This is a genomic window from Nocardioides panacis, assembly GCF_019039255.1.
GTDB lineage: Bacteria > Actinomycetota > Actinomycetes > Propionibacteriales > Nocardioidaceae > Nocardioides_B > Nocardioides_B panacis.
Window position 1 is genome coordinate 2,545,690 of sequence record NZ_CP077062.1, and the last position, 55,881, is coordinate 2,601,570.

At 73.0% G+C, this 55,881-nt stretch carries 56 protein-coding genes and 4 pseudogenes (2 of these 60 cut by a window edge); 35 read left to right on the forward strand and 25 right to left on the reverse strand.

From position 1 onward, the window contains the following. From pspAB to KRR39_RS12345, 4 genes are all read right to left on the reverse strand, one after another. On the reverse strand, positions 1–433 hold the 5' portion of the coding sequence (gene pspAB, locus KRR39_RS12330) for a PspA-associated protein PspAB (protein WP_216937290.1). Its footprint begins 137 nt before the window's first position; 433 of the gene's 570 nt are visible here — the first part of the coding sequence; its start codon is at positions 431–433; its stop codon lies off the left edge, out of view. 8 nt (positions 434–441) lie between these two features. Further along, positions 442–1,152, reverse strand: coding sequence for a M48 family metalloprotease (locus KRR39_RS12335; protein ID WP_254185100.1), 711 nt, complete (start codon positions 1,150–1,152; stop codon positions 442–444). A 264-nt stretch (positions 1,153–1,416) separates the two neighbouring features. Then, positions 1,417–1,695, reverse strand: a complete 279-nt coding sequence (gene pspAA / locus KRR39_RS12340; RefSeq protein ID WP_216937291.1) for a PspA-associated protein PspAA — start codon at positions 1,693–1,695, stop codon at positions 1,417–1,419. Further along, positions 1,692–2,483 carry a PspA/IM30 family protein gene (locus tag KRR39_RS12345; RefSeq protein ID WP_216937293.1) on the reverse strand — a complete coding sequence of 264 codons (792 nt, stop codon included), beginning with the start codon at positions 2,481–2,483 and terminating at the stop codon, positions 1,692–1,694. The genes pspAA and KRR39_RS12345 overlap by 4 nt, the downstream gene beginning before the upstream one ends. A 190-nt stretch (positions 2,484–2,673) precedes the next feature. Between KRR39_RS12345 and KRR39_RS12350 the strand changes: the two genes are divergently transcribed. After that, positions 2,674–3,243: a DUF3043 domain-containing protein gene (locus tag KRR39_RS12350; protein ID WP_216937295.1), complete on the forward strand. Its 570-nt coding sequence runs from the start codon at positions 2,674–2,676 to the stop codon at positions 3,241–3,243. Positions 3,244–3,640: 397 nt separating this feature from the next. Then, positions 3,641–4,651: an aldo/keto reductase family protein gene (locus KRR39_RS12355; protein WP_216937297.1), complete on the forward strand. Its 1,011-nt coding sequence runs from the start codon at positions 3,641–3,643 to the stop codon at positions 4,649–4,651. A gap of 16 nt (positions 4,652–4,667) precedes the next feature. Here KRR39_RS12355 and KRR39_RS24805 read toward each other — a convergent pair whose 3' ends face one another. After that, positions 4,668–4,814, reverse strand: coding sequence for a hypothetical protein (locus KRR39_RS24805; protein WP_254185101.1), 147 nt, complete (start codon positions 4,812–4,814; stop codon positions 4,668–4,670). 415 nt (positions 4,815–5,229) lie between these two features. Here KRR39_RS24805 and KRR39_RS12365 point away from each other — a divergent pair, with 415 nt between their 5' ends. Genes KRR39_RS12365 through KRR39_RS12400 form a run of 7 tightly spaced genes read left to right on the forward strand, consistent with a single transcriptional unit; the run spans position 5,230 to position 13,522 of the window. Further along, positions 5,230–5,964, forward strand: coding sequence for an SCO2322 family protein (locus KRR39_RS12365; RefSeq protein WP_216937299.1), 735 nt, complete (start codon positions 5,230–5,232; stop codon positions 5,962–5,964). Between the two features lie 10 nt (positions 5,965–5,974). Beyond that, positions 5,975–7,126 (forward strand): energy-coupling factor transporter transmembrane component T family protein, encoded by a 1,152-nt coding sequence (locus tag KRR39_RS12370; protein ID WP_216937301.1) that lies wholly within the window; start codon positions 5,975–5,977, stop codon positions 7,124–7,126. After that, entirely contained in the window at positions 7,123–8,766 is a 1,644-nt protein-coding gene (locus tag KRR39_RS12375; RefSeq protein ID WP_216937303.1) for an ABC transporter ATP-binding protein, read from the forward strand. The genes KRR39_RS12370 and KRR39_RS12375 overlap by 4 nt, the downstream gene beginning before the upstream one ends. Beyond that, entirely contained in the window at positions 8,763–9,575 is an 813-nt protein-coding gene (locus KRR39_RS12380) for an ECF transporter S component (protein ID WP_254185102.1), read from the forward strand. The genes KRR39_RS12375 and KRR39_RS12380 overlap by 4 nt, the downstream gene beginning before the upstream one ends. Continuing rightward, on the forward strand, positions 9,572–10,909 hold the full coding sequence (locus KRR39_RS24810) for a bifunctional adenosylcobinamide kinase/adenosylcobinamide-phosphate guanylyltransferase (RefSeq protein WP_254185103.1): 1,338 nt from the start codon (positions 9,572–9,574) through the stop codon (positions 10,907–10,909). Before KRR39_RS12380 ends, KRR39_RS24810 begins: the two co-directional genes overlap by 4 nt. After that, positions 10,906–11,646, forward strand: a complete 741-nt coding sequence (locus KRR39_RS12395) for an adenosylcobinamide-GDP ribazoletransferase (protein ID WP_216937305.1) — start codon at positions 10,906–10,908, stop codon at positions 11,644–11,646. Before KRR39_RS24810 ends, KRR39_RS12395 begins: the two co-directional genes overlap by 4 nt. A gap of 49 nt (positions 11,647–11,695) precedes the next feature. Further along, on the forward strand, positions 11,696–13,522 hold the full coding sequence (locus KRR39_RS12400) for a glycerophosphodiester phosphodiesterase family protein (RefSeq protein ID WP_216937306.1): 1,827 nt from the start codon (positions 11,696–11,698) through the stop codon (positions 13,520–13,522). Here KRR39_RS12400 and gcvT read toward each other — a convergent pair. Next, positions 13,519–14,652 (reverse strand): glycine cleavage system aminomethyltransferase GcvT, encoded by a 1,134-nt coding sequence (gene gcvT / locus KRR39_RS12405; protein WP_216937307.1) that lies wholly within the window; start codon positions 14,650–14,652, stop codon positions 13,519–13,521. The genes KRR39_RS12400 and gcvT overlap by 4 nt on opposite strands. A gap of 89 nt (positions 14,653–14,741) precedes the next feature. Here gcvT and KRR39_RS12410 point away from each other — a divergent pair, with 89 nt between their 5' ends. Next, positions 14,742–16,238, forward strand: coding sequence for a leucyl aminopeptidase (locus KRR39_RS12410; RefSeq protein ID WP_216937308.1), 1,497 nt, complete (start codon positions 14,742–14,744; stop codon positions 16,236–16,238). Between the two features lie 15 nt (positions 16,239–16,253). On the opposite strand, the gene KRR39_RS12415 is transcribed toward KRR39_RS12410, so the two are convergent. Further along, a complete protein-coding gene (locus KRR39_RS12415; RefSeq protein WP_254185104.1) occupies positions 16,254–16,613 on the reverse strand; it encodes a hypothetical protein in 360 nt (119 codons plus the stop codon). Between the two features lie 229 nt (positions 16,614–16,842). Between KRR39_RS12415 and KRR39_RS26530 the strand changes: the two are divergent. The 4 genes and pseudogenes from KRR39_RS26530 to KRR39_RS26115 all read left to right on the forward strand — a co-directional run. Then, positions 16,843–17,712, forward strand: a pseudogene (locus KRR39_RS26530) (FAD-dependent oxidoreductase); the annotation flags it as partial. Between the two features lie 157 nt (positions 17,713–17,869). Next, the gene (locus KRR39_RS26535) at positions 17,870–18,199 is read left to right on the forward strand and encodes an oxidoreductase dimerization domain-containing protein (RefSeq protein WP_254185731.1); all 330 of its coding nucleotides are present in this window, start codon (positions 17,870–17,872) and stop codon (positions 18,197–18,199) included. Between the two features lie 55 nt (positions 18,200–18,254). Then, on the forward strand, positions 18,255–20,144 hold the full coding sequence (gene sucB / locus KRR39_RS12425) for a 2-oxoglutarate dehydrogenase, E2 component, dihydrolipoamide succinyltransferase (protein ID WP_216937309.1): 1,890 nt from the start codon (positions 18,255–18,257) through the stop codon (positions 20,142–20,144). Between the two features lie 124 nt (positions 20,145–20,268). Beyond that, positions 20,269–20,589 (forward strand): annotated as a pseudogene (locus KRR39_RS26115) (NAD-dependent epimerase/dehydratase family protein); the annotation flags it as partial. Here the strand turns inward: KRR39_RS26115 and KRR39_RS24825 are convergent. Beyond that, complete coding sequence (locus KRR39_RS24825) at positions 20,499–20,759, reverse strand: hypothetical protein (RefSeq protein ID WP_254185105.1); 261 nt, start codon at positions 20,757–20,759, stop codon at positions 20,499–20,501. The pseudogene KRR39_RS26115 and the gene KRR39_RS24825 sit on opposite strands and share 91 nt — an antisense overlap. 32 nt (positions 20,760–20,791) lie before the next feature. Here KRR39_RS24825 and KRR39_RS12435 point away from each other — a divergent pair, with 32 nt between their 5' ends. Continuing rightward, on the forward strand, positions 20,792–21,160 hold the full coding sequence (locus tag KRR39_RS12435; RefSeq protein ID WP_216937310.1) for a DUF1731 domain-containing protein: 369 nt from the start codon (positions 20,792–20,794) through the stop codon (positions 21,158–21,160). Here KRR39_RS12435 and KRR39_RS12440 read toward each other — a convergent pair. Both KRR39_RS12440 and KRR39_RS12445 read right to left on the reverse strand, forming a co-directional pair. Beyond that, positions 21,153–21,779 (reverse strand): hypothetical protein, encoded by a 627-nt coding sequence (locus KRR39_RS12440; RefSeq protein ID WP_216937311.1) that lies wholly within the window; start codon positions 21,777–21,779, stop codon positions 21,153–21,155. The two genes, KRR39_RS12435 and KRR39_RS12440, sit on opposite strands and share 8 nt — an antisense overlap. 66 nt (positions 21,780–21,845) lie before the next feature. Beyond that, positions 21,846–24,182: an MMPL family transporter gene (locus KRR39_RS12445; protein WP_216937312.1), complete on the reverse strand. Its 2,337-nt coding sequence runs from the start codon at positions 24,180–24,182 to the stop codon at positions 21,846–21,848. 118 nt (positions 24,183–24,300) lie between these two features. On the opposite strand from KRR39_RS12445, the gene lipB reads away from it, so the two are divergent. From lipB to KRR39_RS12485, 8 genes are all read left to right on the forward strand, one after another. Beyond that, on the forward strand, positions 24,301–25,017 hold the full coding sequence (lipB, locus tag KRR39_RS12450) for a lipoyl(octanoyl) transferase LipB (RefSeq protein WP_216937313.1): 717 nt from the start codon (positions 24,301–24,303) through the stop codon (positions 25,015–25,017). 67 nt (positions 25,018–25,084) lie between these two features. Beyond that, the gene (locus tag KRR39_RS12455; protein WP_216937315.1) at positions 25,085–26,074 is read left to right on the forward strand and encodes an ABC transporter ATP-binding protein; all 990 of its coding nucleotides are present in this window, start codon (positions 25,085–25,087) and stop codon (positions 26,072–26,074) included. Further along, positions 26,071–27,048, forward strand: coding sequence for a hypothetical protein (locus KRR39_RS12460; RefSeq protein ID WP_216937317.1), 978 nt, complete (start codon positions 26,071–26,073; stop codon positions 27,046–27,048). The genes KRR39_RS12455 and KRR39_RS12460 overlap by 4 nt, the downstream gene beginning before the upstream one ends. Positions 27,049–27,179: 131 nt before the next feature. Continuing rightward, positions 27,180–28,166, forward strand: coding sequence for a lipoyl synthase (lipA, locus tag KRR39_RS12465; protein ID WP_254185106.1), 987 nt, complete (start codon positions 27,180–27,182; stop codon positions 28,164–28,166). Between the two features lie 77 nt (positions 28,167–28,243). Further along, positions 28,244–28,945, forward strand: coding sequence for a DUF4191 domain-containing protein (locus KRR39_RS12470; protein WP_216937319.1), 702 nt, complete (start codon positions 28,244–28,246; stop codon positions 28,943–28,945). 254 nt (positions 28,946–29,199) lie between these two features. After that, the gene (locus tag KRR39_RS12475; protein ID WP_216937321.1) at positions 29,200–30,477 is read left to right on the forward strand and encodes an NAD(P)/FAD-dependent oxidoreductase; all 1,278 of its coding nucleotides are present in this window, start codon (positions 29,200–29,202) and stop codon (positions 30,475–30,477) included. Continuing rightward, on the forward strand, positions 30,474–31,229 hold the full coding sequence (locus KRR39_RS12480; RefSeq protein ID WP_254185107.1) for a DUF1365 domain-containing protein: 756 nt from the start codon (positions 30,474–30,476) through the stop codon (positions 31,227–31,229). Before KRR39_RS12475 ends, KRR39_RS12480 begins: the two co-directional genes overlap by 4 nt. Continuing rightward, positions 31,226–32,476 carry an SAM-dependent methyltransferase gene (locus tag KRR39_RS12485; protein WP_254185108.1) on the forward strand — a complete coding sequence of 417 codons (1,251 nt, stop codon included), beginning with the start codon at positions 31,226–31,228 and terminating at the stop codon, positions 32,474–32,476. Before KRR39_RS12480 ends, KRR39_RS12485 begins: the two co-directional genes overlap by 4 nt. 25 nt (positions 32,477–32,501) lie before the next feature. On the opposite strand, the gene KRR39_RS12490 is transcribed toward KRR39_RS12485, so the two are convergent. Further along, on the reverse strand, positions 32,502–32,933 hold the full coding sequence (locus KRR39_RS12490) for an RDD family protein (protein WP_216937323.1): 432 nt from the start codon (positions 32,931–32,933) through the stop codon (positions 32,502–32,504). 204 nt (positions 32,934–33,137) lie between these two features. Here KRR39_RS12490 and glnA point away from each other — a divergent pair, with 204 nt between their 5' ends. Further along, positions 33,138–34,562: a type I glutamate--ammonia ligase gene (gene glnA / locus KRR39_RS12495; RefSeq protein WP_216937325.1), complete on the forward strand. Its 1,425-nt coding sequence runs from the start codon at positions 33,138–33,140 to the stop codon at positions 34,560–34,562. A 94-nt stretch (positions 34,563–34,656) separates the two neighbouring features. Here the strand turns inward: glnA and KRR39_RS12500 are convergent, their stop codons facing one another. Next, the gene (locus tag KRR39_RS12500; protein ID WP_216937327.1) at positions 34,657–35,391 is read right to left on the reverse strand and encodes a hypothetical protein; all 735 of its coding nucleotides are present in this window, start codon (positions 35,389–35,391) and stop codon (positions 34,657–34,659) included. Positions 35,392–35,662: 271 nt separating this feature from the next. Between KRR39_RS12500 and KRR39_RS12505 the strand changes: the two genes are divergently transcribed. The 3 genes from KRR39_RS12505 to KRR39_RS12515 all read left to right on the forward strand — a co-directional run bounded on the left by KRR39_RS12505 (position 35,663) and on the right by KRR39_RS12515 (position 36,987). Next, positions 35,663–36,091 carry a VOC family protein gene (locus KRR39_RS12505; RefSeq protein ID WP_216937328.1) on the forward strand — a complete coding sequence of 143 codons (429 nt, stop codon included), beginning with the start codon at positions 35,663–35,665 and terminating at the stop codon, positions 36,089–36,091. After that, complete coding sequence (locus KRR39_RS12510) at positions 36,088–36,234, forward strand: hypothetical protein (protein WP_216937330.1); 147 nt, start codon at positions 36,088–36,090, stop codon at positions 36,232–36,234. Before KRR39_RS12505 ends, KRR39_RS12510 begins: the two co-directional genes overlap by 4 nt. A 159-nt stretch (positions 36,235–36,393) precedes the next feature. After that, on the forward strand, positions 36,394–36,987 hold the full coding sequence (locus KRR39_RS12515; protein WP_216937332.1) for a hypothetical protein: 594 nt from the start codon (positions 36,394–36,396) through the stop codon (positions 36,985–36,987). Here the strand turns inward: KRR39_RS12515 and KRR39_RS12520 are convergent. The 3 genes from KRR39_RS12520 to KRR39_RS12530 all read right to left on the reverse strand — a co-directional run bounded on the left by KRR39_RS12520 (position 36,947) and on the right by KRR39_RS12530 (position 38,299). Then, positions 36,947–37,315 carry a hypothetical protein gene (locus KRR39_RS12520; protein ID WP_216937334.1) on the reverse strand — a complete coding sequence of 123 codons (369 nt, stop codon included), beginning with the start codon at positions 37,313–37,315 and terminating at the stop codon, positions 36,947–36,949. The genes KRR39_RS12515 and KRR39_RS12520 overlap by 41 nt on opposite strands. Positions 37,316–37,377: 62 nt before the next feature. Continuing rightward, positions 37,378–37,938 (reverse strand): DUF6529 family protein, encoded by a 561-nt coding sequence (locus tag KRR39_RS12525; RefSeq protein WP_216937335.1) that lies wholly within the window; start codon positions 37,936–37,938, stop codon positions 37,378–37,380. Between the two features lie 94 nt (positions 37,939–38,032). Further along, positions 38,033–38,299: a PspC domain-containing protein gene (locus tag KRR39_RS12530; RefSeq protein WP_216937336.1), complete on the reverse strand. Its 267-nt coding sequence runs from the start codon at positions 38,297–38,299 to the stop codon at positions 38,033–38,035. A gap of 217 nt (positions 38,300–38,516) precedes the next feature. Between KRR39_RS12530 and KRR39_RS24830 the strand changes: the two are divergent. The 3 genes and pseudogenes from KRR39_RS24830 to KRR39_RS12540 all read left to right on the forward strand — a co-directional run. Further along, positions 38,517–39,179 (forward strand): annotated as a pseudogene (locus KRR39_RS24830) (MFS transporter); the annotation flags it as partial. 97 nt (positions 39,180–39,276) lie between these two features. Then, entirely contained in the window at positions 39,277–39,879 is a 603-nt protein-coding gene (locus KRR39_RS24835; protein ID WP_254185818.1) for an MFS transporter, read from the forward strand. Positions 39,880–39,955: 76 nt separating this feature from the next. Continuing rightward, complete coding sequence (locus KRR39_RS12540) at positions 39,956–40,363, forward strand: hypothetical protein (protein ID WP_216937337.1); 408 nt, start codon at positions 39,956–39,958, stop codon at positions 40,361–40,363. Between the two features lie 3 nt (positions 40,364–40,366). Here the strand turns inward: KRR39_RS12540 and KRR39_RS12545 are convergent, their stop codons facing one another. After that, positions 40,367–40,912: a copper chaperone PCu(A)C domain-containing protein gene (locus tag KRR39_RS12545; protein ID WP_216937338.1), complete on the reverse strand. Its 546-nt coding sequence runs from the start codon at positions 40,910–40,912 to the stop codon at positions 40,367–40,369. Between the two features lie 308 nt (positions 40,913–41,220). Between KRR39_RS12545 and KRR39_RS12550 the strand changes: the two genes are divergently transcribed. Continuing rightward, entirely contained in the window at positions 41,221–42,825 is a 1,605-nt protein-coding gene (locus tag KRR39_RS12550; RefSeq protein ID WP_216937339.1) for a PKD domain-containing protein, read from the forward strand. A 185-nt stretch (positions 42,826–43,010) separates the two neighbouring features. Here KRR39_RS12550 and KRR39_RS12555 read toward each other — a convergent pair whose 3' ends face one another. Then, complete coding sequence (locus KRR39_RS12555) at positions 43,011–44,510, reverse strand: hypothetical protein (protein WP_216937340.1); 1,500 nt, start codon at positions 44,508–44,510, stop codon at positions 43,011–43,013. A gap of 151 nt (positions 44,511–44,661) precedes the next feature. Between KRR39_RS12555 and KRR39_RS12560 the strand changes: the two genes are divergently transcribed. After that, positions 44,662–44,949, forward strand: a complete 288-nt coding sequence (locus tag KRR39_RS12560) for a YiaA/YiaB family inner membrane protein (RefSeq protein WP_216937341.1) — start codon at positions 44,662–44,664, stop codon at positions 44,947–44,949. On the opposite strand, the gene KRR39_RS12565 is transcribed toward KRR39_RS12560, so the two are convergent. The 5 genes and pseudogenes from KRR39_RS12565 to KRR39_RS12585 form a co-directional block, all read right to left on the reverse strand. After that, positions 44,946–47,930 carry a bifunctional [glutamine synthetase] adenylyltransferase/[glutamine synthetase]-adenylyl-L-tyrosine phosphorylase gene (locus KRR39_RS12565; RefSeq protein WP_216937342.1) on the reverse strand — a complete coding sequence of 995 codons (2,985 nt, stop codon included), beginning with the start codon at positions 47,928–47,930 and terminating at the stop codon, positions 44,946–44,948. The genes KRR39_RS12560 and KRR39_RS12565 overlap by 4 nt on opposite strands. After that, on the reverse strand, positions 47,927–48,676 hold the full coding sequence (locus tag KRR39_RS12570; protein ID WP_216937343.1) for a type 1 glutamine amidotransferase: 750 nt from the start codon (positions 48,674–48,676) through the stop codon (positions 47,927–47,929). Before KRR39_RS12570 ends, KRR39_RS12565 begins: the two co-directional genes overlap by 4 nt. 24 nt (positions 48,677–48,700) lie before the next feature. Next, the gene (locus KRR39_RS12575; RefSeq protein WP_216937344.1) at positions 48,701–50,038 is read right to left on the reverse strand and encodes a glutamine synthetase family protein; all 1,338 of its coding nucleotides are present in this window, start codon (positions 50,036–50,038) and stop codon (positions 48,701–48,703) included. A gap of 43 nt (positions 50,039–50,081) precedes the next feature. After that, the gene (locus KRR39_RS12580) at positions 50,082–50,708 is read right to left on the reverse strand and encodes a class I SAM-dependent methyltransferase (protein WP_216937345.1); all 627 of its coding nucleotides are present in this window, start codon (positions 50,706–50,708) and stop codon (positions 50,082–50,084) included. After that, a pseudogene (locus KRR39_RS12585) lies at positions 50,708–52,754 on the reverse strand (NAD(+) synthase). The gene KRR39_RS12580 and the pseudogene KRR39_RS12585 overlap by 1 nt, the downstream one beginning before the upstream one ends. Before the next feature lie 140 nt (positions 52,755–52,894). Here KRR39_RS12585 and panB point away from each other — a divergent pair. Beyond that, positions 52,895–53,758, forward strand: coding sequence for a 3-methyl-2-oxobutanoate hydroxymethyltransferase (gene panB, locus KRR39_RS12590; protein ID WP_216937346.1), 864 nt, complete (start codon positions 52,895–52,897; stop codon positions 53,756–53,758). Between the two features lie 9 nt (positions 53,759–53,767). Here panB and KRR39_RS12595 read toward each other — a convergent pair whose 3' ends face one another. Both KRR39_RS12595 and KRR39_RS12600 read right to left on the reverse strand, forming a co-directional pair. Next, the gene (locus KRR39_RS12595) at positions 53,768–54,016 is read right to left on the reverse strand and encodes a hypothetical protein (RefSeq protein WP_216937347.1); all 249 of its coding nucleotides are present in this window, start codon (positions 54,014–54,016) and stop codon (positions 53,768–53,770) included. A gap of 13 nt (positions 54,017–54,029) precedes the next feature. Beyond that, the gene (locus KRR39_RS12600; protein WP_216937349.1) at positions 54,030–54,227 is read right to left on the reverse strand and encodes a hypothetical protein; all 198 of its coding nucleotides are present in this window, start codon (positions 54,225–54,227) and stop codon (positions 54,030–54,032) included. A gap of 83 nt (positions 54,228–54,310) precedes the next feature. Here KRR39_RS12600 and map point away from each other — a divergent pair, with 83 nt between their 5' ends. After that, a complete protein-coding gene (gene map, locus KRR39_RS12605; RefSeq protein ID WP_216937351.1) occupies positions 54,311–55,162 on the forward strand; it encodes a type I methionyl aminopeptidase in 852 nt (283 codons plus the stop codon). 11 nt (positions 55,163–55,173) lie between these two features. Here the strand turns inward: map and KRR39_RS12610 are convergent, their stop codons facing one another. After that, complete coding sequence (locus KRR39_RS12610) at positions 55,174–55,587, reverse strand: tetratricopeptide repeat protein (protein ID WP_216937352.1); 414 nt, start codon at positions 55,585–55,587, stop codon at positions 55,174–55,176. A 200-nt stretch (positions 55,588–55,787) separates the two neighbouring features. Here KRR39_RS12610 and KRR39_RS12615 point away from each other — a divergent pair, with 200 nt between their 5' ends. Continuing rightward, positions 55,788–55,881: the 5' end (the start) of a thermonuclease family protein gene (locus KRR39_RS12615; RefSeq protein WP_216937354.1), read on the forward strand. The gene runs 617 nt beyond the window's last position; 94 of the gene's 711 nt are visible here — the first part of the coding sequence; the start codon lies at positions 55,788–55,790; its stop codon lies off the right edge, out of view.

Here is a 55,881-nt window from a genome sequence, read left to right on the forward strand (position 1 = left end):
AGAACGTGCCCTGCTTGTAGAGGTAGACCAGGCCCAGCCGGCGCCCGGCGGGGTCGGTGAACCCGACCAGCGAGCAGAGCAGGCTCGGGCCGAACCCCTGCGCCTCGAGCGAGGTGTTCACGGTGTGCAGGTCGGTGACGAGCGCCGACAGGTCGTCCGGGCTCTGCCGGGCCAGCAGCCAGGTGAAGCCGAAGGAGTCGGTGCTGCGCTCGACGTCCGGGTCGTCGTCGTTGTCGAGCAGCTCGACGACGTCGTTCTGCGCCTGCGCGAACGCCGCGCCCTCGGCGGCCCGGTAGCAGACCGAGCCGACGCCGGTCGGCGTGAAGCCGGCCGCCGTCTGCAGCGTCACCGCGGCCGCGGGCAACGAGAACAGCGCGTCCAGGTTGGCCTGCACCGGCTTGCTCCGGCCGCTCAGCGTGCTCCAGATGCCCATCGTGCGCCTCAGAGGCCGGCGCCGGGGGCCGGGAAGCCACCGTCCATCGGCTTGCCGAGCTCGGCGGACACCTTCGCGAGCTGCTCGAGCCGCTGCTCGAGCGACGGGTGCGTGGAGGTGAGGGTCTTGAAGCCCATGCCGCTGATCGCCGGGGTGATGAAGAAGGCGTTCATCGACTGGACCTCACGCAGGTCCTTGCTCGGGATCGAGGCGACCTCACCGCTGATCTTGGTCAGCGCGCTGGCCAGGGCCGAGGGCTTCTGGGTGAGGTAGGCGCCCGACCGGTCGGCGCACAGCTCGCGGTAGCGCGAGAGCAGCCGGGTCAGGAAGAAGCTCACGGCGTAGACCACCAGGCTGATCACCAGCGCGATCAGCCAGAACGGCGGGCCGTTGTTGTTGTTGTTGTTGCCGCCCCGGCGGTCGCCCCCGCCGCCGAAGAGCATGCCGTACTGCGCCCCGCGGGTCAGCATGCCGGCGGCGATGCCGGCCGACGCGGCCAGCGTCATCACCAGCACGTCGCGGTGCGCGACGTGGGACAGCTCGTGGGCGAGCACGCCCTCCATCTCCTCGGCGGTCAGCTTGTCGAGGATGCCGGTGGTCACGCAGACCGACGAGTGCTGCGGCGAGCGCCCGGTGGCGAAGGCGTTGGGCATGTCGGTGTAGGCGATCGCCACCCGCGGCTTGGGCATGTCGGCCAGCGCGCAGAGCCGGTCGATCACCCCGTGCAGCTCGGGGGGCCTCCTCGGGCGTGACGATCCGGGCCCGCATCGCCTTCAGCGCGATCGAGTCGGAGTTGTACCACTGGAACCAGGCGACCCCGAGGCCGGCGAGACCGATGATCACGGCGAGACCGGCGCCGCCGTACGAGCCGCCGGCGTACATCAGCCCGACCACGAGCGCCACGAACAGCGCACCGAGCAGGAACATCACCAGGGTCATCCGCGCGGTGAGGCCGCGGTCGTTGATGAAGCGGGTGCTGGCCATCAGCCCGGGATCAGCCCGTCGTCGTTGAGCAGCTCCCGCACCTCCTCCAGCGTGGCGTCGGACGGCGGCAGGATCAGGTCGGAGTCCTCGAGCGACTCGTCGGGCAGCGGCTCACCGCCCGTGCGGACCGCGTCCAGCAGCGCCGAGAGGGTGTTCGAGAACGAGCTCTGGTCCTCCGCCTCGACGGCCGCCTCGACGGCCGCGTCCAAGGTGTTCAGCGTCGGCAGCTGCTCGTCCGTGACGGTCCACTGACCCTCTCCGAGGATCCGGACGATCATGACTGGCCCTCTTCCTTGCGGGGCTCGCTCACCGGGGTGGCCTCGACCTGCGCCGGCGGCGTGGAGTCGGACTGCTCCAGGGCCTGCGGGGCGCTGCCGGCCTTCAGCGCGGCCAGCTCGCTCTCCACGTCGGACTGCGAGGACATCGCCTCGAGCTCGCGGGAGATGTCGTCGCCGCGGTTGATCGAGCTGGCGTCGTCGAGCGCGCCGGAGGCGATCAGCTCGTCGATGGCACCGGCCCGGGCCTGCATCTGCGCGGTCTTGTCCTCCGCGCGCTGCACGGCCATTCCGACGTCGCCCATCTCCTCGGAGATGCCGGAGAACGCCTCGTTGATGCGGGTCTGCGCCTCGGCGGCGGTGTACTGCGCCTTGATGGTCTCCTTCTGCGTGCGGAAGGACTCGACCTTGGCCTGCAGCCGTTGGGAGGCGAGCGTGAGCTTCTCCTCCTCGCCCTGCAGCTGCGCCTGCTGGGCCTGCAGGTCGCTCATCTGCGAGGTGAGCGCCGACTTGCGGGTGAGCGCCTCGCGGGCGAGGTCCTCGCGGCCCATGGACAGCGCCTTCTGGGCCTGCTCGGTGAGCTTGTCGGACTGCTGCTTGAGCTGCGCGCCCTGGAGCTCGACGCGCTTGCGGCTGGTCGCGACGTCGGCCACGCCGCGACGCACCTTCGTCAGCAGCTCGAGCTGGCGCTTGTAGCTGTAGTCCAGCGTCTCGCGCGGGTCCTCGGCGCGGTCGAGCGCCTTGTCGGCCTTGGCGCGGAAGATCAGGCTGATGCGCTTCATGAGAGTCATGGAGGGCAGCCCCCCTTTTCTTTTTCTCGGTGATGCGGCGAGGTGACGTCGCCACCACCCTACGGGGCAACGGACGGGCGGAGTAGGAGGTTCCCGGTGCTCCCGGCCGGTCGTTCGCGGCTACTGTGGGACCCACCAGCCAGCTCGGGTCCCGCACCCGGCCCGACGCCAGACCGAGGAAGCCAGAGCGTTGTTCCGTCGCAGCAAGACCGCCGAAGCGCCCGCCGCCACCGAGACCGTCAAGGTCGCCGGAAAGGGCCGGCCCACTCCCAGCCGCAAGGACGCCCAGGCCGCCGCCCGGGCCCGCGCCAAGGGCCCCCAGGACAAGAAGGCCGCGGCCCGCGCCCAGCGCGAGCGCCGCACCGAGAGCAGCGCCACGATCCGCGAGGGCATGAAGCGCGGCGAGGAGCGCTACCTGCCGGCCCGGGACAAGGGCCCGGTCCGCCGGTTCGTCCGCGACTGGATCGACTCCCGGCTGTGCATGGCCGAGATGCTGCTGCCGCTGCTGATCCTGATCATGGTCGGCCAGGCGTTCTCCCAGAGCCTGGCCAACGGCCTGTGGAGCGCGACGATCCTGCTGGTCGCCCTGGACACCTCGCTGGTGGTCTTCCGGCTCCGCCGCGAGCTGCGCCGCCGGTTCCCCGACGTGAGCACCAAGGGCGCGGTCGGCTACGGCGTGCTGCGCTCCATCCAGCTCCGCTGGATCCGGCTCCCCAAGCCCCAGGTCAAGCTCGGCGCCAAGCTCCCCGACCGCTACTGACCCAAGGCCGACCCGGGCCCCAGTTCACCCCGACCCTGGCCATGGCACAGGTTGAGCCGGGCCGTAGTTACACCATCGTCCGAGTCCGGCCACCTCGAGTCGCAGGTGACGCCGTACCCCACCCGATAACTCGTCGGGCTCTGCACGAGACCCGGGATGCCCGGCACAAGAGCCGCCTCGGCCCTCACCCACACCCGGGTCGGCCTTCACCACCACCCGGGTCGGCCTTCACCACCACCCGGGTCGGCCTTCACCACCACCCGGGTCGGCCTTCACCACCACCCGGGTCGGCCCTCGGCACCCCCCGGGTCGGCCCTCACCAACACCCGGGTCGGCCTTCACCAGGACCCGGGTCGGTGGTGGGGGCGGGTTGGGGAGCGGGCATAGGGTCGAAGGCATGGAAATCCGCAATCTTGGTTCGAGTGGCCTGAAGATCTCCGCAATCGCCTACGGCAACTGGCTGACCCACGGGTCCCAGGTCGAGGAGGACGCCGCGCTCGCGTGCGTCCGGCAGGCGATCGACGAGGGCATCACCACCTTCGACACCGCCGACGTGTACGCCAACACCAAGGCCGAGACCGTGCTCGGCAAGGCCCTGAAGGACGAGCGCCGCGAGGGCCTGGAGATCTTCACCAAGGTCTACTGGCCGACCGGCCCGGGTGCGCACAACGACCACGGGTTGTCCCGCAAGCACATCCTCGAGTCGATCAACGGCTCCCTGAAGCGGCTCGGCACCGACTACGTCGACGTCTACCAGGCGCACCGCTACGACTACGAGACCCCGCTCGAGGAGACGATGGAGGCCTTCGCCGACGTCGTGCACTCCGGCAAGGCGCACTACATCGGCGTCTCGGAGTGGCGGGCCGAGGAGATCCGCGCGGCCCACAAGCTCGCCCGCGAGCTGCGCATCTCGCTGGTCTCGAACCAGCCGCAGTACAACATGCTGTGGCGGGTCATCGAGCCCGAGGTGGTGCCGACCTGCGAGGAGCTCGGGATCGGGCAGATCGTCTGGTCGCCGATCGCGCAGGGCGCGCTGACCGGCAAGTACAAGCCGGGCGAGGACTACCCGGCCGGCTCGCGCGCCACCGACGACAAGGGCGGCGCGGACATGATCTCGCGCTGGCTCAACGACGACGTCCTCGGCCGGGTGCAGAAGCTCAAGCCGGTCGCCGACGAGGCCGGCCTCTCGCTGGCCCAGCTCGCCGTCGCCTGGACGCTGCAGAACAGCAACGTCTCGGCCGCGATCATCGGCGCCTCCCGGCCCGAGCAGGTCACCGAGAACGTCAAGGCGGCCGGCGTGAAGCTCGACGCCGAGGCCCTCAAGCGGATCGACGAGGTGCTGGACGGCGTCGTGGAGCGCGACCCGGCCAAGACCAAGTCCCCCGCGAAGCGCGACTTCGGCCGCTGACCCGCGGCGCGGGCGCTCAGCCCTGCTCGTGCAGGCTCATCGGCCCGTAGACCTCGCGGTCGCCCTCGAAGAGCGTGACCTGGTCGACGCCGTCGTCGACCAGGTCGCGCCAGACCTCGCCGATCCAGGACTCCGCGTCGCTCTGCGAGGGGAAGCCGGTCACCCCGGACGCCGTACCCCCCGGCGGCCTTGCTCACCTCGGCCCCGGCGGTGTCCTCGAAGCGCCAGCGCCAGGTCGACCTGGGCGAGGTGTCGCTGCCGGTGAAGGACGAGGAGGGCTCCAGGGAGTGCGTCATGTGACGAGCCTAACCGGCGCGCAGGGCGGGGCTCTTTGACGCCGCCGCGACCCGCGTGGGAGCGTGAGCGCATCTGCCCCGCTTCGGGAAAGCCGGTTCGACTCCGGCGCTGACCCGCAACCGTGAGCCGTGCCGCACGTCGGCGCGACGAGCCGGAGAACCGGACGGGTCAGCGGCTCCACTCATCCGTCGAGGTCTACGGGACGGAGCCGGACCTGCGGGCCCGGTGGCCCGCGTGTGGTCCGGCGAAAGTCTGTGCACCGCCGCCACGAAAGGCCCCTCATGGCCACTCCCCTCCGCCGGACCCTGGGCGCGCTCGGCGCCCTGGTCCTCGCCCTGCTCGTCGTCGCCGGCACCGCTCGTACGGCGGACGCGGCCGACGGCTACAAGTACTGGAACTACTTCCACGTCGAGGGCGGGAAGTACGCCTTCGCCCAGACCGGCCCCGCCGACTTCACGCCCAAGGACGGCACCGTCGAGGCCTACCGCTACGGCCTGTCCACCGCCGCCGACGGCCTGCCGCCGCGCACCGACGCCACGACCTACACCGTCGAGGACATCTGCGCCGGCACCGAGGCCGGGTCCGGCGAGAAGCTCGTCGGGGTGCTGCTCGACTACGGCACGGCCGCGGACGCCGACGGCGGCCAGACCCCGCCCGCGCCGCGGGCCGCGTGCGCCGCGGTGCCGACCGCCGCGAACGGCCAGCAGGTCCTCGACGCCGTCGCCGACCTGCGGCTCGACAAGGGCCTCACCTGCGGCATCGACGGCTACCCGGCCTCGGGCTGCTCGGTGACCGTGAAGAACCCGCCGTCCGCGGCCGCCGCCGCGACCGTCGACTTCGCGCTGCCCGAGGCGGCGAGCGCCACCGCGAGCCCGGACGCCGCGGGCACCGCGGACCAGGCCGCCTCCGAGACCGACGACGGCGGCGTCCCGTGGACGCTGATCGTGGTGGTCGTGGTCGTCGTCGCGATCGGCGCCGCGTCGTTCGTGCTGTCCCGGCGCGGCAAGAACCTCTGAGCCCAGCACCGTGCGCGCCGTCGACCGCCTCAGCTACCCCCGGAGCCTGCATCCGGGGGCCTGGTGGCTGTGGGCGGTCGCGCTCGCGGCGGCGGCCAGCCGCACCCAGAACCCGGTGCCGCTGGCACTGATCCTGGTGGTCACCGGGTTCGTGGTCGCCGCCCGGCGCAGCAACGCCCCGTGGGCCCGGTCCTACGTCGCGTTCCTCAAGCTGTCGCTGGTGATCATCGTGGTCCGGATCCTGTTCCAGGCGCTGCTGTCCACCGGCGCCCAGGGCCCCACGGTGCTGTTCACGCTGCCGTCGCTGCCGATGCCCGCGGGCAGCGGGCTCAAGCTCGGCGGCGTGGTCAGCCTCGAGGCGATCCTGCGGGCGTTCTACGAGGGCCTGCAGCTGGCGACCATCTTGTGCTGCGTGGGCGCCGCCAACGCGCTGGGCAGCGCCCGGCGGCTGCTGCGCTACGTGCCGGGCGCGCTCTACGAGGTCGGGGTGGCCTGCGTGATCGCGCTGACCTTCGCTCCCCAGCTGGTCACCGACGCCGCCCGGGTCCGCGCCGCGCACCGGCTCCGCGGCCAGAACGGCACCGGGCTGCGCAGCCTGCGCCGGCTGGCGATGCCGGTCCTCGAGGGCGCCCTGGAGCGGTCGGTGGACCTGGCCGCCGCGATGGACTCCCGCGGCTACGGGCGTACGACGGACGAGTCGGCCGCCTCGCGACGGCTCACCGGGCTGCTCGTGTTCGGCGGGCTGCTCGGCGTCTGCGTCGGCATCTACGGGCTGCTCGACGGCACCGCGTCGGCGTGGCTGGGGATGCCGATGCTGCTGGTCGGCCTGCTCGTCGCGGGCGCCGGGCTGCACGTGGGCGGGCGGCGCAGCGGGCGGACCCGCTACCGGCCCGACCCGTGGGCACTGCCCGAGTGGCTGGTCTCCGCGTGCGGCGTGGTGGCCGCGACGGCCGTCTTCGTCGACGTGCACCTGCACCCCGCGGACTTCTACCTGGCCAGCGTCACGGACCTGCCGCCGGTGCCGATGCTGACCGTGGTCGGCATCCTGGTCGGCGCGCTGCCGGCGTTCCTGGCCCCGCCGCTGCCGCTGGCCGCGTCACCGCACCGCCCCGCCCCGTCGGCCACCGCCGGGCCCGCCGACCGGATGGAGGTGGCGGCGTGATCGAGCTGCACCAGGTCGGCGTCACGTTCGCCGACGCGGACGAGCCGGTGCTCTCCGGGGTGGACCTCAGCATCCCCGAGGGCGAGCTGGTCCTCGTGGTCGGCCGGACCGGGTCCGGCAAGACCACCCTGCTGCGCACCCTGAACGGGCTGGTCCCGCACTTCTCCGGCGGCACCCTGCACGGCCGGGTGGTCGTCGACGGCCGGGACACCCGGCAGCACCGGCCCCGCGACCTCGCCGACGTCGTCGGGTACGTCGGGCAGGACCCGCTCGCCGGCTTCGTCACCGACACCGTCGAGGACGAGCTGGCCTACGGCATGGAGTCGCTGGGCCTGGCCCCGGACGTGATGCGCAAGCGGGTCGAGGAGACCCTCGACCTGCTCGGCCTGGCCGAGGTGCGCAACCGGCCGGTCGCCGACCTGTCCGGCGGCCAGCAGCAGCGGGTCGCGATCGGGTCCGTGCTCACCACCCACCCCCGGGTGCTGGTGCTCGACGAGCCCACCTCCGCCCTGGACCCGCTGGCCGCCGAGGAGGTGCTGGCGACCCTGCAGCGGCTGGTGCACGACCTGGGGCTGACCGTGGTGCTCGCCGAGCACCGGCTCGAGCGGGTCGTGCAGTACGCCGACCGGGTGGTGCTGGTGCCCGGCGGACGCGCGCCGGTCGTCTCCGGCACCCCCGAGCAGGTGCTCCGAGACGCCCCGGTCGCCCCGCCGGTCGTCGAGCTCGGCCGGATCGCCGGCTGGGACCCGCTGCCCCTGTCGGTGCGCGACGCCCGCCGGCTCGCCGGTCCGCTGCGCGAGCAGCTGGCCGCCGTCGAGGCGCCCGAGCGGACCGGGACGGGCGCCGCCAGCGCCGCCGGGGCGGCCGGGACCGTCGCCACCACCGAGGACCTGGTCGTGTCCTACGGCCGGGTGCCGGCGCTGCGCGGCGTCACCACCCGGCTCGGCCGCGGCGAGGTGGTCGCGCTGATGGGCCGCAACGGCGCCGGCAAGTCCACACTGCTCAAGACCCTGGTCGGCATGAAGCGGGCGAGCAGCGGCCGGGTCCTGGTCGACGGCCTCGACCCCGCCGGCCTGCGCCCCTCCGCGCTGCTGCGGCACGTCGGGATGGTGCCGCAGGTGCCGGCCGACCTGCTCTACGCCGCCTCCGTCGGCCGGGAGTGCGAGCAGGCCGACCAGGACGCCCGGGTGCCCGCCGGCACCACGCTGGCGCTGTTCCGGCGGCTCTCGCCCGGCGTCCCCGTCGAGCAGCACCCCCGGGACCTGTCCGAGGGCCAGCGGCTCACCCTGGCCCTGGCGATCGTGCTCGCCGTACGCCCGCCGCTGCTGCTCCTCGACGAGCCCACCCGCGGCCTGGACTACACCGCGAAGCACCGGCTCGTGGAGATCCTGCGGGACCTCGCCGACGAGGGCCACGCGGTGCTGCTGGCCACCCACGACGTCGAGCTGGTCGCCGAGGTGGCCACCCGGGTGCTGGTGATCGCGGACGGCGAGCTGGTCGCGGACGGGCCGACCGCGGACGTCGTGGTGTCCTCCCCCGCGTTCGCCCCGCAGGTCGCCAAGGTGCTCGCCCCGCAGCGCTGGCTGACCCCGACCGAGGTGGCCGTCGCACTGGCCTCGACGGCGCCGGTGACCCCGTGAGCGGCCTGCGACGGCACCCCGTCGCCACCCTCGTCCCGGTGCGGCTGCGCTCCGGCCTGGCGCTGGCCGCCGTGTTCGCGGTGGGCGTGGTGGCGTTCGGCTGGCCGTTCCTGACCCAGCCGGGGTCGGCCCTGGACACCTCGCACTCCGGGGACGCGCCGCTGGTGTTCGTGCTGATGCTGCCGCTGCTCGCCGCGGTCGTGCTCGCCGAGCTCACCGCCGGCGGCATGGACGCCAAGGCGGTGGCGATGCTCGGGATGCTGTCCGCGGTCGGCGGCGCGCTGCGGGCCCTGGGCCCGGGCACCGCCGGCCTGGAGCCCAGCTTCGCGGTGATCATCCTGGGCGGGCGGGTGTTCGGCAAGGGCTTCGGCTTCGTGCTCGGCGCCATCACGCTGTTCACCGGTGCGCTGCTCACCGGCGGCGTCGGGCCGTGGCTGCCGTTCCAGATGGTCGCCGCCGGCTGGGTCGGCTTCTTCGCCGGCTGCCTGCCCCCGGGCCGCGGCCGCGTCGAGATCGGCTGGCTGGCGGCGTACGCCGCGGTGGTCGGCCTGGCCTTCGGGATGGTGATGAACCTGTGGTTCTGGCCGTTCGCGTCCTACGGTCCCGAGACGTCGTTCGTCGCCGGCGACCCGCTGGCCGCGAACCTGCACCGCTACCTGGTGTTCTACGTGACCACCTCGCTGCCCTGGGACCTCGGCCGGGCGGTGCTGTCCGCGCTGGTGCTGCTGCTGGCCGGGTCGGCGCTGCTGCGCGCCCTGCGCCGGGCCTCCCGCCGGGCCGCCTTCGACGCCCCGGTGGCCTTCGAGTGAACCTCACCGTGCTCGGCACCGGCGCGGCCGACGGCTGGCCGAACCCGCACTGCCGCTGCGCCTCCTGTACGGCGGCCCGCTCGGCCGGCTCGCTGCGCGGGCAGACGTCGGCGCTGCTGGACGGCACGCTGCTGCTCGACTGCGGGCCGGAGACGCCGCAGGCCGCGCAGCGCGCCGGGCTCGACCTGACCGGGCTACGGCACGTGCTCCTCACCCACCTGCACCCCGACCACTGCTCCCCGGCGTTCCTGCTGTTCCGGGGCTGGGTGTCCGACGCGCCGCTCGACGTGCTCGGGCCGCCCGAGGTGGTCGAGCAGGCGCGGATGTGGGTCGCCCCCGACTCGCCGGTGCGGTTCGTGGCGGTCGCGGCCGGCGACCGGCACCGGCTCGGCGACCACGACGTGCGGGTGCTGCCGGCCGCGCACGGCGCCGACGGGTCCTGCGTGCTCTACGACGTGCGGGGCCCCGGCGGCCGGCTGCTCTACGCCACCGACACCGGCCCGCTCCCCCGCGCCACCGTCGAGGCGGTGGCCGGCGCCGCCTTCGACGCGGTGCTGCTGGAGGAGACCTTCGGGGACCACCTCACGCACGGCACCGACCACCTCGACCTGGGCAGCTTCCCCGAGCAGCTCCGCCGGCTGCGGGCGGTCGGCGCCGTCACCGCGGACACCGACGTGGTCGCCGTACACCTCTCGCACCGCAACCCGGCCGCTCCCGAGCTCGCCCGGCGGCTGGCGGCCTGGGGCGCCCGGGTGGTCGACGACGGCACCACGCTGGGCGCCCGCCCGCAGCCCGCGCCGGTGGGCCGGACCCTGGTGCTCGGCGGCGCCCGGTCCGGCAAGTCCGGCACCGCGGAGCGGCTGCTCGCCGCCGAGCCGGCGGTGACCTACGTGGCCACCGCCTACCCCGCCGACCACGACGACGAGTGGGCCGAGCGGGTCCGGCTGCACCGGGCCGGTCGGCCCGCGCACTGGACGACCCGGGAGACCCTCGACCTGGTCGGTCTGCTGGCGGCCGAGGGCGAGCCGCTGCTCGTCGACTGCCTGACGCTGTGGCTGACCCGGGTGATGGACCGGCACGACGCCTGGGACGACGCGACCTGGGCGGCAGGCGCCGAGACGGCCGTCACCGCGGACGTCGACGCGCTCGTCGAGGCCTGGCGCACCACCGGCCGCCGGGTCGTCGCGGTCAGCAACGAGGTCGGCCAGGGCGTGGTGCCCGACACGGCGTCCGGGCGACGGTTCCGCGACCAGATGGGCCGGCTCAACGCCCGGGTCGCGGCGGTCACCGAGGACGTGCTGTGGTGCACGGCGGGGCGGGTCGGCCGGCTGTGAACCCGCTCCGGCTCTGCCTGGGCACGCTGACCGTGCTGCCGGTGCGGCCCCCGGCGCGCGTCGACCGGGACGTGGCGGGCCGCGCGATGCTGCTCGCCCCGCTGGCCGGCACGCTGCTCGCGGTGCTCGCCGGCGGGGCGCTGTGGCTGCTGGACCGGGTCGTCTCGCCGCTGCTGGCCGCGACCCTCGCGGTCGGGCTGCTCGCGCTGCTGACCCGCGGCATGCACCTCGACGGGCTCGCCGACACAGCCGACGGCCTCGGCTCGCGGCGGCCGGCCGCCGGCGCCCTGGAGGTGATGCGGCGCGGGGACGTCGGCCCGTTCGGGGTGGTGACGCTGGTCGTCTCGCTGCTGGCCCAGGTCGCCGCCCTGGCCGCGGCGCCGGCCGCTCCGGTGGCGCTGGCCGTGGCCCTGCTGGTGTCCCGCGCGGCGCTGCCCCTGCTGTGCCGGCGCGGCGTCCCGCCGGCCCGGCCCGAGGGCCTCGGCGCCCTGGTCGCGGGCACGGTCCCCCCGGTCGCGGCGGCCGCCACCGCCCTGGCCACGGTGCTCCTCGCCGGGGCGGTCGGCTGGTCGACGTACGGTCTCGGCGGGGTGCTGGCCGGGGTCCTCGCGCTCGCCGCCGGCGCTGCGTACGCCGCGCACTGCGTGCGCCGGTTCGGCGGGATCACCGGTGACGTGCTCGGCGCCTGCGTCGAGGTCACCGGCACCGCGGCGCTGGTGTTCCTGGGGTTCGTGTGACGGATCGGGTCTGCGCCGCCTAGGCTGCTCGGCGACCTCGGGGGTTCACATGTTCCGTTCCAGCACACGCACCGTCACCGCCGCTGCCGTCGCGGGGGCGCTCCTGCTGCTCGCCGCACCCGCGGAGGCCGCCGACCCGGCGCCGTCCGGGGTGCAGGTGATCGCGCACCGCGGGGCCGTCGACCGGGCGCCCGAGCACACGCTGGCGGCCTTCGACCAGGCCGTCGCCGACCACGCCGACCGGGTCGGCCTCGACGTGCGGCTGACCGCCGACGGGGTGCCGGTGGTGGTCCACGACGCCGACCTGGCGCGCACCACCGACGTCGAGCAGAAGCTGCCCGGCGCCGGCGGCTACCCCGTGGAGGCCTACACCCTGGCGCAGGTCAAGACCCTCGACGCCGGCAGCTGGTACCCCGGCGGCGGCTACACCGACGCCCGGGTGCTCACCCTCGACGAGGTGCTGACCGAGCTGGCCGGCAGCCGGATCGGGCTCACCCTGGAGGTCAAGAACCCGGCGGTGTACGGCGGCGTCGGCGGCATCGGCGCGACCGTCAAGCAGGTGCTCGACGCGCACCCCGAGTGGTCGGTGGGCCGGGCCGACGGCTCCCCGCGGCTCGTCGTGGAGAGCTTCGACTGGGCGTTCCTGGACGGCCTGCACGCGACGTACCCCGACCTGCCGCTGGTGCTGCTCGGCGACACCGTCGGCGCCGTCGACCTCGACGCCCGGCCCTGGGTCCGGGAGATCGACGCCCGCCACGACACGCTCACCTCCGCCACGGTGCAGAAGGCGCGCGGACTGGGGATCTTCGTAGGCACCTGGACCGCGAACGGCACCGCGGAGCTGCAGCACGCGGTCGACCTCGGCGCCGCCGGGGTGACCACCGACCAGCCCGACCTGCTCCGCACGCTGCTCGTCGGGCAGGCCCGCACCTGGACCGGCGCCTCGTGGCCGGAGCAGCCGCCCACCGTGCGCGCCGACGCGCTCGCCCCCTCCACCGCCCAGGTGGGCGGCCGGGTGCAGGTCAGCGCGCGCGCCGTGACCGCCGCCGACACCCGGGTCCCCTGGCAGACCGTCACCTTCCAGTCCCGGCTGGGCGGGGTCTGGCGGACCGTCGGGTCCAACGCCACCGACGCGCACGGCTGGGCGCTGCTGTCCCTGCCGGTCAACGAGACGATGCGGGTCCGGGTCGTCACCGGCGGCGTGGTGTCCGCGGAGCGGGCCGTCACCGCGGTCACCGCCCCTGTGGTCCCGCCGCCCGGTGCGCCGGGTCCGTCCCTGCACCCGGCCGCCCAGGCCCGTCCCACCACCGCCGGCGCGGACCCCCGCACCAGTGCGGTCAGCAGCGCGGTGTGGCGCGCGATGGCCGGCCGGTCGTGGCGCAAGGGCTGCCCGGTCGGACGGTCCGGGCTGCGGATGCTGCAGGTCAGCTACTGGGGCTTCGACGGGCACCGGCACCGCGGCACGCTGGTCGTGGCCCGCGGCTCGGCGGCCCAGCTCGGCCGGGTGTTCCGCCGGCTCTACGCGCAGCGGCTGCCGGTGCGCTCGCTGCGCCGCCTTGAGACGATGGGCGGCTGGAGCACCGCGGTGGGCCGGGCCCGCCGCGCGGACGCCGGGTTCGGGTTCGCCTGCCAGCGGGTGCCCGGTGACCGGACCCGGACCGGGTCGCACGCGCGCGGCACGATGGTCACGCTGAACCCGTGGGAGAACCCCGCGACGGTCTCGCACGGGGTGCCGGACCGCTGGTGGCTCAGCCGCACCAGGAACCTGCCCTACGTGCACACCGCGAGCAACCCGGTGGTCCGTGCGTTCGCGGCCGAGGGCTTCGCCTGGAGCGGGAAGTACGGCAAGTACGCCGACTTCCGCGACGTGCGCTAGCGGACGTCGGTCTCCACGAACGGCGGCCGGGTCACCGTGAACACCTCGCGGCGGCCCCGGACGTCCACCGAGACCTCCGCGCCGTCGGTGACCTGCGCCGCGACCAGCGCCAGCCCGACGCCGGTGCGGCGGGTGGGCGAGAACGTCCCCGAGGTGACCTCGCCGACCGGTACGTCGGCCGCGAGCAGCACCCGCATGCCGGGGCGCGGGATGCCGCGGCCGGTGGCGACCAGGCCGCGCAGCAGCCGGGCCGCGCCCTGCTCCTTCTCGGCGAGCAGCACGTCGCGGCCCCAGAACGCCGGCTTCTTCCAGCCCACGGCCCAGCCGAGACGGGCCTGGTTGGGGGTCACGTCGAGGCTGATGTCCTGGCCGTGCAGCGGGTAGCCCATCTCGGTGCGCAGGGTGTCCCGGGCGCCGAGGCCGCAGGCCAGCAGGCCGTGGGGCTCGCCCGCCGCGACCAGCGCGTCCCACAGGGCCGGCGCCGCGTCGTTCTCGCAGACCAGCTCGTAGCCGCGCTCGCCGGTGTAGCCGGTGCGGCACACCGTCACCGGGGCGCCGTCGTGCTCGGTCTCCACGAACGACATGTACTCGTGCCCGGTGGGCAGCCCGACGGCCTCCAGGACCTCGTCGCTGCGCGGACCCTGCACGGCGAGCACCGCGTGCGTGGTGTGGTGGTCGACGACCTGCACCTCGCCCGGCACCTCGCCCGGCGCCTCGGCCCGCAGCCGGCGCAGCACCTCGGCGGTGTTCGCGGCGTTCGGCACCAGGAACACCCGCTCCGGGCTGAGCAGGTAGGCGATCAGGTCGTCCACGATGCCGCCGGTCTCCGCGTCGCAGCACAGCGTGTACTGCGCCTTGCCGGGCACGATCTTCGCCAGGTCGTTGCTCAGCGTCGCGTTGACGAAGTCGGCCGCGCCCGGGCCGTGCACCAGCGCCTTGCCGAGGTGGCTGACGTCGAAGATGCCGACCGCCTCGCGGACCGCGGTGTGCTCCTTGATGACGCCCGACCCGGCGTACTCCAGCGGCATCGACCAGCCGCCGAACTCGGCGAACTTCGCGCCCAGCGCGACGTGACGGTCGTGGAGGGGCGACGTGCGCAGCGGGGCGGCGTCGTCGTGAGGGCTGCTCATGGCGCCGAACCTACCGCAGGCCGGGGCGCCGGCCGCGCGGGCTAGAGTGCCACGACAGCCATGCGGGAGACGTCGAAGGAGTCGCTCAGGTGACCAGCTACACCCTGCGCAAGGGCGCCGCCGAGAAGACCAAGGCGGACGTCGTCGTGATCGGGGTCGTCCGCACCCCCAAGGGCCTGCGCGCCGCGCCCGGCGGGGAGGGCGTGGCCTCGGCCTACGGCCGTAAGTTCGCGCCGCTGCTGTCCACGATCGGCTTCACCGCCAAGACCGGCGAGGTCGCCAAGGTGCCGACCGGCGGCCGGATCACCTCGCCGATGCTGATCCTCGTCGGGCTCGGCGAGGACGGCGCGGTCGACGCGACCGCCGTACGCCGGGCTGCCGGTGCCGCGGTGCGCGCCGTCTCCAACGCCGCGTCGGTCGCCGTGGCGCTGCCCGCGGCCGACGAGCAGCACGTCCGCGCGGTCGTCGAGGGCACCATGCTCGGCGGCTACGCCTTCACCGCCTACAAGTCCGGCGCGGACCCCCAGGGACCGGCCGACGTCGTCGTGCTCACCGACACCGCGCGCACCAAGGGCGCCAAGGCGGCCGTGGAGACCGCACGGATCGTCAGCGAGGCCACCGCCCTGGCCCGCGACTGGGTGAACACCCCGCCCGGCGACTTCACCCCCGAGATCTTCGCCGACGCCGTGGTCGCGGAGCACAAGTTCCGCAAGGCCGCCAAGGTCAAGGTCTCCGTGCTCGACGACCAGCAGCTGCGCGACGGCGGCTTCGGCGGCGTGGTCGGTGTGGGTCAGGGCTCGGCGAACCCGCCCCGGCTGGTGCAGCTGAGCTACTCGCCGAAGGGCGCCACCCGGCACCTCGCGCTGGTGGGCAAGGGCATCACCTTCGACTCCGGCGGCCTGAGCATCAAGCCCGGCAGCGCCATGACCACGATGAAGTGCGACATGGCCGGCGCCGCCGCGGTGGTCGCCGCGACGTTCGCCATCGCCGAGCTCGGGCTCCCGGTGCGGGTGACCACCGTGGTCCCGATGGCGGAGAACATGGTCTCCGGCGCCGCGACCCGGCCCGGCGACGTGCTGACGATGTACGGCGGCCGGACCGTCGAGGTGCTGAACACCGACGCCGAGGGCCGGCTGGTGCTGGCCGACGGTCTCGTGCTGGCGAACGAGTCCAAGCCCGACGTGCTGCTCGACGTGGCCACCCTGACCGGCGCCTGCGAGGTCGCGCTCGGGGACCGGGTCACCGGCATCATGGGCAACGACGACGAGCTGGTCCTGCAGACGATCGGCGCGGGCGCGCGGGCCGGGGAGATGCTCTGGCAGCTGCCGATCTCCGCGGAGATGCCGGTCAAGGTGACGACCTACAGCAAGGTCGCGGACCTGATGCAGCACAACACCGACACCTTCGGCGGCGCGCTGTACGCCGCCGCGTTCCTGCAGCAGTTCGTCGGCGAGACCCGGTGGGCGCACCTCGACATCGCCGGCCCCGGCTTCAACAACCGGGCGCCCTACGGTCACGTCGCCAGCGGCGGCACCGGGGCCTCGGTGGCCACCCTGGTCGAGCTCGCCACCGAGCTCTCCGGCTGAGGCACCCGGCGTGGGTCAGCCGGCGCCGTCCTGCTTCATCCGGCGGTTGTACTCGCGCATCCGGGACGGGTAGCCCACGACAGCCGCGTCGTAGGACGGGACGCCGTTCTGGTTGGCGAACCGGTGCGCCCACTCGACCGACGGCACCCGGCGACGGGTCCACTCACCGTCGTGCGCGACCAGCATCATCGTGACCTCGCTGACCGCCGTGCGGGGCTCCACGAACCCCTCGACGCCGCGGCGGGTGGTGGCGAACTCGCGCAGGTGCGCCTCGTCCGCGGCGTCGGACGCCCGCACGGTCGTGCCCACGCCCGATCGACCGGGACGCCGCATCTGGGTGCCACCGCGTCGGCGCAGCCGTTCCTTCCAGCCCATGGCCCCAGTGTGCCCGGCGCAACTGAGGTTTCGCTGAAACTCGCTCGACGCGGCCCCGTGTGCCGCCGCCGCCGAGGGGCACAGGGCGCGCACGGACCCGGTGTGGACAGCACGGACATTGGTGCGAAGATGGCTCCCGGACCGGGCGGGGCGATCCCCCGCCGACCGAACGACAGACCGGAGGACACGGGTGGCGGACAGCGGCGCCGGCAGCTTCAGCTTCGACGTGGTGATCCTCGGGGCCGGTAGCGGAGGCTACGCCTGCGCCCTGCGCGCCGCGGAGCTCGGCCTGACCGTGGCCCTCGTCGAGAAGGGCAAGCTCGGCGGCACCTGCCTGCACGTCGGCTGCATCCCCACCAAGGCCCTGCTGCACGCGGCGGAGGTCGCCGACTCCGCCCGCGAGTCCGAGCAGTTCGGCGTGAACGCCACGTTCGAGGGCATCGACATGGGCGGCGTCAACAAGTACAAGGACGGCGTCGTCTCCCGGCTCTTCAAGGGCCTGGCCGGCCTGGTCAAGGGCCGCGGCGTGACCGTCGTCGAGGGTGAGGGCCGCCTCGTCGGCGAGCGCACCGTCGAGGTCAACGGCGCCCGGTACGTCGGCGGCGCGGTCGTGCTGGCCTCCGGCTCCTACTCCCGCACGCTGCCCGGCCTCGAGGTCGACGGCAGCCGGGTGATGACCTCCGAGCACGCGCTGGCCCTCGACCACGTCCCCAGCTCGGTGATCGTGCTCGGCGGCGGCGTCATCGGCTGCGAGTTCGCCAGCGTCTGGCGCTCCTTCGGCGCGGACGTCACGATCGTCGAGGCGCTGCCCCGGCTGGTCGCAGCCGAGGACGAGGCCGTCTCCAAGGTCCTCGAGCGCGCGTTCAAGAAGCGCGGGATCACGGTCAACGCCGGCACCCCGTTCGAGTCCGTCGAGCACACCGCGGACGGCGTGCGGGTCACCGTCTCGGGCGGGGCGACCATCGACGCCGAGCTGCTGCTGGTGGCCGTCGGTCGTGGACCGTCCACCTCCGGCCTCGGGTACGACGAGCAGGGCGTGGTCATGGACCGCGGCTTCGTGCTCACCGACGAGCGGCTGCGCACCAACCTGGAGGGCGTCTACGCCGTCGGCGACATCGTCCCGGGCCTGCAGCTCGCGCACCGCGGCTTCCAGCAGGGCATCTTCGTCGCCGAGCAGATCGCCGGTCTCGAGCCGGCCCCGATCGACGAGACCGCGATCCCCCCGGGTCACCTACAGCGACCCCGAGATCGCCTCCGTGGGCCTGGACGAGGCGACCGCCCGGTCGACGTACGGGGACGACGCGGTCGAGACGCTGACCTACGACCTCGGCGGCAACGGCAAGAGCCAGATCCTCAAGACCCAGGGCTTCGTCAAGCTCGTGCGTCGGGTGGACGGACCCGTGGTCGGCGTCCACATGATCGGGGCCCGCGTCGGCGAGCTCGTCGGCGAGGCCCAGCTGATCTACGGCTGGGAGGCGCACCCCGAGGACGTCGCACCGCTGGTGCACGCCCACCCCACCCAGAACGAGGCTCTCGGCGAGGCGCACCTCGCGCTGGCCGGCAAGCCCCTGCACGCGCACTCGTAGACTCACGCCCAGACTTCACCCGCGCAGCCGCCCAACCCTAGGAGCGAAGGAACGCATGGCGACCTCAGTCACCCTCCCCGCACTCGGCGAGTCCGTCACCGAAGGGACCGTCACCCGCTGGCTCAAGCAGCCGGGTGACCAGGTCGCCGTCGACGAGCCGCTGCTGGAGGTGTCGACCGACAAGGTCGACACCGAGATCCCCTCCCCCGTGGCGGGCACGCTCCTCGAGATCAAGGCCGCGGAGGACGAGACCGTCGAGGTCGGCGCCGAGCTCTGCACGATCGGCGGCGAGGACGAGTCCTCCGGCTCCTCCGACGGCGGTGGCCAGGAGGCCGCGCCGTCCGACGAGCAGCAGGACGCGCAGTCCGCCCAGGAGGCCCCGGCCGCCGGGTCCGACCCCGACGAGGGTGCGGACCGCAAGACCGAGACCGAGACCGCCCCGCCGGCCGCGCAGACCGACGACGCTCCCCCGGCCCAGGAGACCGCGCCGAACAGCGCGAACACCGCGCCCGAGCAGCAGGCCTCGCAGTCCGGTACGTCGGGTGGTGAGGGCTCCGGCACGTCCGTGACGCTGCCCGCCCTGGGCGAGTCCGTCACCGAGGGCACCGTCACCCGCTGGCTCAAGCAGGTCGGTGACGACGTCGCCGTCGACGAGCCGCTGCTCGAGGTGTCCACCGACAAGGTCGACACCGAGATCCCCTCCCCGGTCGCCGGCAAGCTGCTGGAGATCAAGGTCGCGGAGGACGAGACCGTCGAGGTCGGCGCCGAGCTGGCCGTGATCGGGTCGGGCGACGCCGCCCCGTCCGGTGGCGGCGAGCAGTCCGCGCCGCCCGCCGAGGAGAAGCAGGCCGAGCCGGAGCCCGAGCCGGAGCCCGAGCCGGAGCCCGAGCCGGAGCCCGAGCCCGCGAAGCAGCCGGAGCCCGCCCAGCAGGCCGCGCCGGCCGCCGAGCAGGCACCGGCACCGACCAAGCAGGCCGAGCCGACCGGCACCTCGGCCCCGTCCGCGGACGCCGAGGGTCCCTACGTCACCCCGCTGGTCCGCAAGATGGCCGCCGACCAGGGCGTGGACCTGTCCACCCTGACCGGCAGCGGCGTCGGGGGCCGGATCCGCAAGCAGGACGTGCTCGACGCGGCCGCCAAGGCCAAGGAGGCCGCGGCCAAGCCGGCCGAGGCCGCCCCGAGCGCTCCCGCGGCGTCGGCCCCGAAGGCGCCGGCGGCAGGCGCACCGAGCCCGCTGCGCGGCAAGACCGAGCCGATGACGCGGCTGCGCAAGGTGATCGCCAAGCGGATGGTCGAGTCGTTGCAGGTCTCGGCCCAGCTGACCACGGTCGTCGAGGTCGACGTCACGAACATCGCCCGGCTCCGCGACGCGGTGAAGGCGGAGTTCGCCGAGCGCGAGGGCGTGAAGCTGTCCTTCCTGCCGTTCTTCGCGAAGGCGGCGGTGGACTGCCTCAAGGAGTACCCGTCGCTGAACTCCTCGATCGACAGCGAGAAGGGCGAGGTCACCTACTACGACCACGAGAACCTCTCGGTCGCGGTGGACACCGAGAAGGGCCTGCTCACCCCGGTCATCAAGGACGCCGGCGACCTGTCGATCGCGGGCCTGGCCCGCAAGATCGCCGACGTCGCCGACCGGACCCGCAACAACAAGATCGGCCCGGACGAGCTCGCCGGTGGCACCTTCACGCTGACCAACACCGGCAGCCGGGGCGCGCTGTTCGACACCCCGATCATCAACCAGCCCCAGGTCGCCATCCTGGGCACCGGTGCGGTGGTCAAGCGGGCCGTGGTCATCGACGACGCGAACCTCGGCGAGACCATCGCCGTGCGCCGCATGGTCTACCTCGCGCTGACCTACGACCACCGGATCGTGGACGGCGCCGATGCCGCCCGCTTCCTCACGGCGGTCAAGCAGCGCCTCGAGTCCGGCACCTTCGAGGTCTGACCCGCTCCTCCCGATAGTCCGTGACGAACTTGTCGTCGTACCGCCCTGGTCACGACAAGTTCGTCACGGACTATCTGCGTCGTGGGGCGGGCAGGGGTGTGGACGGGTCCCGTAGGTTCGGGGCATGAAGCTCGTTCTCGCCGGCGTCTCCGGCTTCCTCGGCACCGCCTGGCGCGACCACCTCGCCCGGGAGGGCCACGAGGTCGTCCGGCTGGTCCGCGGCGAGGCCCTCTCGGCCAGCGAGTCCTCCTGGGACCCGTACGCCGGCAAGGTCGACCGCGCGGTCATCGAGGACGCCGACGTGGTCTCCACCCTGTCCGGCGCCCCGCTCGCGCACTGGCCGTGGACGGAGTCCTACAAGCGCACCTTCACCGCCAGCCGGGTCGCCACCACCCGCACGCTGGCCGAGGCCGTCGCCGCCTCGGACCGCAAGCCGGCGTTCGTCGCGCAGAACGGCATCGCCGGGTACGGCGACCGCGGCGACGCCCCGCTGACCGAGGAGTCGGCGTTCGACGCCGACACGTTCATGGGCCGGGTCACCCGCGCCTGGCAGGACGCGGCGTCCCCGGCGTCCGAGGCCGGCGCCCGGGTCGCGGTGATGCGGACCGGGATCATCCTCGACAAGCGCGGCGGCGCCCTGGAAGCCGTTGCTGCTGCTGTTCAAGGCGGGGCTCGGCGGCCCGGTCGGCCCCGGCACGCAGTACTTCTCCACGATCTCGATGCCGGACTGGGTGCGGGCCGCCACCCATCTCGCCACCCACGAGGGCTCGTCCGGGGTCTACAACGTGTCCGGCCCGGGCGCGACCACCAACGCGGAGTTCGGCAAGGAGCTCGGCCGGATGCTGCACCGGCCCTCGCTGCTGCGGGCGCCGGCCGCACCGATCCGCGCGGTCGTCGGCGACGTGTCCTCCGAGCTGCTGAACTCGACCCGCGTGGAGCCGGCCCGGCTGCTCGCCGAGGGCTTCGTGTTCGAGCACCCCACGCTGAACGCACGGCTGGCGGCCGCGCTCACCTGAGCGGCTCCCCACCTGACCGACCGAGCGCCGGGCCGCGCCGCCAGAGTCGCCGGGTCAGCGGGGTTCGGACCGCCGTTTCGCGCCGGGTGGGCGGGGTGCGGACGGGCAGGACGGACACCACCCGCCAGGCCCCGTCGGCTCCGCGCCGCAACGTCACGGTGCGCGCGTCCGGCCGGTCCCGGGGCAGCGCGACCCGCCGGCCGGCGCCGACCGCGACCGCCCCGTCCAGCCGGTCGGTGACCTCCAGGCGCAGCCGCCGGGGACGCTCGTCGAGCACCCGCAGCGCGAGCACCTGGGTCCGCATGCCCTCGACGACCAGCCCGCGTCGCCGGTAGCCGGTCAGCACGTGCAGGTCGGAGCGTGCGGCGGCCGAGCGGGCGACGTACAGCCGGCGCAGCTGCCGGACCGAGCCGGCGGCGTACGCGGCGGCGCGCTGCTCGTCCCACGCGCGCAGCACGTCGGCGGCCGGGACGTCCACCGCGCCGACGTCCGCGCCGACGTCCGGCTCCGGGCTGGCCGCCCGCGTCTCCGCGGGCCGCTCCCCTGCCCGCAGCACCAGTCCGGTGCCGAGCAGGGCCAGCAGCAGCACGAGCACGAGCACGAGCCGGGACCGGGTCACCGGACCAGCGTGGACCAGCTCGCCGAACGGCGTCGGCGCTCGTCCACAGGCCGCGACCGGGACGCCTCAGGCCCGGTGCCGCGGCTCCGCCTGGTCCGTCGGGTCGACCGGCTCGGCACCGACCGGTTCCGGGCCGACCGGTTCCGGGTCGACCGGTTCCGGGCCGACCGGTTCCACGTCGACCGGTTGCGGGCCGACCCGTTCCGGGCCGACCGCGTCCGCCCCGACCTGCACCCCGTCCGGGCTGCCGACGTGCAGCATCTCCGCGGTCGCCCGGTCCGCGTGGTCCGGCGTGTGCCACAGCCGGGAGGGCCACCAGATCCGCGGGCCGAGGTCGTACGCGAGGGCGGGGACCAGCAGGGTCCGCACGACCAGGGTGTCCAGCAGCACGCCGAACGCGACGATGAACGCGATCTGCGCCAGGAACAGGATCGGCACCACGCCCAGCGCCGCGAAGGTGGCCGCCAGCACGACACCGGCCGAGGTGATCACCCCGCCGGTGACCGACAGCCCCTTCAGCACGCCCGGATGGGTCCCCTGCCTGACGGACTCCTCCCGCACCCGCGTCATCAGGAAGATCGAGTAGTCGATGCCGAGCGCCACCAGGAACACGAAACCGATCAGCGAGATCGACGGGTCGGTCGCCGGGAAGTCGAAGACGTGGTTGAACATCACCGCGCTGATGCCGATGGTCGCGCCGAACGACAGCACGTTGGCCAGCACCAGCAGCAGCGGCGCGGCGAGCGAGCGGAGCAGCAGGGCGAGGACGATGAAGATGACGACCAGGATCGCCGGGATCACCCGGGCCCGGTCGGCGTCGGTGGTGTCGCGGGCGTCGAGCTGGATCGCGGTGTTCCCGCCGACGAGCACCTCGGGGCTGACCCGGTCGAGGTCGGTCCGCAGGGCACGCACCGTGTCGGCGGCCGCCGCGGACTCCGCGGAGCCCTTCAGCGTGGCGAGCACCACCACGTCGCCGTCGACCACCTTGGGAGCCGGCGGCGTCGAGCCGGTGGCCGGGCCCGACGGCAGGTAGCTCACCCCGTCGGAGACGATCCCGTCCTCGGCCCGCACGGCCGCGATCACCTTCTCCACGTCGTCCTGCGGCGTGATGACCACGACCGGGCTGGACTGGTCGCTCGGGAAGTGCCGGTCGAGGATGTCCTGGGCCTTGACCGAGTCGACCCGGGTCAGGAACGTGTCGGTCTGCGGCACCGGGTCCTCGTCGAGGGTCGGCACGAACGCCGCGCACGCGGCCAGCCCGAGGAAGGTCACCACCCAGACCGTGCGGGCCCGCCGGCCGACGAGCCGGGCCACCCCGCCCCACAGGCCGCGCGCGTCCTTGTGCTCCGAGCCGTACATCGGGCGGAACGGCCAGTAGGCCCAGCGGCCCAGGAGCAGCAGCGCCGCCGGCAGCAGGGTGAGCGCGGAGAGCATCGCGCCCGCGATGCCGATCGCGCCGACCGGACCGAGCCCGCGCAGGCTGGAGAGGTCGGAGAGCAGCAGGCACAGCAGCCCCAGGATCACGGTGACGCCGGAGGCGACGATCGGCTCGAACGCGCGACGGTAGGCCCGCCGCATCGCGAGGTACACCGACTCCTCGTCGCGCAGCTCCTCGCGGAACCGCGAGACCAGCAGCAACGAGTAGTCGGTGGCGGCGCCGAGCGCGAGGATGAACAAGATCCCCTGGCTCTGGCCGTTGAGGTCGAGCACGTCGTTCCTGGCCAGCGCGTAGATCGCCGCCGAGGCGAGGCCGAGGGCGAGCAGCGCCGAGATGATCACCACCAGCGGCAGGATGATCGTGCGGTAGACCACCACCAGGATCACCAGGATCACCAGCAGCGCGACGACCAGCAGGATGCCGTCGATGGCCCCGAACGCGGTGATGAAGTCGCCGAGGATGCCGCCCTGTCCGCCGACCAGCGCGGTCAGCCCGGCGGGCGGGTCGTCCACCACGTCGCGGATCGCGGCGACGGCCGTCTGGATCTCCTCGCCGTCCGAGGACGCGACCGGCACGACGATCTGCGCGGCGGTGCCGTCCGCGGAGTACGACGGGGCGGCGACCGCTGCCGCGTCGACGTGCGCGACGTCCTTGAGGTTGGCGCCGTACCCGGCGATCGCCCGCTTGTCGGCGGCGGTCAGCCCGCCCGGCCGCTCGAAGACGACCGTCGTGGGCAGCGACTCCTGCCCGGTGAACGTCAGGAACTCGTTGAGCACCCGGGTGGACTCGGTGCTCTTCGGCAGGAAGGAGGCGTTGTCGTTCTTCTGCACCTCCGCGAGCCGGCCGGCGAACGACCCCAGCGGTCCACCCACGAACAGCCACAGCAGGACCACGACGACGGGCAGCACCCAGCGCTTGGACCGGCCGGGACCGTCGGTGCGGACGGGCGTGCTGGCGTGCGCCATCGGGTTCTCCCTCGCTGCGGCGCCGGCCCCCGCGGGCCGGACTCCCTGGTTCCACATCCTTCCGCATCCCTCCGACGCCGTTCCAGGTGCCTCGGGGGGCGGGCGTAGTCTCGGGCGCGTGGACGACCTGATCTTCGAGACCGTCGGCTTCGGCGAGGACGCCGTGGAGTACGTCGCCGCGTGGGACCTGCAGCGCGAGGTGCACGCCCGGGTGGTAGCCGGCGCGCCGGGCACCGTGCTGCTGCTCGAGCACCCCGCGGTGTTCACCGCCGGCAAGCGCACCGAGCCGCACGAGCGGCCGGCCGGCGACGACGTGCCGGTCATCGACGTCGACCGCGGCGGCAAGATCACCTTCCACGGGCCCGGCCAGCTGGTCGGCTACCCGATCGTCCGGCTGCCCGACCACGTGCTCGTCGTGGACTACGTGCGCCGGGTCGAGGAGGCGCTGATCCTCGCCTGCGCCGAGCTCGGCGTCGCCACCGCCCGGGTCCCGGGCCGCAGCGGCGTCTGGGTCGCCGAGGACGAGCGCGGCCCGGAGCGCAAGGTCGCCGCACTCGGCATCCGGGTCAGCCGCGGCGTGACCATGCACGGGTTCGCGGTCAACTGCGACGTCGACCTGGGGTGGTACGACCGCTTCGTGCCGTGCGGCATCAGCGACGCCGGCGTCACCAGCCTGTCCGCCGAGCTCGGCCGCGAAGTGACGGTCGAGGAGGTCGCGCCGGTGGTCGAGCGGCACGTCCGCGCGCTGCTCGCCTGGACGCCGTACGACGCCACGCCGGACTACCCGGCCAAGCCCGAACCGGGTCGCGTGCGACTCATCACGCCCGCGCTCTGACCCCTGGGGGCCGCGCCGTCGGCGTGTCCACGGGCGCCGCGCGGCACCCCTGCAGCAGACTCGACGGATGCCAGGCAGCGGAGAGCTCGTCGTCGAGACGACGGGTCTGCACAAGGAGTTCCGGACCCGTCGCGGTCGTCGCGTCGTGGCCGTGGACCACCTCGACCTCGCCGTCCCCGCCGGCGGTGTGCACGGCTTCCTCGGGCCGAACGGCTCGGGCAAGACCACCACGATCCGGATGCTGCTCGGGCTCGCGCGCCCCAGCGAGGGCCGGATGCGGCTGTTCGGCGAGCCGGTCCCCCAGCACCTCCCGGCGGTGATGAGCCGGGTCGGCGCGGTCGTGGAGCAGCCGAAGTTCGTGCCGTCGTTCACCGGCCGGCACAACCTCGCCCTGCTCGCGCACACGGTCGGGGTGAGCAGCCGCGACGTCGACGCCGCGCTCGCCCAGGTCGGGCTCACCGGCCGGGAGAAGGAGCGCTACAAGGGCTACTCGCTCGGCATGAAGCAGCGTCTCGCGATCGCGGCGACCCTGTTGAAGTCCCCGGATCTGCTGATCCTCGACGAGCCGACCAACGGGCTCGACCCGGCGGGCATCCGCGACATCCGCACGATGATCCGCGAGCTCGGGGAGAGCGGCGTGACCGTGCTGCTCAGCTCGCACATCCTGGCCGAGGTCCAGCAGGTCTGCCACTCGGTGTCGATCATCGGCAAGGGCCGGCTGCTCGCCTCCGGCGCGGTCGAGGACCTCGTCGGCGAGCAGAGCGTCAAGCAGGTGCGGGTCTCGGTGGCCGACCCGGCGTCCGCGCAGCGGATCCTGGAGACCGCCCGGTTCCGGGTCACCCGGGACGGCGACCGGCTGCTGGTCGAGGGCGCCGACCGGGCCGAGCACATCACCCGGGTCCTGGCCGACCGGCAGATCTACGTCCGTGAGCTGACCCCGGTGCGCGCCGACCTGGAGTCCGTGTTCCTCCGGCTCACCCAGGACACCTCGCTGCACGCGACCGGGCCGCAGCGGCCGGCGGTCGCGACCGCCCCGACCGACGGAGGTGCCGCATGAGGCTGCTGCGCGTCGAGCTCTCCCGCTTCTGCTCCCGCCGGGCGGTGGTGCTGCTGCTGCTGACCGCCGCGCTGCTGACCGCCCTGCTCGCGGGCACCACGCTCTGGAACACCCGACCGGTCAGCGCCACCGAGCTCGCCGAGGCGCAGGCCCAGGTCCGCGAACAGATGAGCCAGCCGGCCTTCCAGCAGGACCTGCAGACCTGCCGCGACGACCCGGAGGACTTCTTCGGCCCTGGGTCGGACGCCGCGGACTGCGACGCCAACCTGGTGCCGCAGCCGGAGAACTACCTCAACCGGACCACCCTCGACCTCCGCCAGGAGGCGCGCGGCACCGGCATCGCGGTGATCGTCCTCGTGTCCGCGCTGATGATCCTGGTCGGCACCACCTACGCCGGGGCCGACTGGGCGACCGGCTCGATGAGCAACCAGCTGCTGTTCGAGCCGCGGCGGCTGAAGGTCTGGGGCACCAAGGCGCTCACCGCGTTCCTCGTCTGCGGGGTGGTCGCCGGCGTCCTCCTCGGCGCGTTCTGGGTCGCGCTGTCGCTGACCGCCGACGCGCGCGGCATCGCGACCACCACCCCGGTGCTCGAGCAGATCCGCTGGATGACCGCGCGCGGCGTCGCGCTGGCCGCCCTCGGCGGGCTCGGCGGCTACGCGCTGACCATGCTGCTGCGGCACACCGTCGGCACCCTCGCGCTGCTCTTCGTGTACGCCGCCGGTGGCGAGGCCCTGCTCGCGATCCTGCCGCTGGACGGGTCCTCCCGGTTCAGCCCGAGCTACAACGTGTTCGCCTGGATCCGCGACGGCATCCGGGTCTACGACCAGAGCGTCGTGTGCCGGCCGAGCCAGGCCGCGGCGTGCGACCAGCGGATCACGATCAGCCTGGTCGACGGGGCGTCGTACCTCGCGGTGCTGCTGGTCGTCACGCTGCTGGTCTCCGCGGTCCTGTTCCGCCGCCGCGACGTGCCCTGACCCGTAGCTCCCCGCGGGGAACCCGCTCCGGCAGCGGTGACCGGAGGCGACCCCTGGGTCACTGATATCCGACCGATGTCGGATCTCTGGCGGATTGGGGCGGCCCCCACCTGCGGCGTACAGTGAGGCGTGTGACCCAAGCCCCCACCCAGCCAGGATCCAGCACGCCCGGGACCCCCGTCCCGGAAGGTCGCAAGCTGCTCCGCCTCGAGGTGCGCAACGCGCAGACCCCGATCGAGCGCAAGCCGGAGTGGATCAAGACCCGCGCCACCATGGGCCCGCAGTACCGCGAGCTGCAGAACCTCGTGAAGTCCGAGGGCCTGCACACCGTGTGCCAGGAAGCGGGCTGCCCCAACATCTTCGAGTGCTGGGAGGACCGCGAGGCGACGTTCCTCATCGGCGGCGACCAGTGCACCCGCCGCTGCGACTTCTGCCAGATCGACACCGGCAAGCCCGAGCCGCTCGACCGGGACGAGCCCCGCCGGGTCGCCGAGAGCGTGCAGAAGATGCAGCTGCGCTACGCCACCATCACCGGCGTGGCCCGCGACGACCTGCCCGACGGCGGCGCGTGGCTCTACGCCGAGACCGTCAAGCAGATCCACGCGCTGAACCCGGACACCGGCGTCGAGAACCTGATCCCGGACTTCAACGGCCGGCCCGACCAGCTCCTCGAGGTCTTCGAGTCCCGTCCCGAGGTGCTCGCGCACAACGTGGAGACGGTGCCGCGGATCTTCAAGAGGATCCGCCCGGCCTTCCGCTACGACCGCTCGCTCGACGTGATCACCCAGGCCCGCGCGTTCGGCCTGGTCACCAAGTCCAACCTGATCCTGGGCATGGGCGAGACCCGCGAGGAGATCTCGCAGGCGCTGCGGGACCTGCACGCGGCCGGCTGCGAGCTGATCACGATCACCCAGTACCTCCGCCCCTCCCCGCGGCACCACCCCGTCGAGCGCTGGGTCAAGCCGGAGGAGTTCGTCGAGATGAAGGACGAGGCCGACGAGATCGGGTTCGCCGGCGTGATGTCCGGGCCGCTCGTGCGCTCGTCCTACCGCGCCGGCCGGCTCTACCAGCAGGCGATGGCGGCCCGCGAGGCCGGGTCGGCCAGCCGGTCCGCCTGAGCCGGCCAGCCCGGCTCTGCGACAATGACGCGTCGGAACCCAGTCAGCACCGCACAGAACAGCAGAGGCAGCACCTGATGGCCAAGAAGGACGCGGCAGCCCCCGAGAAGGAGGGCCGCCTCAAGCAGATCGCCCTCGTCTACAAGATGACGAAGAAGACCGACCCGCGGATCGGGCTGATCCTGCTGGGTGTCTTCGTGCTCACCGCGGCGATCGCCTTCGGGGTGTTCACGCTGGTGCCGGGCGGCTGGATCTTCGACCTGGTCACCGCGGTCCTGTTCGGCCTGCTGGCCGTGCTGATCGTCTTCGGACGGCGCGCCCAGAAGTCGCAGTACGCCCAGATCGACGGGCAGCCCGGTGCCGCCGCGGCCGTCCTCGGCCAGCTCAAGCGCGGCTGGAAGGTCGACCCCGGCATCGCCTTCAACCGCCAGCAGGACCTCGTGCACCGCGTCGTCGGCCCGCCCGGGATCGTGCTGGTCGGCGAGGGCAACCCCACCCGGCTCAAGTCGCTGCTGGCCACCGAGCGCCGCAAGCACGAGCGGGTCGCCTCCGAGACGCCCATCTACGAGGTCGTCAGCGGCACCGGCGAGGGCGCCGTACCCGTGCCGAAGCTGTCGCGCCACGTGACCAAGCTCGGCCGCAACATCAAGCCGGCCGAGATGACCGACGTGCTCCAGCGGCTGCGGGCGCTGGACGCCAACCGGTCCAACATGCCGATCCCGAAGGGTCCCGTGCCGACCAGCATGAAGGGCGCCCGCGGGAACATGCGGGGCCGCTGAGGTCAGACGGCCGGCAGCGCCGCTGGACAGGTCTGCCCGCACGAGGTCCACGGCCGCGAGGCCACGGGGACCGTGCACCGGATCGCGGTGCTGTCCCGAGGCGCCCCGAGCTTCGCCGTGACCCGGCCGAGTTTGGAGACGCGCCGAGCAGGAAATACTCCAGAGTGCACGGAATGCGACATCTCCGAGGGGCCCGCACACCCCGCGCGACGATCCCACCCATCCGCTGCCTCCCCCAGGACGAACCCCCCCACATGACGGACTTCACCCACGCCCGCCCCACAGCAGCAGTCGTCGGCGGCGGCGTGTCCGGGCTCACCGCGGCCTACCTCCTGGCCAAGACCCATCACGTGACGCTCTTCGAGGCCGACGAGCGGGTCGGCGGGCATGCGCACACCCACGACGTCGACGTCTCCGACGGCCGCTCGGTGCCCGTCGACTCCGGCTTCATCGTGCTCAACGACCGCACCTACCCGCTGCTGCGACGGCTGTTCGCCGAGCTCGGCGTGGAGACCCGGCCGACCGAGATGAGCATGAGCATCAGCTGCGCCGAGTGCGGGCTGAACTACGTCGGGGGCCGCAAGGCGAACGGCATCTTCGCCCAGCGCCGCCGCGTCGCGGACCCCACGTTCTGGCGGATGCTGCTCTCGATCCGGCGGTTCCAGAAGGCCGCCCTCCGGCTGCTCGACGAGGAGCCGGACAGCATCCTGACCTACGGCGAGTTCCTCGACCGGCACGGCTTCGGCCGGCACTTCGTGACCCACTACGCCCTGCCGATCGTGTCCTGCGTGTGGTCGATGGGGCACCGCGAGGCGATGGAGTACCCCGCGGCGTACCTCTTCGCGTTCCTGCACCACCACGGGTTCCTGGTGCTCGGGGACGCCCCGACCTGGCACACCGTGGTCGGCGGCTCGCGCTCCTACGTCGGCGCGATCACCCAACGGCTCGACGTGGTGCGCAACCGCACCCGGGTGACGGCGGTCAGCCGCAAGCCCGACGGCGTCGAGATCGACGACGAGTACGGCGCGCACCACAGCTTCGACAAGGTCGTCATCGCCACCCACGCCGACGACGCGCTCGCGCTGCTCACCGACGCCGGCGAGGACGAGACCGCCCTGCTCGGGGCGTTCGGCTACTCGACGAACGTCGCCCACCTGCACCGTGACGACAGCGTGCTGCCCGCGCTGCAGGGCGGCCGGGCCAGCTGGAACTACCGGCTCGAGGGCTGCGAGACCCTGACGGACCGCAGCAAGGTGTCCTACTGGATGAACCGGCTCCAGGGGCACCCCGAGGGCGACCCGCTGATCGTCACGCTGAACCCCGACGAGCACGACGCCCCGCGCGACACGATCGCGACGATGACCTACCTGCACCCGACGTACACCTCGGCGTCGGTCGCCGCCCAGAAGCGGCTCCCGGGCCTGAACACCGACCGGCTCGCGTTCGCCGGGGCCTACCAGGGCTGGGGCTTCCACGAGGACGGCTGCCGCTCCGGCGTCGCGGCCGCCGAGGCCCTGGGAGCCGGCTGGTGAGCGCTGCGACCACGCCCGCCCGGACACCGTCCTACGTGCACGCCCGGGTCAGCCACCGGCGGACCCGCCCGTTCACCTACGAGTTCGGGCACCGCACCAGCATGTGGCTGGTCGACGTGCAGGACGCCGGCGCGGCGTTCCCGCGCTGGCTGCGGCCGTTCGCGTCGATCCGGTCCGAGGACCACTTCGCCGCCGACGACGCCCGTCCGCTGGCGGTCAAGGTGCGCGGCTACCTCGACGCGCAGGAGCTCGACTGGTCCGCCGACCGGGTGCTGATGCTCGCCAACGCACGCTCCCTCGGCTACGTCTTCGACCCGCTCACGACGTACTTCTGCTTCGCCGCGGACGGCCGTCTCGAGGGCGTGCTGGCCGAGGTGCACAACACCTACGGGGAGCGGCACTGCTACCCGCTGCACGTCACCGAACGGGCCGGCGCGACGGTGGACAAGGAGTTCTACGTCTCGCCGTTCTTCGCCGTCGAGGGCCGCTACGACATCCGCACCCGGCTGACCGGTGACACCGTCGCCGTCGGCATCTCGCTGACCCAGGGCGAGGAGACCGTGTTCACCGCGTCGGTGAGCGGCGACCTGCAGCCCGCGACCCGGAGCCGCGTGCTGCGTGCGGTGGCCCGCTACCCGATCCCCTCCCAGCGCGTCTCCGCGCTCATCCGCTGGCACGGTGTCCGCCTCTGGCTGCGCCGCCTGCCCGTGGTCCCCCGTCGCCCTCACCAGGCCCCGAAAGGAATGGCATGAGCACCACCATGGACCCCCGGGTCACCGTCTCCTCGGCCCTGTTGCCCGCCCCGCCGTCGTACGGCTTCCGCGGTGTCGTCGCGCGCACGGTGATCGCGCGCATCCTGCGCGGCGTGCCGGTCACCGCGCGGCTGTCCACCGGTGAGGTGTACGGCGCGCCGCTGGCCGAGCGACGTCCGGTGCTCGAGGTCACCCGCCCGCAGGCGTTCTTCGCCCGGCTGGGCCAGAGCCCGATGATCGGGATCGGCGAGTCCTACATGGCCCGCGAGTGGAGCGTCGGCGAGGGCACCGACCTGGCCGACGCGCTCGCGCCGTTCGCCGAGCGGCTCACCGACCTGATCAAGCCGGTGTTCTACAACCTCCGGCACACGGTGCTGCCCCGCGGCCTGAACCCCGCGAACACCAAGGAGGGCGCCAAGAAGAACATCGAGGCGCACTACGACCTGTCGAACGAGATGTTCCAGCAGTTCCTCGACCCGACGCTGTCCTACTCCTCGGCGCTCTTCGACACCCTGGAGAACCCGCCGACGCTGGCCGACCTCGAGGCCGCCCAGCTGCGCAAGGTCGACGCGATCCTGGACTCCGCCGGTGTCACCACCGGCTCCCGGGTCCTGGAGATCGGCACCGGCTGGGGCACGCTGGCCATCCGGGCCGCCGAGCGCGGCGCGACGGTGACCACGGTGACCCTGTCGGTGGAGCAGGCCGCGCTGGCCCAGGAGCGCGTGGACGCCGCCGGTGTCGCCGAGCGGGTCGAGATCGCGGTGCGGGACTACCGCGACCAGGCCGGGGAGTTCGACGCCGTGGTGAGCGTGGAGATGATCGAGGCGGTGGGCGAGGAGTTCTGGCCGGAGTACTTCCGCAAGGTCGACTCGCTGCTCGCCCCGGGCGGCAAGGCGGTCATCCAGGCGATCCTGATCGCCCACGACCGGCTGGTGGCCACCCGGAACACCTACACCTGGATCCACAAGTACATCTTCCCCGGCGGGATGCTGCCCTCGACCGACGCGATCAGCCAGGTCACCCGCAGGCACACCTCGCTGCACGTCTCGAACATCCGGCCGATGGGGCTGCACTACGCGCACACGCTGCGGCTGTGGCGCGAGCAGTTCGTGCAGAACTGGCAGTCCGTGCAGCAGCTCGGCTTCGACGACCGGTTCTGCCGGATGTGGGAGTTCTACCTCGCCTACTGCGAGGCCGGCTTCCGCACCGGCTACCTCGACGTGGCGCAGATCCGCATCGAGCGCTGACCCACCCGGGGCCGGCGCGCGGCTGTCAGCGCCGGACGGTCACCGTCCCGGCGACCAGGTCGTGCAGGCCGCGCCGGTCCCGGTTGTAGATCACCGGCGGCACCACCAGGCAGATCAGCAGGGTCCGGAGCAGGGCGACCAGCAGGTTGACCGGGCGACGGTCCAGGCGGACGACGGCGACCCGCAGCAGCAGCTGCCCGAACGACCCGCCCACCAGCGGGGTCAGCACGGTGCCCTCGACGAGGAACACCAGCAGCGGCATCCACGCCTCCCAGCCGTGGGAGGACAGCACACCCGGCCCCACGATCGCGCCCGCGACCAGGATCGAGGCGAACCAGTCCACGCACAGCGCGAGGATCCGCCGCCCCCAGCTCGCGACGCTGCCGCGCCCGGCCTCGGGCAGGCCGAGCCGCTGACCGGCGTACGTCGCGGCCGCGGGCGTGGGAGGAAGGCTCACGCCCTCACGCTATCCGGTGGCCGTCGACCCCTCGTGGGGCGGTCCGTCGAGCCCCGACGGCATCCGGCACTCTGTTACATGGCTGAAACAAAGGAGATACTCCCGAGAAACTGCGCCCCCATAGGTTGCGAGTCAGTGGTGCAGAGCCGCATCGCGATCTGCCTGAGCACCTGAACACATGGCCCCCGCGGCCAAGGAGGACGAATGTTCGCAAACAGCGACGAGATGCTGAAGTACATCGAGGACGAGGGCATCGAGATGGTCGATGTCCGGTTCTGCGACCTGCCTGGCGTCATGCAGCACTTCACCGTCCCGGTCTCCTCGTTCGACCAGTCGGTCTTCGACGACGGACTGGGCTTCGACGGGTCGTCGATCCGCGGCTTCCAGGCCATCCACGAGTCGGACATGCAGCTGTTCCCGGACCCGACGACGGCATGGGTCGACCCGTTCCGCAAGGCCAAGACGCTGAACGTGAACTTCTTCATCCACGACCCGATCACGGGTGAGGCCTACAGCCGGGACCCGCGCAACATCGCGCGCAAGGCGCTGGCCTACCTCAAGAGCACCGGCATCGGCGACACGGCGTACTTCGCGCCGGAGGCCGAGTTCTACATCTTCGACTCGGTGAAGTTCGAGACGAAGCAGAACGTCGGCATGTACGAGATCGACTCCGTCGCCGGCGCCTGGAACACCGGGCGCGACGAGGAGGGCGGCAACAAGGGCTACAAGGTCAAGTACAAGGGCGGCTACTTCCCGGTCGCGCCGACCGACCACTTCGGCGACATCCGCGACGAGATCGCGATCGAGCTGGAGAAGGCGGGTCTGATCGTCGAGCGCGGCCACCACGAGGTGGGCACCGCCGGCCAGACCGAGATCAACTGGCGCTTCGACGAGCTGCTGGCCAGCGCGGACAGCGTCATGAAGTTCAAGTACATCGTCCGCAACGTGGCGCTGCGCAACGGCAAGACCGCGACCTTCATGCCGAAGCCGATCTTCGGCGACAACGGCTCGGGCATGCACGTGCACCAGTCGATCTGGAACAACGGCGAGCCGCTGTTCTTCGACGAGACCGGGTACGCCGGCCTCTCGGACATGGCGCGTTGGTACATCGGCGGCCTGCTCAAGCACGCGCCGTCACTGCTGGCCTTCACGAACCCGACTGTGAACTCCTACCACCGCCTGGTCCCGGGCTTCGAGGCCCCGGTCAGCCTGGTCTACAGCCAGCGCAACCGCTCGGCCTGCGTGCGGATCCCGATCACCGGGTCGAACCCGAAGGCCAAGCGCATCGAGTTCCGCTGCCCCGACCCGTCGGCCAACCCCTACCTCGCGTTCGCGGCCCTGCTGCTCGCGGGCGTGGACGGCATCAAGAACAAGATCGAGCCGCCGGCGCCGATCGACAAGGACATCTACGAGCTGCCGCCGGACGAGAAGGCCGAGGTCGACATGGTGCCCACCTCGCTCAACGCGGTGCTCGACTCGCTCGAGGCAGACCACGAGTTCCTGCTCGAGGGTGGCGTGTTCACCTCCGACCTGATCGAGACGTGGATCGAGTACAAGCGCGAGATGGAGATCCTGCCGGTGCAGCTGCGGCCGCACCCGCACGAGTTCGAGCTGTACTACGACCTCTGAGTCGCACCGGACGCGCTGACCTGCGGGGTCTCCGCGTTTCGCGGACCGTTCGCACGAGCCGCCATCGCCTGTCGATGGCGGCTCGTGCGCGTCGTCAGTCGATCCGCTCCAGGTGCGGCTTGCGCCAGAGGACGACACCCAGCCAGATCATCCACACGAGGCTGAGGGCCCACGCCACCAGGATCAGGATCGTGTGCGTGCCGGAGAACCCCTGGGCGCCGACCACCCAGCCCTGCACCAGGTAGGCGGCCCCCGACCCGGCCATCAGCCACCCGACCGCCGTGGGCACGGGCGTCGCCCGGACCGCCGTGGCGGCGATCCCGAGCAGGACCAGGGCCAGACCCAGCGCGTAGTCGTGGTAGCTCCGCACGCCCCACTCGAGCCAGCGCACCGCCTCGGCGCTGGCGAAGCGGGCGGGCCTGTCGGTCGCCGAGGCGTGCGCCCACGCGGCGTCGACCTGCTGGTTGCCGACACCGTCCACCCCCTGCAAGACCGCGTACAGCGCCAGCGCCACCACGGCCAGGACCGCGCCCACCCGGGCAGCGGCGGCCGCCCCGCCGGCGCGCAGGCCCAGCGCCTGGTGGAAGACGACCAGCCCCGCGACGACGACGACCATCGCCAGGAACTGACCGACGTGCACGCCTTTCCAGGCGCCGCTCCCGGCATAGGTGGCAAAGATCGCCCGGTGGTCGTTGGCGTGCCCTCCGGCATGGAACTGGGTCACCAGGACGTACGCCAGCTGCCCGACCAGGAGCAGCGTCGCGGACAGTTGAAGTGCTCCTCGGTCGGTACGGCGGCTCGTGCGCTGGACGCGCTGCTCGACGGACATCGACGGCCCTCCCGTGGTGGTGCTGCAGTTGAGGCGCCGCGAGACCCAGCCCTCTGCCCGGCGACGAACGCCACGTGGCTCGGCCTCGGCGGCTCCTCCCAGACGATCCCCTGGCGTCCGGGCTTGTCAAGGCTGCCCGGCCGCTTCCGGCCGTCGCGAGGACCCGGGGTGCGGCACTCCTCCGCGCTCCCCCTCCCCTGCGCCTGCGGGCGTCTGGATGATGTCGGGGGCCCGGCGTAGCGTGAGCCGGATCCGGCCTAGGGAGGGCATCATGGCGAACCTCGTCGTGCACTTCGAGATACACGCGTCCGAGCCGCAGCGGCTCATCGACTTCTACTCCGAGCTGCTCGGGTGGAAGTTCACGCAGTTCGGCGACATGGCCTACTGGTCCATCGACACCGGCGAGGGTGCCGTCACGATGGACGCTCCGGGTCGCGGGATCAACGGGGGCCTCACCCAGCGTCAGGGCCCGGCCCCGCAGCCCGGAGCCCCGGTGAACGGCTCCGACTTCGTCGTCGGCGTCGACGGCAGCGTCGACGAGCTGTTCGCGAAGGGTCTGGGTCTCGGCGGCACCGAGGCGCTCCCTCTGACGGACATGCCGGGCATCGGTCGCGTGGGCTACCTCCTCGACCCCGACGGCAACGTGTTCGGGCTGATCTCGCCGGTGCTCTCCGACGGCACGGACGTGATGACCGGGTGACGTCGTGCTCGTCCTCGCGCTCCTGCTCCTCGCTGCCGCTGCCGCTGCCGGTGCTCACCGGGCTCGGAGCACGCCGGCGTGGCCTGGCGATCCCGCTGGCGGCGCTGACCGGGCTCTGCTTCCCCGTGACCTGGACGGTGTAATACCTGCGGGACGAGCACCTCTACCGTCGGTGGCCACCGCGGGCCGCGGCGGGGAACCGGGACAGATCACGAGACAGGTAGCAGCACCCCACCCAGGCGGCGTCGGGGTCGCCGCAGGACGCTCGCCTGCTCCCTCGTGGCCGCTTATCGTTGTCTTGCATGAGCGTGCGGACGAGCGCCGCCCTGGTGCGGCTCGCGGGCTGGACGGCGGCGCTGGGGTCGGTCGGCTACTTCCTCAGTGACCTGATCGAGGCCGTGCAGGGCGGCTTCAGCACCGGACAGCTCTGGCTCACGCTCGCCGCCGAGGCGGTCGTTCCGGTCTTCGTGGTCGGACTCGCACTCGCCCGGTGGCCCCGGCTGGGCCGGCTCGGGCTCGTCGGCGCAGCGGTGTACGCGTACGCATTCGTCTACTTCACCGGCACGGTGATCTACGCCCTGGTCCACCACACCGCGGACTTCGCGGCGCTCAGCGACGAGCTCGGCGTCTGGATGACCGTCCACGGCGGGCTGATGCTGCTCGGTGCGCTCGGCCTCGGCTCCGCCGTCCTCCGGTCCGGGGTCTACCCGCGCTGGACCGGGGTGGCCCTGGTCGTCGGCGTCGCCCTCGTCGCGGTGGGGCTGCCCGGCCCGGCCGGCCTCCTCGCGGCCGGCATCCGGGACCTGGCCTTCGCCGGCATGGGGCTGGCGCTGCTCACGAACGACGAGTACGACGTCAGAGCGGGCGGAACCGCAGCGCAGACCACACGCCGTTGATCGAGACGGACCGGACCGGCCGGGCGCCGCGGATCTCCACCAGCCCCGCCAGCACGTCGCGGTTCAGGTCGGTGCCGAGCTGGCGGGCCTTCGGGTAGGCGATCCACGCGAGGCGGTCCTCCCGGGCGGCGCTGATCGCCGGCCCGGCGACGTCGTCGAGATCGGCGGCCCGGACGAGGAAGCTGACGACCGCACGTGCCTGTGCCGCGTCCGCGGGATCGCTCACCACGACGCAGTCGCCCGAGATCTCGAGGTCGACGTCGGCCGGGGCGCCCAGCACGACCACCGTCGACGCGTCCGGGATCTGCATCTTGCGGGCGACCGTCACGACCGCAGGCTAGTCGTCGGGCGGCGCCCGCCACCCGGCGGGCGGGTCCGCGTGCACCGGTGTCAGTAGCCGCCGCCCTGAGGGAGACCCTGGGTGCCGACGTACCAGACGGCCGAGGTCAGCACGGTCACGACGAGCAGCGTGAACAGCGTGCCGCCGGCGACCGGCACCATCCACCGCGGCGCCGCTGCGGCGTGCAGCCCCACGACCTTCACCACGAACGCGCCGTACACCAGGCAGCCGGCCAGCGAGTGCAGCAGCACGCGACCGGTGTAGGACTCGAAACCGATCGACCACAGGCAGTGGTAGGCCACCGGCAGGCTCACGACGAGGGCGACCAGGCCGAGCGTGCGGTGCACCAGGCCGATGCGCGCGGGCGCCGGGCGACCGAGACGGCCGTACATCCACAGCGCGGTGACCAGCTGGGCCAGCACGAGCACCCCGGTGACGAGCGCCAGCCAGACCTTCATCTGGATCATGGTGTCGAAGCCGAACAGCGCGATGGCGCCTCCGGTCGGGGTGTGCACCTTGGCGTAGACGCCGAGCGCCACGGAGAGCAGGGCACCGGCGGTCACCCCCACCAGCACGACGCGGCCGCCTCGGGCATCAGTGCGCACGTCCATACCCGCGATGCTGCGCGCCCCGGGGTGACCGTGTCGATGGCCCGGACGGGCTCTGCCGGTGCCCCTGGGTGGGTGCGGCCCCGCGGCTGACCGGTCAGGCGCCGCCGGCCTGCGGGGTCGACGGGGTCGACGGGGTCTGGAACGGCAGCGTCTCCTCGGCCGGCATCAGGATCCACAGGATCGGGTAGACCAGGATCTGGCTGCCGGGGATGACCATGAGCAGCAGCACGAACAGCAGCCGCGCGACCCACGGCGTGACACCGAACCGTCGCCCGAGGCCCGCGCAGACACCGCCCAGGACCCGTCCGTCCCGCGGCCGGACCAGGCCCTGCTGGGCGAAGCTCTGGTGGATGTCGTTCATGGTGGTGCCCTTCCTTCGAGTCGGTGTCAGGGCGTCTCCCTGGCACTCCACCACTCTGCGCCGAGGTGGGGCCCGCGCACATCAGGTGCAGCCCTGACCCGACCCCGAGGCCCGGGGACCGCTTCGGTCACACTCCCCTGCGCTGCCGGACATTGCCTCGCCGAGGCACCGGAAATGACGCGACATATGCCGTCCGGACCCGGAGAATCCCCGGGTGATGTTCGCCGCCCTCCTCCGCCACGCACGGCCCCCGTCACCTCTGGCCGGGCGGCTCTCCGCCCAGTCGCTGCTCTTCGCCCTGGGCGAGGGCACCTTCCTGACCGGCTCGGCGGTGTTCTTCACCCAGATCGTCGGGCTGTCCGCCGCCCAGGTCGGCCTCGGCCTGACCTGCGCGGGGATCGCCGCGTTCCTGGCGGCGCTACCGATGGGCAGGCTGGTCGACCAGTTCGGACCGAAGAAGATGTGGGCCGTCAGCGCGACCGGCCAGGCGGCGATGTTCGCGGTGTGGCCCTTCATCACCGGCTTCCACGGCTACGTCGCGATGGCGGTCGGCATGGAGGTCATCGGCGCCCTCGGCGGGGCCGCGTTCGGCGCGTACACGATCGACGTACTGCCGGCCGGTGAGCGGGTGAGGTCCCGGGCGTACATGTACTCCGCGCTCAACCTCGGCTTCACCGTCGGTTCGATGGTCGGGGGGTTCGCGCTGGCGTTCAGGTCCAACGACGTCCTCCATGCGCTGCCCTGGTTCACGGCCGTGGCCTTCCTGGTCAACGCCGCCGCCATCAGCCGCCTGCCGCGGGCCCCGCACGACGAGCGCACCCCGGAGGAGCGCCGAGTGAAGGTGGCCGGGCCCGGACCACTGCGCAACCCCGGCTGGCTCCTCACCACCTTCTTCGTCGGCGTGTTCTGGACCAACCAGGTGCTGCTCAACGTGGTGATCCCCCCTGTGGCTGGTCGAGGAGACCGACGCCCCGCGGGTGCTGCTCGCCTTCCTGTTCGGCACCAACACGGTGATGTGCATCTTCCTGCCGATGGTGGCGGCTCGCGGAGTCCATGGCGTGCCGACCGCGCTGAGGGCGGTCCGAGTGTCGTCGACGTTCTTCGTGATCTCCTGCGTGATCACGCTGGCGACCCACGACACGGTCGGATGGGTCACGATCGCCCTGGTCTGGCTGGGGCACGTCACCGTGACCGGGGCCGAGCTGTACCTCTCGGCCGCCAGCTGGACGTTCGAGGCCGAGCTGATGGACCCCCGCCAGCGAGGCGCCTACCAGGGGGCCGCCGGTCTCAGCAGCACTCTCGGCAAGGTGTGGGCGCCGGCGGTGTTCACCTTCCTCGCCATGAACTGGGGTGCCACCGGCTGGTTGCTGATCGCCGGCGTCATCGTGGTGGCCACCATCGGGGTGCACCCCTCGAGCCGGATGGCGCGAAGGTTCCTCGAGCACCACGTCCCGGCCGACGTGCTGGCCGACGCCCGCGCCTCCAGCGCCGACGCCGAGGACGGCATCGCGGTCGGGCCGCCCTCGCTCATCGATACCGATGGTCCGGTGCCCGACCCGGCGTCCGGTCCGCTCCGCTGACTCGGGGACTCCGCGACCACCCCCTCATCCGCTCGGGGCGATGCAGGTGGCCGGGACCCCGACGAGCATCGCTGCCATGAACAGGACCCGCCGCGCACTCGCCTCCTCCGTCCTCCTCGGCTCGATGACGCTCGGGCTCAGCGCCTGCGGGCAGGGCAGCCCGGCCGTCTGCGCCGACATGGACCAGCTGCGCCGGTCGGTGGCGAGCCTCAAGGACATCCAGCTGGACCAGGGCGCCCTGAGCGAGCTGTCCTCCCGGTTGAAGACCATCCAGACCGACGCCCGCCAGCTCCAGGCGGACGCGTCGAAGGAGTTCGCCGACGAGACGGCGGCGGTCACGAAGGCAGGCGACGCGCTGGGGGTCGGCATCGACCAGGCCATGGCGAACCCGTCGATCGCCACGCTGAGCGCCCTCAAGCCCCAGGTCACCGCGCTCGGGACGGCGCTGGGCAACCTGTCGGACGCACTGAGCAGCACCTGCTGAGGGTCACTGCCCGTCGCTGCTGCTCGGTCCCGGTGAGACCTCGTGCTCCGAGCCGGAGACGAACACCTCGACCGTCACCGGACCGGCCTCCTCGAAGCGGAAGGTCACGGGCACGAAGGTACGGCGGCGCAGCTCGCGCTTGAGGCCGACCAGCTCGAGGTGCAGCCCGTCGACGTGCTGCATCGCGACCACACCGGAGGCCGATAGGCGGATGCCGATCCTCTGCGCGGGCGGCTGGTGGCCGGTCCGCTGGACGACCGAACGGGAGTCGACCGAGGAGACCGCGACCAGGTGGTCGGGGGCCCCGTCGTTGGCCAGGGTCAGGAGCAGTGGGCTGTTGCTGCCCTTGGCGTGCACCCCGGCGGGGCGTTCGATGTGCACCCCGACCAGGCGGACGTCGCCCACCCGGGCACTCACGCTGTCGCGCCGCACCGGCTCGTCGACCCGCTTGGCGCGCAGCTCGGCGTGGGTGGGCTTCGACTCGCCGCAGGAGCCGACCACGAGGGCCAGCAGGACCGCGAGGCAGGCCGCCACCAGGCGGGAGCGCATCGCCATCACCCTTCCTCAGACGTCGACCGGCGCGCGCAGGAGACCCCGCTCGTCGGTCCCGGGGTGGGGCCGAGGTCCGGTGCCGCACGAACAGCCAGCCTTGACGGCTCCCGGACCCGAGGCATCACCCCCTCGGGACGAGGCCGTCCCGGAGTACCCGTCGAAGTCGTACGGTCTGCGCGGACTGTCCTGAAATCGTCGCCCCGTCTGACACTTTCGACCTATGGACTCACCGGCGGGGGCGAGCCCACTCTCGTGGAGGAAGTCGGGGCACGGAGGGGGCAATTCAGATGAGTAGAACAACGTTCGTGGGTCGTGGGTCCGTCACCAGGCTGGCCGTGGTCGCCCTGGTGGCCGGACTGGTGACGCTGCTGCCCGCCGCTGCGAGGGCCGCGTCGACCACGTCGACCTGGCACATGGACGAGACCAGCGGCAGCACGATGGCCGACTCGACGGGAAGCCACCCGGGGAAGATCACCGGGGTCGGTCTCGGCGTGGCCGGCGACCCGTCGTACCCCGGCACGGCCTACCACTTCAACGGATCCTCCTCGAAGGTGACGGTCCCCAACTCCTCGAGCCTGAACCCGCAGGGCAGCGACCTGCACATCGCGCTGAGCCTGCGGACCACGTCGGTGCCGGCCTCGCCCGACTTCGACCTGGCCCGCAAGGGCGCCTTCCCGCAGCAGGAGTTCAAGGTCGAGCTGCAGCCGAGCGGCCAGGTCTCCTGCGAGATGGTCGGCTCGTCGGGCGGTGTCGTGGTGCTCGGCAAGCCCGACGTGCACGACGGCGCCTGGCACCGGGTCCAGTGCGACAAGACCTCCTCGTCGGTGCAGATCACCGTCGACGGCACGACCACCACGAGCAAGAAGTCGGTGGGCTCGATCTCCAACCCGGCCGACCTGATCATCGGTTCGCACGGGACGTCCGAGTTCTTCCCCGGTGACATCGACGAGGTCAGCTACACGGTGGGCGCGGGGACCTCGGTACCGGGGGCTCCGAAGGCGTCGTTCACCGCGACCCCGTCCTCCGGGCAGGCGCCGCTGCTGGTCACGTTCCAGGACACCTCGACCGGTGCACCCACCGCGTGGGCGTGGGACTTCGGCGACGGGGCGACGTCGACCGCGCAGAGCCCGACCCACACGTACGGCGCCCCCGGCAGCTACACGGCCACGCTGACGGCCACCAACGCCGGCGGGACCACCTCCGCGACGAAGAGCTTCTCCGTCTCGGCGCCCGCCGCCCCGCCGCCTGACACCCGGGCACCCACCGGCTCCTTCGCGGTCACCCCGTCGGTCGGTTGGACGCGGTACACCGGGGTCGTCCTCAGCCAGACCGGCCTCGCCGACGACGCCACCGCGGTCGGCGCGATCCGCCGCTCCGTCGACTGGAAGGACGGCCACGGTCCCGTCGCCTGGCCGGCGGGCACCACGACGAGCCACGCCTACACTGCCCCCGGCAGCTACGCACCCACGGTGACGCTGACCGACCAGGCCGGGAACAGCGCGGTGGTCGCGACCGGGCAGGTCACGATCCGCACCGACGGCACCGCACCCTCCGCCGGGCTCGTCCGGCCGGCGCACCGCTCGTCGGCCGCCGCCTGGCGGACCCTGACCGGACGGGTCGCCGACGCGGGCACCGGGGTCTCGTTCGTCCACGTGCGGGTCGTCGAGAAGCGCGGGAACGCCTGGTACGCCTACCGGCCCGCCACGCACTCGTGGGTGAAGGCGCCGAGCAAGGCCGCGGCCCTGCGCAAGAGCCGGGCGGGCGCCGCCGTGCTCTCCGGCTCGGGCCGCTGGACCTTCACGCTGCCGGGGGTCCGCAGGGGCACCCTGGTGGTGCGGGTGGTCGCAGGTGACCACGTCCGGAACACCTCGCACGTGCTCACCTGGTCCCAGCACCTCACCCACCCCTGAGCCCACCTCGACCCGGGCCTAGGTCGAGGTCGACCCGGGCCTGGGCTCACCCCGACCCGGGGCTGGGCACTCATCCCCTCCCGGGAGCCCGGGTCGAGGTGAGCTCGGACCCGGGTCGGCATGACAGGAGACCCGGGTCGGGGTGGGGTCGGGCTCGGGTCGGCATGACTTGAGGGCCGGGTGGGTCAGGGGCAGTCGACCGGGGCGAGCGTGCGGTGCACGCCGTCGTGCAGGTAGACCGCCTTGCCGCACACGTCGGCGACCCGCCGATAGTGCGTGACCAGGGCGAGACGGGTGCCGCCGTGGGCGTCGAGGTTCCACGGGTCCAGGTCCCCCCACGCCACCACCCAGGTCGGTGCGACCGGCCCGCGCAGCAGGGCCTGCAGCTCCGTCAGGCGCGGGTCGAGCGTGCGCATCGGCAGGGTCCACAGGTGCTCGTAGGGCGAGCGCAGGCCGCTGGCCTGTTGCGCGTCGGCCTTGCCGAACAGCACGACCGCGGTGTCACCGGAGTGCGCCGAACGGTGCACGAACCCGCCGACGGTCTCGGCCGTGTGCCGGTACGCCGCCCCGGTCAGCGTGACCTCGACGGTGGCGGCCACCGCCGAGGCGACGGTGAAGGCGACGGCCGCCCGGACCCGGCCGGAGTCGGCGGCCCAGAGCCCGACGGCCAGCGCGAGCGCCGGGGCCAGCTGCAGCAGGTAGTGCGGCCAGTAGCTCCCGCCGGCGCTGATGCTCAGGACGTCGAGCGCCAGCGTCGCGCCGACCGCCCACGCGACCGGCGGTCCGCGGAACCGGCAGCGGACCCCGTCGAGCACCAGCACCACGAGCAGCGGCAGGGCGCCGCTGAGCACCGCCAGCACGGTCATCTCCGCGGCCCGCACCATCGGGGCGTGCAGGCTCTGGTCGGTGATCACGTCGAGGGCCGTGCCGCGGAACCCGTAGACCGCGTTCCAGGCGGTGCCCAGCCCGACCCCCGACCACGCGACGTAGGCGAGGGCCGCTGCCACGACGCCGAGGCCGCCCAGCACCCCGCCGGCCGCGACCCGGGCCACCACCGGGGCCGGCGTCCGGCGCTGCACCAGCGTGGCCACGAGCAGCACGACCGCGAACACGACGGCGTCGGCGAAGTTCTGCTTCACCATCACCGCGGCCCCGGCCGCGACGCCGGCGAGCACCGCCAGCCCGAAAGCCCGCCCGCCCGTCCGTCGTACGGCGGCCAGGGTCAGCGCCATCGACACCATCACGAACGGGGCGGCCAGGATCTCCCCGTCGGCCTCCTGGCTCATCAGCACCGGGGTCACGGCGAACGCGGCCGCCACGAGGGCCGCCCACCGCGCGCCGCGCTCGCCGACGACCTGGTGGGCCGCCCAGGCGGCCGACACGACGAGGAGCACCGACAGGAGCGTCGCGACCAACCGCACCGTCAGGGGCCACCCGGTCACCACCGCGAGGCGGTAGAGCGCCAGCAGCAGCGGCGGCCGGTCCACGAAGTAGTGCCCGTAGAGGTTCGGGCCGCCGGCGTGCCAGTCCTGGGCGACCAGGAGGTAGCCCGCCTCGTCGGAGAACAGCGGCCCGACCAGGTAGCCCAGACGCAGCACGACGACCAGCGCGGCGACGCCCAGGACGAACCGCCGGGACGTCGTCCACGCCAGCGGCGCCGGCACGGCAGGGGTCAGGAGGGCCACGTCTCCAGTGAAGGCGCTCGACCTGAAGCCAACATGAACGCCGGCGGTGTCTCGACGGGACGGACCGGACGGAGCGGGAGGAGGTACTCAGCCGGCACGCTGAGTACGCGCACCGATGCGGCCGGAGGCACCGCCACGGGAGCCTGGAGCCATGAGCACACCCCAGACCCTCAAGACCACCAGCGCGTTCTACGCCCAGGCCGGCATCTCGTTCGCCGTGGCCGTCTGCGCGCTCGGCTTCGGCATCGCCTACCTGCCCGTCGACCCGTGGATGCGGGCGTTCCTGTCGATCGCCGCGCTGTTCCTGGTCACCTCGACCTTCACGCTCGCCAAGTGCGTCCGGGACGCGCAGGAGACCTCCGGGCTGACCAGCCGGCTCGACCAGGCCCGGATGGACCGGATCCTCGCCGAGCACGACCCCTTCCGGGAGCCGGTCTAACCCCAGAAGACGCGTTCGACCACCTGGCGGGCACGACGGCTGACCCGCAGGTAGTCGTCGACCATCCGGTCGGACTCCCCCGGCGGGTAGCCGCGGATGTGCGCCACCGCGGCCCGCTCCCGGGTGTCGCGGGGCAGCGAGTCGGCGGGCTTGCCACGGACCTGGGTGGTGGCGTTGCGCAGCCCGCTGGCGGTGCGCCACGCCTCGGAGAGCGCCCGGGCGTCGCTCTCCGTGAGCAGGTCGGCCTCGACGGCAGCCTGCAGCGCCTCGAGGGTCCGGGTGGTCCGCAGCCCCGCGACCCGTCCGGCGTGCCGCATCTGCAGCAGCTGGACGGTCCACTCGACGTCGGCCAGCCCGCCGCGGCCGAGCTTGAGGTGGGTGGCCGGGTCGGCCCCGCGCGGCAGCCGCTCGTCGTCGACGCGGGCCTTGATCCGCTGCACCTCGAGCACGTCGTCGGCGCTGATCCCCTGCGCGGGGAACCGGAGCGGGTCGATGAGCTCGGTGAACCGGCGGCAGAGGTCGACGTCCCCGACGATCGCGCTGGCCCGGAGCAGCGCCTGCGCCTCCCAGACCACCGACCAGTTCGCGTAGTAGCGGGCGTAGGACTCCAGGGTGCGGACCAGCGGGCCCTGCTTGCCCTCGGGCCGCAGATCGGCGTCGACCCGGAGCGCCGGGTCGGTGCCCGGCAGCGCGAGGAGCCGGCGGAACTCGTTGACGACGTCCCGCGCGACCCGGCCGGCGTCCTCCGCGGCGGCGCCGGGCACCGGGTCGTGCACGAACAGCACGTCGGCGTCGCTGCCGTAGCTCAGCTCGAACCCGCCGAGCCGGCCCATCGCGACGACCGCCACCCGGGTGGGCAGCGGCCCGCGGCGCTCGGCCTCGATGGCCAGGCCGGCCGCGACCAGGGCCGCCTCGAGGGTCGCCGCGGTCACGTCGGTGAGGGCGTAACCGACGTCGGCGACGTCGAGGAGGCCGAGCAGGTCGGCGACCGCGATCCGGAACAGCTCGCGACGGCGGATCGCGCGCACCGCGGTCACCGCCTCGACCGGGTCGACGTGCCGGCGGGCGGCGGAGGTCATCTCCTTCTGGAGAACGGCGCGGGTCAGCGGCCGCAGCGCCTCGTCGCTCGCGAGCATCCGCACCCCCTCGGGTGCCCGCTGGAGCAGGTCGGTGGCATAGCGGCTCGAGGCGAGCAGGGTGGCCAGCCGCTGGGCCACCTGGCCCTCGTCGCGCAGCGTCTGGAGGTACCAGTGCGACGACCCCAGCGCCTCGGAGATCTGCCGGAAGCCGAACAGCCCGGCGTCCGGGTTCGGTGCGTCGGCGAACCAGCCGAGCATCGCCGGCAGCAGGGTGCGCTGGATGTTCGCGGACCGCGACACCCCGCTGGTCAGCGCCTCAAGGTGCCGCAGGGCGGCCTTGGGGTCGGCGTACCCGAGCGCCGCGAGCTGCTGCTGGGCGGAGGCCGGGGACAACCGCGCCTCGTCGGCCCGGAGCTTGGCCACCGCGCCGAGCAGCGGGCGGTAGAACAGCTTCTCGTGCAGCCGGCGCACCTCGCGGCTGTGCCGGCGCCACTCCTCGTTGAGCTCCTCGACGGGCTCGCGCATGAAGCCCATCGAGCGGCCCAGGCGGCGCAGCGCGTCGTGGTCCTCGGGCAGCACGTGGGTCCGGCGCAGCTGCCACAGCTGCATCCGGTGCTCGAGCGTGCGCAGGAACCGGTAGGCGCCGTCGAGGGCGGCGCCGTCCTCCCGTCCGACGTACCCGCCCTGGGTCAGGTGGGACAGCGCGGACAGCGTGGTGGGCGCCCGCACCGTCTCGTCGGCGCGGCCGTGCACGAGCTGCAGCAGCTGTACGGCGAACTCCACGTCGCGCAGGCCGCCCGAGCCGAGCTTGATCTGCCGCTCGGCGTGCGCGGCCGGGATGTGCTCGATGACCCGGCGGCGCATCGCCTGCACCTCGGTGACGAAGCCGTCGCGCTCCGAGGCCGACCACACCATCGGCGCGACGCGGGCGCAGAACTCCTGGCCCAGGGGGAGGTCGCCGGCCACCGGCCGGGCCTTGAGCAGCGCCTGGAACTCCCAGGTCTTGGCCCACTTCTGGTAGTAGCCCTCGTGGCTGGCCAGCGTGCGCACCAGCGGGCCGGACTTGCCCTCGGGCCGCAGCGCCGCGTCCACCGGCCAGATCGTGCCCTCTCCGGTGTGGTCCGAGCAGATCCGCATCAGGTTCGCGGCGAGCTGGGTCGCGGCGCGGATGGCCGCCTGCTCGTCGTACCCCTCGGCGGCCTCGGCCACGAAGATCACGTCGACGTCGCTGACGTAGTTGAGCTCGTGGCCCCCGCACTTGCCCATCGCGATCACGCCGAGCCGGGCGCCGTCGGCGGACGACCCGACCCGGGCCCGGGCGATGGCCAGCGCCGCGTCCAGGGTGCCGGCGGCCAGGTCGGAGAGCTCGGCGGCCACGTCGTCGACGCCCACGCCGTGCGAGAGGTCGCGGGCGGCGAGCCGCAGCAGCAGCCGTCGGTAGGCCACCCGCAGCGCGTCCACGACGACGGCGTCCTCGCCGGTCGCCACCGGTGCGGCGTCCAGCGGGTCCGCCCCCACGGCCCGCAGCAGGTCGCCACGCACCGCGAAGGCAGCCGGCCGGGTGGAGCCCAGGGCCGGGTCGGTGAGGTCGTGCCAGTGCTCGGGGTGCCGCAGCAGGTGGTCGCCGAGCGCGGTGGTCGCGCCGAGCACGGCGAGCAGCCGCATGCAGGAGCCCTCGTCGTCGACGAGCGCGTCGAGCAGCCGCTGCCGGTCCTCGACCCGGTCGGCGAGGTCCGCGAGGTAGGTGACCGCCTGGTCGGGGTCGGCGGTGGTGGCGATCAGGTGCAGGAGCTGGTCGGACGCGTCGCCGAGCCGGTCCAGGGCCGCCTCGGACTGCTCGACGTCCTGGAACCCGTGCCGGACCAGGCGTCCGGTCGAGGTGGTGCGCCGCTCGCTCCTCACCGGCCGGCTGCGTCCGCGGCGGCGGGGTCGCGGCACACGGCGGCGAAGCCGTCGGCGAGCAGCCGCCAGGTCGCGCGCAGCCGGTCGCGGGCGGCCGCCACGTCGCGGACGTAGGCGTCCACGTCGACACCGCGCTCCACCGCGTCGTCGCGGTCGTTGTCGGCCCAGGGCCCGATGATCTCCTCGCCGGCCTCGGGGTGCCACTGGACGCCCCACACCGCGGGCGCGAACCGGGCGGCCTGCAGGTCGCCGCCGGGCGTCCGGGCCAGCGCGACGGCGCCCCGGGGCAGCCGCGCGACGACGTCGTTGTTCCACTGCACGGCGGGCGTGTCGGCGCGGGCCGCGACCGGGCCGAGCAGCCGGTCGTCGTACGCCGCCTCGGTCCAGCCCACGTCGAGCACGCCGATCTGCTGCCCGCCCGGCGCCACGTCGACCTCGCCGCCGAGCGCCACGGCCACCAGCTGCAGGCCGAGGCAGATGCCGAGCACCGGGGTGCCGTCGTCGACCGCCGCCCGGGCCAGGTCCTTCACGTCGGCGAGCCAGGCGTGGTCGGCGTCGTCGTAGGCGCCCATCTCGCCGCCGAGCACGACCATCCCGGCGTGCCCGGTCAGGTCGGCGGGCAGCGGGTCACCCGCGTAGGGACGGCGTACGTCGATCGTCGACCCGGCCTCGACCAGCCACTCCCCGATCCACCCGGGAGGGCACTGGGCCTCGTGCTCGACGACCAACAGGGGCAGGGTGCTCACCGGGCGAACCTATCGCCTCGCCGTTCAGAGCCGCGGCAGCATCCGGTCGCGCTCGAAGCTGGACACCTCGATGCGGTACTCGTCCCACTCGGCCCGCTTGTTGCGCAGGAAGAAGTCGAAGACGTGCTCGCCCAGGGTCTCGGCGAGCAGCTCGGAGCTCTCGGCGACCGCGATCGCCTCGGCGAGGGTCTTCGGCAGCGGGTCGATGCCGAGCGACTTGCGCTCCCGCTCGGTCAGCGACCACACGTCGTCCTCTGCCTCGCGCGGCAGCTCGTAGCCCTCCTCGATGCCCTTCATGCCGGCGGCGAGGATCACCGCGAACGCGAGGTAGGGGTTGGCCGCCGAGTCGATCGTGCGCAGCTCCATCCGGGTCGACTGGCCCTTGTTGGGCTTGTACATCGGCACCCGGATCATCGCGGAGCGGTTGTTGTGCCCCCAGCAGATGTACGACGGCGCCTCGCCGCCCCACATCAGCCGCTTGTAGGAGTTCACCCACTGGTTGGTGACCACCGAGATCTCGGCGGCGTGCGTGAGGATGCCGGCGATGAAGGAGCGCCCGGTCTTGGAGAGCTGGTACTCCGCCCCGGCCTCGAAGAACGCGTTGGTGTCGCCCTCGAACAGCGACACGTGCGTGTGCATGCCGGAGCCGGGGTGCGTGGTGAACGGCTTGGGCATGAAGGTCGCCCAGATGCCCTGGCTGAGCGCCACCTCCCGCACCACGGTGCGGAACGTCATGATGTTGTCGGCCGTGGACAGCGCGTCGGCGTAGCGCAGGTCGATCTCCTGCTGGCCCGGGCCGCCCTCGTGGTGGGAGAACTCCACCGAGATACCCATCGCCTCGAGCATCGTGATCGCCTCGCGGCGGAAGTCCGAGCCCATGCTCTGCGCGGTGTGGTCGAAGTACCCGCTGCGGTCCACCGGCACCGGCTCACCGCCCGGCGTAGGGGTGTCCTTGAACAGGTAGAACTCGATCTCGGGGTGCGTGTAGAACGTGAAGCCGTTCTCTGCGGCCTTCGACAGGGTGCGCTTCAGCACGTACCGCGGGTCGGCGTACGACGGCGAGCCGTCGGGCATCACGATGTCGCAGAACATCCGCGCCGTGCTGGGGCCCTCGCCGCGCCACGGCAGGATCTGGAAGGTCGAGGGGTCCGGCTTGGCGAGCATGTCCGCCTCGTAGACCCGTGCGAAGCCCTCGATCGCGGAGCCGTCGAAGCCGATGCCCTCGCTGAACGCGCCCTCGAGCTCGGCCGGTGCGATCGCGACCGACTTGAGGTAGCCGAGCACGTCGGTGAACCAGAGCCGCACGAAGCGCACGTCACGCTCCTCGAGTGCGCGGAGCACGAACTCCTCCTGCTTGCCCATCGGGACGCCTCCCTCTCTGTGGTTGCTCGGTGCCGGACCGCGGTCAGTGTGACGCGCGCATGTTTCTGCGAGGTAAACGGGCCCCGACCCGGCCGAGCCGCTCCCGGGCGGCGAGGACCGCGGCCTGCCGGCGGCTGATCGGCTTGAAGCCGTGCCCGATCATCCGGGGCGGGTCCAGGACGGCCCGCACCCGGACCCGCTCGAAGCCCTCGAAGAACACCTCGCGGACGGCCCGCCGGCTGAACCGGTAGTAGTCGAAGCGGTAGTGCACCCGGTACGTCGCGGTGGCCGCGCCCTGGTCCTCGGGACGCTTCGCGAACCCCGGGACGCACACCACCAGGAGGCCGCCCGGCTTCAGCACCCGGTGCATCTCGGCGATCGACAGCCAGAACTTCCGGTCGTGCTCGTGCACCGCGCAGGACATCACCAGGTCGAAGCTGTTGTCCTTGAACATGTGCATGTCGTTGGAGCTGCCCACGACGTGCCGGATGCCGGTGTCGGTGGGCTGCTCCACCAGGTTGATGCACCACCGCTCGGCGCCCCGGATCTCCCGGGAGCGCAGCAGCGAGTTCGCCCCGACGTACCCCCCGACCTCCAGGGCACGCTGCGGACGGATCCCGGCGCGTCGCACGATGCGGTGCATGCGGCGCTGGATCAGCGGGTTCGGCATCAGGCCTCCGGGACGTTGCGGCGCAGGTCGTCCAGCCACACCCGCGCGTTCCCGTCCGAGGGTGCCCGCCAGTCCCCGCGCGGGGACAGCGACCCGCCGGGCAGCACCTTGGGGCCGTTCGGGAGGGCGGAGCGCTTGAACTGGCTGAACGCGAAGAACCGCTGCACGAAGACCTCGAGCCACCGGCGGATCGTGGCCAGGTCGTAGGCCACCCGACGGTCGCTGTCGAAGCCCGGCGGCCAGTCGCCGGCGTCCGCGTCGCACCACGCGTGCCTGGCCAGGAAGGCGATCCGGCTCGGCGGGAAGCCGTGCCGCAGCACGTGGAAGAGCGTGAAGTCCTGCAGGGCGTAGGGCCCGATCGAGTCCTCGGTGCTCTGCGGACGCTCGCCCGCGGCGACCGGGACGAGCTCCGGCGAGATCTCCTGGTCCAGGATCTCCCGGAGCACGGCACCCACCTCGGCGTCGAACTGCCCGGTCCCGATCACCCACCGGATCAGGTGCTGGATCAGCGTCTTGGGCACCCCGGTGTTCACCGCGTAGTGCGACATCTGGTCGCCGACGCCGTAGGTGCACCAGCCCAGGGCGAGCTCGGAGAGGTCGCCGGTGCCGAGCACGATGCCGCCGCGGTGGTTGGCCAGCCGGAACAGGTAGTCGGTGCGCAGCCCGGCCTGGACGTTCTCGAACGTCACGTCGTAAACCGGCTCGCCGTCGGAGAACGGGTGGTCCAGGTCGTCGAGCAGCTGGCGGGCCGCCGGCCGGATGTCGATCTCCTCGAAGGTGACCCCGAGGGCCTGCGCGAGCCGGGTCGCGTTCGCCTTGGTGCCGTCGCTGGTCGCGAAGCCCGGCAGCGTGAACGCGTGGATGTCGCTGCGCGGGCGGTCCAGCCGGTCCATCGCGTTCGCCGCGACGATCAGCGCGTGCGTCGAGTCCAGGCCCCCCGGAGACCCCGATGACGACCTTGGGGTGCCCGATCGCCGCCAGCCGCTGCTCGAGCCCGGACACCTGGATGTTGTAGGCCTCGTAGCAGTCCAGCGCGAGCCGTTCCGGGTCGTCCGGGACGAACGGGAACCGGTCGACCCGGCGGCGCAGGCCGATGTCGCCGGCCGGCGGGGCGAGGGTGAGCTCGACGACCCGGAAGTCGGCCTCGGCGGTGCCCGCCGCGCGCCGGTTGTCGTCGAAGGTGCCCTGCCGCAGCCGCTCCTGGCGGATCCGGGTGAGGTCGACGTCGACGGTCGTCCGCCGGGGACCGTCGGGGAAGCGCTCGGTCTCGCCGAGCAGCTCGCCGACCTCGTAGACCATCGTCTGGCCGTCCCAGGACAGGTCGGTGCTGGACTCCCCCAGACCGGCCGCGGCGTACAGGTACGCCGCCAGGCAGCGCATCGACGCGGAGCGGACCAGCAGCCGGCGGTCCTCGGCGCGGGCCACCGTGATCGGCGAGCCGGAGATGTTCGCGAGCACGGTGGCGCCGGACAGGGCGGCGTGCGAGCTCGGCGGCACCGGCACCCACATGTCCTCGCAGATCTCGACGTGCAGCACGAGGCCGGGGAGGTCGGTGGCGCGGAACATCAGGTCGACCCCGAACGGGACGTCCTCGCCGCCCAGCCGCACCACGCCGCCGCGCAGCCCCTCCCCCGAGGCGAAGTGCCGGCGCTCGTAGAACTCCCGGTAGTTCGGCAGCATCTGCTTCGGCGTGACGCCGAGGACCCTTCCCCGGTGGATCACCACCGCGCAGTTGTAGAGCCGGGTCCCCTGGCGCAGCGGGGCCCCGACGACGAGCACCGTCATCAGGTCCGCCGACGCCGCGACGAGGTCGGCGATCGCGGCCTCCACCGCGTCGAGCAGCGTCTCCTGCAGCAGCAGGTCGTCGATCGCGTAGCCGGTCAGGCAGAGCTCCGGGAAGATCGCCACCGCGGTGCCCTCCGCGTGGCAGGCGCGGGCCTGCTCCAGGACCGCCTCCGCGTTCGCGTGCGGGTCGGCGATCACGGTGTGCAGCGTGCAGGCAGCCACCCGCGCGAAGCCCTGGGCGTAGGCCGAGTCGAAGTCCACGGGGGGCGAGTCTGCCAGTGCCGTCCCGTCCGGCGGGCAGTGAGCGACGACACACCCCCGCCGGCCGGGTCCCGGGACTAGCCTGAGAGGCGGTCCGGGGACTCCGCACGGGAGCCTCGAGAACACGTTCGGAGGACGCCATGAGTGACACCGGGAGCGAGACGACCGCGCCGTACGGCGCCGGGGCGGCGAAGCCGGCCGCGCCGGCCACCCGTCGGGTGCGCACGCACCACCTGCGCGAGATGAAGGAGCGCGGCGAGAAGTGGGCGATGCTCACGGCCTACGACATGTACACCGCCGCGACCTTCGACGAGGCCGGCATCCCGGTGCTGCTCGTCGGCGACTCCGCGTCCAACAACGTCCTCGGCAATGACACGTCGCTCCCGGTCACCGTCGACGAGCTGATCCCGCTGGCCCGGGCCGTGAGCCGCTCGGTGCACCGCGCCCTGGTCGTCGCCGACCTGCCGTTCGGGTCCTACCAGGGCTCCGCGGAGCAGGCCTTCCACACCGCGGTCCGGTTCATGAAGGAGGCCGGCGCGCACGCGGTGAAGCTCGAGGGCGGCGCCGAGATGGCCGCGCAGGTCGAGCTGTGCACCCAGGCTGGCATCCCGGTGATGGCGCACATCGGCTTCACCCCCCAGTCCGAGCACAACCTCGGCGGCTACCGCGTGCAGGGCCGCGGCGAGACCGGCCGTCGGCTGCTCGCGGACGCGCAGGCGATGGAGGCGGCCGGGGCGTTCGCGGTCGTCATGGAGATGGTGCCCGGCGACGTCGCCGCCGAGATCACCAAGACGCTGAGCATCCCCACGATCGGGATCGGCGCCGGTATCGACTGCGACGCGCAGGTCCTCGTCTGGCAGGACATGGCCGGCCTGCGGACCGGCCGGCTGCCGCGTTTCGTCAAGCAGTACGCCGACCTGCACGGGGTGCTGCTCGGGGCGGCGCAGGCGTACGCCGCCGACGTGGCCTCCGGCGCCTTCCCGGGGCCCGAGCACACCTTCTGAGCCGCAGCCTCAGGCGCCGACGCCGAGAAGCACCAGGAACCACACCACGACCGCGACGACCGGGAGGGCCACGACGGCCACCGGTCGTCGCGTGAACCACCGGCAGCCGAGCACGAACAGGGCCAGCCAGACCAGCGGCAGCAGCACGCTGCAGACCAGCCCCGGCACCACGAAGGCGGTGTAGCCGTAGAGGAAGGCCGCCACGGCCAGGCCGCCGATGCCCAGGAACGGGCCGGACTTCTCGAGGTCCTGCGTCACGCCTGCGACGGGGTCAGTCCTCGGCCGCGGCGTCGTCGTTCCACTTCGGGTCGGTGTCCCAGTCCTCGTTGCGCTCCTCGACCTTGTCGAGCGCGTGGGACGCCTCGGCCGCGGTGGCGTAGGGACCGAGGCGGTCCTGGTTGCGGCAGCCGTCGCGACCCTCGACCTTGTGGTGGGTGAGGCAGAACCAGAACTGCTCGTCGTCGCTCATCTGCTCGCTCCTCGCTGCTCGCCTGACGTCCGGGGCACGATCAGGTCGCCGGTGCCCGCTGCTGTGGAAACTACACTCGCCGCGTGAGTGCCGTCGCCCCTGCCGTGGTGTCCCCCCGTCGCGCCGTCCCCGCGAGCATCCCGCGCCCGGAGTACGTCGACCGGCCGGCCCCGGCGCCGTACGACGGGCCGGAGGTGAAGGACGCCGGCACCATCGAGCGGATGCGGCACGCCGGCCGGGTCGCCGCGCAGGCGCTGCAGCTGGTCGGCAGCCACGTCGCGCCGGGGATCACCACCGACGAGCTCGACCGGATCGGCCACGAGTTCCTGGTCGGCCAGGGCGCCTACCCCTCGACGCTCGGCTACCGCGGCTTCCCCAAGTCGCTGTGCACCAGCGTCAACGAGGTGGTCTGCCACGGCATCCCGGACAGCCGGGTCGTCGAGGACGGCGACATCGTCAACATCGACATCACGGCGTACGTCGACGGGGTGCACGGCGACACCAACGCGACGTTCCTCTCCGGCGACGTCGACGAGGAGTCCCGGCTGCTCGTGGAGCGCACCGAGGAGTCGCTGCGCCGGGCGATCAAGGCGGTCCGCCCGGGCCGGTACGTCAACGTCCTGGGCCGGGTCATCGAGTCCTACGCGAAGCGGTTCGGCTACGGCGTCGTCCGCGACTTCACCGGGCACGGCATCGGCACCGCGTTCCACTCCGGGCTGATCGTGCCGCACTACGACGCGGCGCCGATGTACGACATCCTCATCGAGCCGGGCATGACGTTCACCATCGAGCCGATGATCAACCTCGGCACCCACGAGTGGGAGATGTGGGACGACGGCTGGACCGTGGTGACCCGGGACGGCTCGCGCTCCGCGCAGTTCGAGCACACCCTGCTCGTCACCGACGACGGCGCCGAGATCCTCACGCTGCCGTGAGGGCGCCGGCCTCAGACGAGGTCGTCGAGGCGGCCGGACCGCTCCGCGATCCGCCGCTCGACCCGCAGCACGCCGGCCTCGTGCTCCACGTCCCCGGACATCACCGCGGCCAGCCGCATGTGCGGCAGCGCGTCGGCGAACTTCGACTGGCGCTCCAGCACCCGTCCCAGGGCGTAGCGCGCCCACAGGTCGGTCGGGCACTCCTCGACCAGCACCGTCAGCTCGTCCTCGGCGCGGCGCAGCTGGGCGCTCTGGAAGTACGCCCAGGCCCGCAGCGTGCGCAGGCCGGTCGACTCGGGCTCGGCGTCGATGGCCGGGTCGAGCAGGGCGATCGCGCCCCGCGGGTCGCGGTCCTCGAGCAGCCGCCACGCCAGGTGGTAGGCGTCGGCGGGGTGGGCCGTGAAGGCCGGTGGGCTGAAGTTCATGGTCACGTCTCCAATCACCTGGACGAACGCATGGTCCCTCCCCCAGATTCCCGCGCCTCCCCCGGCCCACGGCGGCGGCTCGCCGTACGACGGTGGCGGACCGCCGTACCCGGGCAAAGAAGTCGGCGTTCGCCCGCGCGGCGCGGCGCCCGGCCCCTAGGGTCAGCCTCCTGTCCACGCACCACCCGGGGGATCCACGCATGCTCGTCCGACGGCACTACGCCGTACCTGTCCTGGTCCTGGCCCTCCTCGTCGCCGCGAGCGTGCTGCTCGGCCTCGGCGCCGCGCCGGCCG

Coding starts and splice junctions, on each gene's coding strand:
- pspAA (WP_216937291.1), bottom strand. CDS start 1,695: ATGATCGTCCGGATCCTCGGAGAGGGTCAGTGGACCGTCACGGACGAG.
- KRR39_RS12345 (WP_216937293.1), bottom strand. CDS start 2,483: ATGACTCTCATGAAGCGCATCAGCCTGATCTTCCGCGCCAAGGCCGAC.
- KRR39_RS12355 (WP_216937297.1), top strand. CDS start 3,641: ATGGAAATCCGCAATCTTGGTTCGAGTGGCCTGAAGATCTCCGCAATC.
- KRR39_RS12365 (WP_216937299.1), top strand. CDS start 5,230: ATGGCCACTCCCCTCCGCCGGACCCTGGGCGCGCTCGGCGCCCTGGTC.
- KRR39_RS12400 (WP_216937306.1), top strand. CDS start 11,696: ATGTTCCGTTCCAGCACACGCACCGTCACCGCCGCTGCCGTCGCGGGG.
- gcvT (WP_216937307.1), bottom strand. CDS start 14,652: ATGAGCAGCCCTCACGACGACGCCGCCCCGCTGCGCACGTCGCCCCTC.
- KRR39_RS12415 (WP_254185104.1), bottom strand. CDS start 16,613: ATGGGCTGGAAGGAACGGCTGCGCCGACGCGGTGGCACCCAGATGCGG.
- sucB (WP_216937309.1), top strand. CDS start 18,255: ATGGCGACCTCAGTCACCCTCCCCGCACTCGGCGAGTCCGTCACCGAA.
- KRR39_RS24825 (WP_254185105.1), bottom strand. CDS start 20,759: ATGATCCCGGTCCGCATCACCGCGACCCGGGCGCCGGCCTCGGACGCC.
- KRR39_RS12445 (WP_216937312.1), bottom strand. CDS start 24,182: ATGGCGCACGCCAGCACGCCCGTCCGCACCGACGGTCCCGGCCGGTCC.
- KRR39_RS12455 (WP_216937315.1), top strand. CDS start 25,085: ATGCCAGGCAGCGGAGAGCTCGTCGTCGAGACGACGGGTCTGCACAAG.
- KRR39_RS12460 (WP_216937317.1), top strand. CDS start 26,071: ATGAGGCTGCTGCGCGTCGAGCTCTCCCGCTTCTGCTCCCGCCGGGCG.
- KRR39_RS12470 (WP_216937319.1), top strand. CDS start 28,244: ATGGCCAAGAAGGACGCGGCAGCCCCCGAGAAGGAGGGCCGCCTCAAG.
- KRR39_RS12475 (WP_216937321.1), top strand. CDS start 29,200: ATGACGGACTTCACCCACGCCCGCCCCACAGCAGCAGTCGTCGGCGGC.
- KRR39_RS12485 (WP_254185108.1), top strand. CDS start 31,226: ATGAGCACCACCATGGACCCCCGGGTCACCGTCTCCTCGGCCCTGTTG.
- glnA (WP_216937325.1), top strand. CDS start 33,138: ATGTTCGCAAACAGCGACGAGATGCTGAAGTACATCGAGGACGAGGGC.
- KRR39_RS12500 (WP_216937327.1), bottom strand. CDS start 35,391: ATGTCCGTCGAGCAGCGCGTCCAGCGCACGAGCCGCCGTACCGACCGA.
- KRR39_RS12505 (WP_216937328.1), top strand. CDS start 35,663: ATGGCGAACCTCGTCGTGCACTTCGAGATACACGCGTCCGAGCCGCAG.
- KRR39_RS12515 (WP_216937332.1), top strand. CDS start 36,394: ATGAGCGTGCGGACGAGCGCCGCCCTGGTGCGGCTCGCGGGCTGGACG.
- KRR39_RS12525 (WP_216937335.1), bottom strand. CDS start 37,938: ATGGACGTGCGCACTGATGCCCGAGGCGGCCGCGTCGTGCTGGTGGGG.
- KRR39_RS12530 (WP_216937336.1), bottom strand. CDS start 38,299: ATGAACGACATCCACCAGAGCTTCGCCCAGCAGGGCCTGGTCCGGCCG.
- KRR39_RS12540 (WP_216937337.1), top strand. CDS start 39,956: ATGAACAGGACCCGCCGCGCACTCGCCTCCTCCGTCCTCCTCGGCTCG.
- KRR39_RS12545 (WP_216937338.1), bottom strand. CDS start 40,912: ATGCGCTCCCGCCTGGTGGCGGCCTGCCTCGCGGTCCTGCTGGCCCTC.
- KRR39_RS12560 (WP_216937341.1), top strand. CDS start 44,662: ATGAGCACACCCCAGACCCTCAAGACCACCAGCGCGTTCTACGCCCAG.
- KRR39_RS12575 (WP_216937344.1), bottom strand. CDS start 50,038: ATGGGCAAGCAGGAGGAGTTCGTGCTCCGCGCACTCGAGGAGCGTGAC.
- KRR39_RS12580 (WP_216937345.1), bottom strand. CDS start 50,708: ATGCCGAACCCGCTGATCCAGCGCCGCATGCACCGCATCGTGCGACGC.
- panB (WP_216937346.1), top strand. CDS start 52,895: ATGAGTGACACCGGGAGCGAGACGACCGCGCCGTACGGCGCCGGGGCG.
- KRR39_RS12600 (WP_216937349.1), bottom strand. CDS start 54,227: ATGAGCGACGACGAGCAGTTCTGGTTCTGCCTCACCCACCACAAGGTC.
- KRR39_RS12610 (WP_216937352.1), bottom strand. CDS start 55,587: ATGAACTTCAGCCCACCGGCCTTCACGGCCCACCCCGCCGACGCCTAC.